This is a genomic window from Pseudarthrobacter oxydans (genome assembly GCF_013314975.1).
In the GTDB taxonomy this organism is placed as follows: Bacteria; Actinomycetota; Actinomycetes; order Actinomycetales; family Micrococcaceae; genus Arthrobacter; species Arthrobacter oxydans.
Genome location: NZ_JABTYH010000014.1, coordinates 1 through 56,627 on the forward strand (window position 1 = coordinate 1; position 56,627 = coordinate 56,627).

Below are 56,627 nucleotides of genomic sequence, written 5' to 3' on the forward strand. Positions count from 1 at the left end.
CCGGCTGCCACCCTCGACGGGGAGCGGATCAGCGCCCTGGCCGCCCGGGCTGACGATTTTGGCGACCTCGCACCCTTTGACGGCTTCGGTGACTTCGACGGCGTACCCACGGCCGGGGCGGTGGAAGAACGATGAAACCCATCAATCCGCTGCGCCTCCTGCTGATCGGCTTCATCCTGGCCGTGGCCGGCTGGTCCGCCACGGTGGTGACCAGCCGGTTCAGCATGTCCACCCCCGTCCTCCCGGCCACTGCCCTGGCCACCATGGGCGTGATCGTGGCCATCACCCTGATCCTGGGCATCCGGGTGCTGAAGTGGCGCAACAGCCTCAACGGCACCGGTGCCGGGACGGGCACAAAAAACGGAACCAGGAAACGGCCCGTTCTTGACCCGCTCCTCGCCGCGCGGACCCTGGTCCTGGCCCAGGCGTGCGCCTACGCCGGCACCGTGCTGCTGGGCTGGCACGTGGGCATCTTCCTGGACCAGCTCCGCATCTGGAGCCTGCGCAGCAACCAGGGCATCACCTGGCTGGCACTCGCCATGGCCGGCGGGGGACTGGTGATGATCGTGGTGGGCCTGCTCGTGGAGCGGTTCTGCAAGATCCCGCCGGAGGACGGCGACACCAAGGGCATCGAAGGTAAACCCGGCCGCACCGTGCACGGTGAAGCCGCCGGGGAAGGCGAGTATGCATACCGAGGCGATTGACCCTCCCGGCATCACCTGGCAGCGCGTGTCCCCGAAGTACGTCACCGTCAGGATGGTGCAGTGGGCCTTGGCCAACCTGGCAACCGTGCTGGTGTTGTCCCTTCCGCTGGTGCTTGTCCTCGCAGGCGTGTGGGCCTGGCCGCCGCTGTGGCTGGCAGCCACAGTGCCCGCGGTGGCTTTGGTGGCAGCCCTTTGGCGGCTGGCGCTCATCCCGCGGCAGGTCCGTGCCATCGGTTATGCCGAACGCGATGACGACCTCCTGATCAGGACCGGCATCTTCTTCCAGCGCACCATGGCCGTCCCCTACGGGCGCATGCAGTATGTGGACATCGGCGTGGGCCCGGTGGAGCGCGGACTGGGCCTGTGCACGCTCAAGCTCCACACCGCCTCACCCGGCACCAACGCCCAGATCCCGGGCCTGCCCGCCGCAGAAGGTGCACGGCTGCGCGAGCAGCTGGCGGCGCGGGGCGAAGCCAGGCTGGCAGGGCTGTGACTGCGGAGGAACCGCGTCCCGGGCCCGCCGCGCCCCTCCCTGACGCAGGCGGCACCCAGGCTGCAGCGCACCCGGCCACCGCGCACCCGGCCACCGCGCACCCGGCCACAGCGCAGCCACCCGGGCCGACCGACGGCGAATGGCTGCGCGTGCACCCGGCGTCGCCCTTCATCCGCGGCTGGGTGGCCCTGGCAGCCATAGCTTTCTTCTTCGGCCGTGACGTCTTCGAACGCTCGCTGCAGGGCGGGCCGGTCTTTGAGGAAGAGCTCGCCGGCCGGGCTTCCTGGCTGCTGGCCGGCGGCGGAGCGGTGCTGCTGGTCTCGGTCCTGGGCTTCCTCCTCACCTGGTACTTCACGAAGTACCAGGTGTCCGGCGGCTACGTCAGGGTCAATACCGGGTTCCTTTTCCGGCAGCAGCGCCAGGCGAGGCTGGACCGGGTCCAGGCCATCGACATCGTGCAGCCCCTGCTGGCCCGGATCTTCGGCCTCGCCGAACTCAAGTTCGAGGTGGCCGACGCCGGAGAGTCGGCGGTGCGCCTGGCCTACCTGAAGATCGACGACGCCCGGCAGCTCCGCGCCACCATCCTGGCCCGTGCCGCCGGCGTGGCCGTTGACCCCGCCCACCCGGAGCAGCCCCTACCCGAGGCGCCCGAATACCAGGTCCTGTCCGTGCTGCCGCAGCGCCTTGTGGGTTCCCTGCTGCTCAGCGAGCAGAGCTTCTTCGTGGTGGCGGGCGGCCTAGCTTCCGTGGTGCTCGCAGCCGCTACGGACAGCCAGGCGTTCTACCTCTACCTCATCCCTGCGGGCCTTGGCCTGGCAGCCAGCTACTGGGGACTATTCAACAAGGGCTACAACTTCACCGCCGCGATCTCCCCGGACGGCATCCGGCTCCGCTACGGCCTGCTGGACACCCAGGCGCAGACCCTGCCGCCAGGGCGCATCCAGGCCCTGAAGGTCACGCAGCCGCCGCTGTGGCGTCCGCTGGGCTGGTACCGGATGCAGGTCAACGTGGCAGGCTACGGTGTGGTGGAGAACGCCGGAGAAGGGTCCGCCCGGACCACCCTCCTGCCCGTCGGCACGCTGGCGGATGTGATGGCCATGCTCGCCCTGGTGCTGCCGGACCCTGGAACGCCGCAGCCCGCCGTCGTCTTCGGCGCCGGGCTGAACGGACTGGATTCCGACGGCGGATTCGTCACCACGCCGCGGAGGGCCCGCTGGCTCGCGCCGCTGGGCTGGCGGCGGAACGGGTTCGCGGCCACGAACACCGCCCTGCTGCTGCGCTCGGGGCGCTGGTGGCGCCAGCTTGTGGTGGTTCCGCACCAGCGCACGCAGTCCATCGCCCTGCACCAGGGCCCGCTGGCACGCCGGTTCCGCGTCGCCGACCTGGTGCTCCACACCACCCCCGGACCCGTGGTGCCGCGGCTGGCCCAAGCCGCTGCGGAGGTGGCCCTGTCGTTGTTCGACGAACAGTCTGCGCGCGCCCGGCTGGCCAGGAAACGGCAAACCACCGAACAATGGCTCCGGCAGGTGGTGCCCGATGCCCCGGCGGCCGGCACCGGACCAGTGGCCGGGCCCCTGGAAAGCCCAACCCCCCTGGAAAACTTGTCCACCCTGGAAACCCCAGCTCCACAGCAACAGGAAGGCGGTCAGCATGGCTAAGCCGGGACGCCTCGGCGTCGGAATCATCGGCGCGGGCAAAGTGGGGGCGGTCCTTGGCGCCGCCCTGCGCGCCGCGGAACATGCCGTCGTCGGCGTTTCGGCGGTGTCCGAGGCGAGCCGTGAGCGCGCAGAAACGCTGCTCCCCGGCGTGCCCGTCCTGGAAGTGCAGGAGATCGTTGAGCGGGCGGAACTGGTCCTGCTGGCCGTCCCCGACGACGCCCTCCCGGGCCTGGTGGACGGGCTCGCGAAGCTGGGCGCATGGCAGCCGGGCCAGCTGGTTGCGCATACCTCCGGCCGGTTTGGCGTGGGCGTCCTGCACCCGGTCCGGGCAGCCGGAGCCGTCCCGCTGGCGCTGCACCCCGCCATGACGTTCACGGGGATGAGCCTGGACCTCACCCGGCTGCTGGACTGCACCTTCGGCGTCACGGCCGACGCCGCCATGCTTCCCATCGCCCAGGCGCTGGTGGTGGAAATGGGCGCCGAGCCGGTGGCCATTGCCGAGGCGGACCGCACGCTCTACCACGCAGCCCTGGCGCACGGCTCCAACCACCTGGTCACCCTCGTTGCGCAGTCCTCAGAGCTGCTGCGCTCGGTGGGAGTGGAGCTGCCGGAACGCATGCTGGGCCCGCTCCTGCGGGCCACGCTGGAGAATGCCCTGGCGTCAGGGGAGTCCGCCCTGACCGGTCCGGTGGCGCGCGGCGACGTTGGCACCGTCGCGGCGCACGCGGAGGCGCTGCGGGAGTTCGACGGCGGCGGGCATGGCGATGTGCTGGCCGCCTACCTTGCCATGGCACGCGCCACCGCCCTGCGGGCAGAGGGGCGCGGGCTGCTGAAGCCGGACCAGCTGGAGGGGCTGCGCCAGGCCCTCGATCCTGAGGAGGACTGACAATGCCCATCAAACTTGCCACCACGGTGGCCGGCCTTAGAACCGAAGGTGCCCGGCTGCTGGGCTCCGGGCAGGGCAGATCCCAGGGGCTCGTGCCCACCATGGGTGCGCTCCACGAGGGCCATGCCGCCCTGGCGCTCGCCGCCGTCGAACAGAACGACGTTGTGGTGGCCACCATCTTCGTCAACCCGCTGCAGTTCGGCGACGCCGTGGACCTGGACCGCTACCCGCGCACGCTGGACGCCGACCTTGCACTGCTGGAGGAGCAGGGCGTGAACCTGGTTTTCGCGCCGTCGGTTGAGGAGGTCTACCCCGGCGGGGAACCGCTGGTGCGCATCACCTCGGGCCGGTTGGGCGAAAAATGGGAGGGCGCCTCCCGGCCGGGCCACTTTGACGGTGCCCTGACGGTGGTGGCCAAGCTCCTCCACTACGGCCTGCCCGCCGCGGGGCTGCCTGCCGGCGCTGCCGCACCGGGAAGCCTGCCTGCCTACCGGGCCTACTTCGGCCAGAAGGACGCGCAGCAACTGGCCCTGGTCCGGCGCATGGTGGCCGACCTCAATTTCCCGGTGGAGATCGTGGGGGTACCCACGGTGCGCGCGGTCGACGGGCTGGCGCTGTCCAGCCGCAACCGCTTCCTTTCGGAGGAAGAGCGGGAGGCCGCCCTGGTGCTGTCGCGGGCACTCCGGCTGCTGGAGGAACGGGCAGTCGCCCGCGAACCGCTGGACCTTGACTCAGCCCGGGCCCTGGTGGAGTCCCAGCCGCTGGTGGCGCTGGACTACTTCGACGTGGTGGACCCGGAGACCCTGGAGCCGCTCGCGGAGAACTGCCGGGAGACGCCGTTCAGCGGTGACGCGCTTGCGCTCATCGCCGCCAGGGTTGGGCCGGTGCGGCTGATCGACAACGCACCGCTGAGTTCCTGACGCCGGGGCTGCTACATGCACGGATCTTCGCGGTTGGTCATCAGCTGTTCGAGCAATGCGCGTTCCGGCCTGCCGGGGTGCCTGGCGACGCAGCGGCGCAGCCGGGCCCTGGCCAGCTCCTCGCCGGGTTCGCGGCTGCAGAGAACCTCATCAATAATTTCCTGGGCCTGCCATCGGAGGGACTCAATGGCGAACTGCCGGATCTCGGACGGGGTGTCATCGGCCATCCAGGGATCAGGGTCCGAGGGAACGCTCTGGAACATCCGCTCTGCTGACATCGGGGCCTCCTTGCACCTGTCCGGGGCGGCCTGCGTGGGGGCCTCCGCGGCGTCGAAGCACTGCGCTATGGGAAACATTACAGGTGGGAAGACCGGTCTGTCTTCCCCCGGAGTAGACTGACTTTGCGATGAATCCAGAGGCTAAAGTCCCGGCGTTTCCCGAAGCTGCCGCGGTGGCGGAATCCGGTCCTGCCCATTCGGTGGACAGGATCATGGCCGTTGCCTACGAGCTGTTCTCCACCCGCGGCGTGCGGGACGTGGGCGTCAACGAGCTCATTGAGCGGTCCGGGGTTGCCAAAGCCACTTTCTACCGGCATTTTCCGTCCAAGGATTCCCTGGTGTTCGCCTTCCTGGAGCAGCGGGACAAACAGTGGACCATGAACGGAATTCTTTCCGAGGCCCGCCGCCGGGGCAGCACTCCCCAGGAGCAGCTGCTGGCCATCTTCGACGTGTTCGGGGAGTGGTTCCTGCGCGAGGATTTCGAGGCCTGTTCGTTTGTGAGGGTCATGCTGGAGATGGGGCCGGCCCATCCGCTGGGGCAGGCCAGCATCGATTACCTGGCAAAGATCCGCGGCCATGTCCAGGCCGTGGCGGAAGAGGCAGGGCTGGTGCGCCCCGAAGAGTTTGCCCGCTCGCTGCTGATCCTGATGAAGGGTTCCGTCATCCAGGCCGTGGAGGGTGACATGCTGGCCGCCGAACGTGCCCGGCAGATGGCGGTCTGGCTGATCGGGCACCACAGCGGCTGACTGCACGCTGCTGTCACCCAACCGTTGTTCGAAGGCCAACCGCTCTTAGGAGCCGGGCTGCCCGGCGGGGATGCGGGGTGCGGAGGTGCTGGACCGGACCACCAGGCGGGTCTCCATCAGCTCATCCGCTGGTTCCACTGCGTCGCCGTCCCCTTGCACCAGCGTCAGCAGGCGCTCCACAGCCCGCGTGCCCTGGTTCCGCGGAAACTGGTCGATGGTGGTCAGTCCCAGGATTTCGCCCATTTCGTGGCCGTCCACCCCGATGACGGACAGCTCCTCGGGGATCCGCAGCCCAAGGTCGCGGGCCGCCAGCATTGCGCCGATGGCCATTTCGTCGGAGGCGCAGAAGATGGCAGTAGGCCGCTCGGCAGCGTCCGCGAGCAGGTGCTTTGTCTCCCTGTACGCCTCGTTCGCCGAGTAGCCGGAAATAAGGGACCAGGCGGCGCGCAGGGGCAGGCCCGCCTCCGCCATTGCGTCCTCGTAGCCGGCACGGCGGCCGCTGGAGATCTCGAAGTTCCTGCCGTATTCGTGCTCGCCGCCGAGGTGCGCCACCCGTGAATGCCCGAGGCTGATCAGGTGGTTGGTGGCGCGCCGGCCCACCTCCACATCGTCAATCCGGAGGGTGGGGATCCCGGGCAGCGGGCCGCCCACACCGACCACCGGAATCCCGGCCGCGAGGATCTGTTCGGTCTCGTGCGCGTTGAGCTGGAGCGAGACTGCCAGGACGCCGTCGAGCCGCTTGCGCAGGAGGAAGTCCCCCAGCACCGATTCCCGGTACCGGTCGCCCTGGAAGTCGTACAGGGTGAGGTCGTAGCCGGCATCCATCAGCGCGGAATTGGCGCCCTCGAGCAGCGTGGCGAAATACCACCTGTTGACGAAGGGAAGGACCACCCCGATGTTGTGGCTGCGCCCGCTCGCCAGGCTGGAGGCGTGGTAGGACATGACGAAGCCGAGTTCGCTGGCGGCGGCGGTCACGGCCTCCCGGGCCCGGGCGGACACACTGCCCTTGCCGCTCAGAGCCCGCGACGCCGTCGCCTGCGAAACACCCGCCAAACGGGCTACATCCCTGATTCCTGCCACTGACCCTCTGATGTTCCGCTTGGCCCCATGCGCAGCCAGATGCACTGCGCAGGACCCAGTTTACGCTGGGCGGCTGCGTCCCCGTCCGTGCTGAGCAGGATCTCCAGGCCGGGCAGGTCTACCGGCGCGTCCCCCATGTTCATCATCACCAGGACGCCGTTGTTCACGAACGTCACGCAGTCCGGGGCGGAGGACCCTTCGAGCCAGTCCAGGGAGCCGGCTCCGAGCTTCATGGCGCGGCGGAGCCCCAGCGCCCGGCGGTACAGGGACAGGACAGAGGACCCGTCCCGGTCCTGCACGTCCCGTGACAGCGCTGCCCACTCCTCCGGCTGTGGCAGCCAGGACTCCCCGGTGCTGTTGAAACCGAAAGCCGGTGCTGCCGCCTCCCAGGGCAGGGGCACCCGGCACCCGTCGCGGCCGATGCGTTCTCCCGCGGTGCGCTTGAATGACGGGTCCTGGCGGAACGTGTGGTCCATCGTGGTGTGATCGGGCAGTCCCAGTTCTTCGCCCTGGTACAGGTACACGCCGCCCGGCAGCGCGAGCATCAGCATCGAGGCCGCGGCGGCCCGTTGCAGGCCAAGCTCCGCGTCGGGCTGGACATCCTCGGCACCCAGGCCGTCGCCGGGGCGGGCCGCGGGCTCCACGATGCCGAAGCGCGTTGCGTGCCGGACGACGTCGTGGTTTGAAAGAACCCAGGTGGTGGGTGCCCCGACCGAATCAAACATCCGCAGCGAGCTTTCGATCACCGCACGCAGCCGGGCAGCGTCCCACGGGGTGCCCAGGTACGCGAAGTTGAACGCCTGGTGCATCTGGTCCGGCAGGACCCAGTTGGTCAGCCGGGACAGTGGATCGATGCTGGCCTCGGCACAAAGGATGCGGTCGCCGTCGAACTCGGCCAGGACCTCGCGCCACCTGCGGTAGATGTCATGGATTTCGGGCTGCCCGAACATTGGCGCCAGGTTGCCTGGGAAGTCGTCGGTGCTGATGCCGTCGGGCCGGCCATGCCAGTCCGGCAGGCCTGCGGCCTTGACCAGGGCGTGGGCCACGTCCACGCGGAAGCCTGCAACGCCACGCTGGAGCCAGAAGCGCAGGACGCGTTCGAACTCGGCGTGCACGGCCGGGTTGTCCCAGTTGAAGTCGGGCTGGGAGGAATCGAAAAGGTGCACGTACCACTGGCCGGGCTCGCCGGAGGGCTCGGTGATGCGGGTCCAGGCAGGGCCGCCGAAGTGCGACTGCCAGTTGTTGGGCGGCAGTTCCCCGGATTCCCCGCGGCCGTCCCGGAAGATGAACATGTCCCGTTCGGGGCTTCCGGGCCCTGCCTGGAGTGCAGCCTGGAACAGGGCGTGGTCCGAGGAGCAGTGGTTCGGTACGAGGTCGATGATCACCCGGATGCCCAGTGAGTCTGCCCGGGCCACCAGCGCGTCGAAGTCGGCCAGGGTGCCGAACACGGGATCGACGTCGCAGTAATCGGCGACGTCGTACCCGCCGTCCCGCTGCGGCGAAACGTAGAAGGGTGAGAGCCAGACAGCGTCGACGTCCAGCGCCGCCAGCTGGTGCAGCTCGGCCGTGATGCCGGGCAGGTCGCCCTGGCCGTCACCGTTGAGGTCCCGGAACGAGCGGGGATAGATCTGGTAAATCACCGAGGACCGCCACCATTCCGTGCCGTGGTCGGCGGGGTGGACCGGCACCAGCCGGAGAGCGGATACGTCGGACTCATCGAGGGTGAGTGTGTTGGTCATCCGGTTATGCTAGCGGCATTTGCCCAGAAAATGGAACGGCTTCCATCCAGTATTTACACGGGAATCGTTAATTCTCTGATCGTGTGGACGTTCGCAATGGAATCGCTTACAGTTGTGACTTGTCTCACCGCCGGGGTTGGCACCTGACAGCCGATATCTCCCAAGGCGGGCATTTCTTACACCGGGCAGTTGCCCAATTTCATGAAGGAGGCGCATCGGTGCGCACAGCTCTTACCAAGCCCTTGGCCCGCAAGGCCAGGCTTTCACTCACGACGGCGGCCGCCGTCTCCCTGATGCTTCTCGCCTCAGGCTGCTCCGGCGGACAGGCCCCGGCAGGCGGCGCATCAGGCGCTGCCTCCGAAAGTGCGGCAGCTGCCCCCCAAACCGGAGAAGCAGCCTCCGGCGAGGCACCCGCACGCGGGGACGCCGACCTCGTCATCTGGGCCAACGGCCCCGTGGTCCAGGCACTGCAGCCCATCGCCGACAAGTTCGGCGAAGAGAACGGCATCACGGTGGAAGTCCAGACCGTTGCCACCGAACTGCAGACCAACTTCGTCACGGCCAACGCCTCAGGCAACGGCCCGGACATTGTCATGGGTGCCCACGACTGGATCGGGAACCTGGTCCAGAACGGCGCCATCGATCCCGTCCAGATCACCGCCGAGCAGAAGGCCGACCTCCTGCCCGTGGCCACGGACGCCGTGACCTACAACGGCCAGACCTACGGCATGCCCGCTTCCGTTGAATCCCTGGTCCTCATCCGCAACAAGGCCCTTGCCCCCGAGGCGCCCGCTTCCTTTGAAGACCTGCTGGCGGCCGGCAACGCGGCAGTGGCCGCCGGGACCGCCGAGCGGGCGCTGAACCTGCAGGTGGGCCCCAAGGGAGACGCCTACTTCATGCAGCCCCTCTACTCGTCCGCAGGAGGCTACCTCTTCGGCAAGAAGGCCGACGGCAGCTTCGACACCGCAGACCTCGGTGTTGGCAAGGAAGGCTCCATCGCGGCTGCCGGGAAGATCGCCGAGCTCGGCGAGAAGGGCTCCAAGGTCCTCAGCACGTCCGTCAGTGCCGACAACTCCATCGCCTTGTTCAACCAGGGCAAGACCGCCTTCATGGTGAACGGCCCATGGGCGCTCGGCGACGTGAAGAAAGCCGGGATTGACTACGGCCTGAGCGCCGTTCCGGGCTTCGCGGGCATGGAGCCCGCACAGCCCTTCACCGGCGTGCAGTCGTTCTACGTCGCGTCCAAGGGCAAGAACAAGTCCTTCGCCGAAACCTTCGTCCAGACCGCCGCATCGCAGAAGGAAACCCAGCGCGCGCTGTACGAGGCAGTCCGCATCCCGCCGGCGATCGCATCCCTGGTGGAAGAGGTGGCACAGACCGATCCTGACACCAAGATCGCCGCCGATGCCGCTGCTGCAGGCATCCCCATGCCTTCGCTGCCCCAGATGGCTGCCGTGTGGGCCCCGCTGGGCCAGGCGGAGGCGGCCATCGCCGGCGGCGCGGACCCCGCGGCCACCATGGAGCAGGCCGGCCAGACAATCGCCGGTGCACTGAAGTAACAAGCCGATGACCACCCGAACCAAGAACTCCTCGGGGAAGGCGGTGGGGCCCGGACTTTCGCTGGGCTCCACCGCGTCGGTCCCCGCCCTGCTGGCCAAGATCCTTGGGCTGGGGGCCGTGCTCGGCGCCGCCGTATCCCTGACGCCGCTGCTGCTTGCCGGCGGCGAATGGGCCCTGCTCATCGGACTGTGGGCCGGCGCGGCCGGGCTCCTGGCCGTCTATTCCACCAAGCGCCTGGTGCCGCTGAAGTACCTGCTGCCGGGCACCCTGCTCCTCACCGTCTTTGTCCTCCTGCCGATTCTTTCCACCGTGCAGCTGTCCTTCACCAACTCAGGCGACGGAACCCGCGGATCCAAGGAGGACGCGGTTTCCACCATTGTCCGGAACTCCGTGACCCAGCTTCCGGAGTCCAGGACCTTCAACCTGACAGTAGGTACCACGGGGTCCGTTGCGGACGGGCCCTTCACGTTCTTCCTGGTGGAGGCGCCGGCCAACGGCATCTTCGCCGGCGACGAGCAGGGCCTGCGCCCGCTGGCCGGGGAGGACGTGACGGTCGACGGCGGCTACGTCCGCGGTGCCGGCGGCTACCAGATCCTCACGGGCAAGGAAGTCAACGCCGCAGGGCCGAAGATCAGCGGACTGACGGTCCCCACGGACAAGGGCGCGATCCGCGCCCAGGGCATCAACCGCGCCTTCGAAGGCGTCCAGACACTGACCTACGACGCCGGGACGGACAGCATCACCGATTCTGTGTCCGGGAAGGTCTTCACGGTCCAGCAGTTCGGCGACCGGGAGTACTTCGCGGACGCGAACGGCAGCAAGGGGTTCGACCAGAGCTGGGAACGGAATGTCGGCTTCGCCAACTACGTCCGGCTCTTCACCGACCCCCAGGTCCGTGAGGCCCTGCTCGGCTCCTTCGTGTGGACGCTCGTCTTCGCCGTTGGCTCGGTGGCCACCACCTTCGTCGTCGGGCTCCTGCTCGCCACCGCCCTTAACGACCCCCGCATCCGCGGACTCAAGTTTTACCGGGCCGTCATCATCGTTCCCTACGCCATCCCGGTGTTCATCTCCTTCATTGTCTGGCAAAGCTTCTACAACAAGGACTTCGGGCTCATCAACTCAATGCTCGGCGGAGCCAAGATCGACTGGCTGGGCGACCCGTTCCTTGCCAAGGTCGCCGTGCTGCTGACCAACCTCTGGGTGGGCTTCCCCTACATGTTCCTGATTGCCACCGGCGCGCTGCAGGCGCTGCCGCAGGACATCGCGGAGGCCGCCAAAATCGACGGCGCCAGCTCCTGGACCACCTTCACCAAGGTCCAGTTCCCGCTGCTGCTGGTGGCCGTGGCACCGCTTCTGGTGTCCTCGTTCGCGTTCAACTTCAACAACTTCAACGTCATCCAGCTGGTCACCGGCGGCGGTCCCTTCCCGGCCAGCGGCGGGCAGATCGGCGCCACGGACATCCTGATCAGCGGCGCCTACCGCATCGCGTTCGGCGGGGCAGGCGCCGAGTTCGGATTCGCGTCGGCAATTTCCGTAGTCCTGTTCATTGTCACGGCAGTGCTTGCAGGCATCCAGTTCCGCTACACCAAAGCCTTGGAGGATGTGCGATGACCAACCTGCTGACGGAAGCTCCGGCAGAAGAAGGCGCACCGGCGCGGCGGACGAACATGCTGGTCCGCAAGGACGGGCTCGAGCTGCCCCGCGGCAAGCGGTGGTGGCGGGAAGTGGGCTGGCGGCACATGGTGGGCCTGGCCGGCGTCGCTTTCGCAGGTTTCCCTGTCCTTTACATCATTTCCGCGGCGTTCAATCCGCTCGGAAGCGTGGCCACAACGGAACTGATTCCCACCACCTTCAGCCTGGTCAACTTCGAGACCCTGCTGGGCGGTTCCAAGGGCCCGTTTGGAACCTGGTACCTGAACACCCTGGTCCTGTGCACTGCGGTTTCCGTGGCCCAGGTCCTGCTGAGCACGCTTGCGGCCTACGCCTTCTCCCGCTTCCGCTTCTACGGGCGGCGCGGCGGGCTGCTGGCGCTGCTCCTGGTCCAGATGTTCCCGCAGTTCCTGGCCGTCGTGGCACTCTTCCTGATGATCGCGAAATTCGGCGAGCTGGTTCCGGCCATCGGACTGAACACCCTGGCAGGCTATGCGCTGGTCCTGATGGGCGGGGCGCTGGGCCAGGTCTGGCTGATCAAGGGGTTCTTCGATTCCATTCCGCACGAGCTGGACGAGGCCGCCCGGATTGACGGGGCGGGACATTTCCGGACGTTCACCAGCGTGATCCTCCCGCTGATCAGGCCGGTGCTGGCCGTGACCGGGCTCCTGGCATTCGTGGCCGTCATCGGCGAGTACATCCTGGCGAGCATCTTCCTGACGGACAACGGCGTCAAGACGCTGGCGGTGGGCATGTTCGGCATCATCGCCGGGGACCGCAGCAACAACCTTGGCGTCTTCGCTGCCGGCTCGGTGATGATCGCGCTTCCCGTGCTCATCCTGTTCCTCTACCTGCAGAAGTTCATTGTGGGCGGGCTGACGGCCGGCTCCGTCAAGTAGGGGAGGGCACCCGGAATAGTCAGCTTGCTTATGACTTTTCTTCTTCCTAGGCTGGAAGCTGTCCGGCAAGCAAACTTTCGAGCGGGAGCCGGCGCCTTTGACCAGGTGCCGGCCCCCGCTTAGCCAGGAGGAAAAAATGTCAGAACACAGCATCGCAGGCAAGAAGGTCGCATTCCTGCTGACGGACGGCGTGGAGCAGGTTGAGCTCACCAGTCCCTGGCAGGCAGTGAAGGACGCCGGCGGCCAGCCCACCCTGGTGGCACCCAAGAGCGGCAAGCTGCAGGGTTATAACGGGACGGAAAAAGGCGACACCTTCGACGTCGACCTCACCGTCGCAGAGGCGGACGCCTCGGACTACGACGCCCTGGTCCTTCCCGGCGGCGTGGTCAATGCGGACCACCTTCGCGTGGACAAGGACGCCCAAGGCTTCACCCGGAGCTTCTTCGAGCAGCACAAGCCCGTGGCCTCCATCTGCCACGGACCATGGCTCCTCATCGAAGCCGGTGTGCTGGCAGGAAGGAACGTCACCTCCTACCACACCCTGCAGACCGACCTGAAGAATGCGGGCGCCAACTGGACTGACGAAGAAGTGGTGGTGGACCAGGGACTGGTGACCAGCCGCACCCCGGACGACCTCCCTGCCTTCAACAGGAAGCTGGTGGAGGAAATCTCGGAAGGCCGGCACGCAGGCCAGACGGCGTAGCGGACGCGCCGGGCAGGCTGTCCGGCAGCACCGCCCCCAGGTGTTCCCCCAGGGTTTGGGAAAAGTTCCGGTGCCGGGGAATTAGTCCAACCGGTAGAGTGTTGGCATCTGCAGCGGCCACGTTCCGCGCAACCACTCATCGCACTCCCTGAGGGAACACCCATGTCTACCGAAGTCTCTCCGAACGCCAGCGGCCAGTCCGTCCACACCGAAGGAACCACACCCGCCGCGCCGGAGAAGATGTCCCGCGAGTCGGTGACGATCATCAGCACGCTGCTGGTGGCGACCTTCGTGGTGATCCTCAACGAGACCATCATGAACGTCGCCCTGCAGCGGCTCATGGTGGACCTGCAGGTGGACGCGCCCACGGTCCAGTGGCTGTCCACCGGCTTCATGCTCACCATGGCCGTGGTCATCCCCACCACCGGATTCATCCTGCAGAGCCTGTCCACCCGGGCCGTCTTTATGCTCGCCATGGGCCTTTTCGCCGGTGGAACGGCCCTTGCCGCCGTGGCGCCCGGGTTTGAGCTGCTCCTGCTGGCCCGCATCATCCAGGCGGGCGGCACCGCGATCATGCTGCCGCTCCTGATGACCACCATCCTCACCCTGGTCCCGCTGGCCAGGCGCGGCGCCGTGATGGGCAACGTCAGCATCGCCATCTCCGTCGCACCCGCCATGGGACCCACCGTCTCCGGGCTGATCCTCGAGCACTTCACCTGGCGCTTCATGTTCGTGTTCGTCCTCCCGGTCGCCCTCGCGGCACTGGCAATCGGCGCCAAGTACCTGACCAATATCGGCCAGGCTGAGAAGACCAGGCTCGACTTCCTTTCGGTCATCCTCACCGTCCCGGCCTTCGGCGGACTGGTCTATGGCCTCAGCCAGATCGGCGGCGGACACGGCGGCCAGGCCGGCCCCGGAACCACGGCCATCGCGGCCCTGGTGGTCGGCGTGGCAAGCCTCGCGGTCTTCGTCCTCCGGCAGGTGGGGCTGCAGAAGGCCGAAGCTCCGCTGCTGGACCTGCGCGCCTTCAACTTCAGGATGTTCACGGTCTCCGTGCTGCTGATGGTGGTGGCCATGATGGCGCTGTTCGGCGGTGTCATCCTGCTCCCGCTCTACCTGCAGGAGGTCCGCGGCCTGGGCTCCCTCGAAACCGGCCTCGCGCTGCTCCCGGGCGGCCTGGCCATGGGCCTGCTGGGTCCGGTCATCGGCCGGCTGTTCGACAAGGTGGGGCCGCTGCCGCTCACCGTCTCCGGGTCCGTCCTGATGGTCCTGTCCCTCTGGCAGTTTTCAATGCTCGACGCCGGCACGGCCGTGGCGTGGATCGTCACCCTGCACGTGGGGCTGAGTTTCGGCCTGGCGCTGCTGTTCACCCCGGCGTTCACCACCGGCCTGAACCCGCTTCCGCCGCACCTGTACTCCCACGGCTCGGCCATCATGAGCACCACCCAGCAGGTGGCCGGCGCCGCCGGCACCGCGCTGCTGGTGTCCATCTTTGCCGTGGTGTCCGCGGCGTCGGGACTCGTCGCGGGGATGAGCGCCGCCTTCCTGACGGCAACCGTGATCTCCCTTGCCGCCGTCGTCCTCTCCGCGATGATGCGCAAGACCCCAGGCGCCGGCCCGGCCCACGCCGCCCACTAGCCCAACTGGGTAGCAGCAGATGTCGGAATGAGCCGTCAAAACGACATCTGCTGCTACCCAGTTGGGGTCAGCCGGCGTAGAAGTCAGCGAGCTCCTTGATCAGCTTGTCCGGGGCCTTGATCACGCCGTCGTGGCCGTAGCCGGGGAGGATGGTGTAGCTGGAGCCCGAGAGGACATCGTGGATCTGGCCGCAGGCAATCCCGAAGTACGCCGGGCTCTTCTCGCCCACCACAATCAGGGTCTCCAGCGGCAGCGCCAGGAACGGTTCGGCCGGCATGTCCGCGGCGATGATTGCCTTGATCTCGCGGACCCCGGTGCGCATCATTTCCCGCTGCTGCTTGCCTTCTGAGGTGCCGGCGGTCAGCTTGTTGGCGAGGGTCAGCATGGAGAGTGGCATCCGGGACGAAAATGCGCCGCCGGCTTCAAGCCCGCGCTGCAGCACGGCCAGGGCGCGGTCATCGTCGCCGGCAGCGGCGGCGCGCTCGTATTCGGCCGTCCAGTCCGCCTTCACGCTGTGGTTTACGGAGACGGCGGGATCGTACACGGCCAGCCGCTCAACGGGCAGCGTCCGGGCCGCGTGCAGCGCAACGGCGCCGCCGAAGCTGTGGCCGAACACGTCCGTGCTGGACGTGTGTTTCATGACGGTATGCAGGTCGCGGATGTCCACGTCCAGCGTGTAATCCTCGGGCTGGGGCGACGACGAGCCGCGGCCCCGCCTGTTGAACGTGTGCACCGGACGGCCCAGGGCCGCGCTGAGCTTTTGCGCGAACTTGGTGTAATCCGCAGCGGTCACCATGGAGGGCGGCACAATAACAACGCCCGAACCGGCGGAAGCGAGTTCGGCACCCGTGGAGAAGAGCTCGAGCGTGCCGCCGTCGGGGGTCCTGATGTTCTCACGCGTCATGTTCCGAGCCTAGCTGAGCAACCTGATTGCAGGCACCATGGACGCTGCGCTCCAGGAAAACAGTGGCTGCGGCCCGCGGCGGCGGTCAGCCGAGGCGTTCGATGAGCGCCGCGCCCTGCTCCCGGATGGCAGGCAGTTCAGCGGCCAGGCCGCACAGGATGAGTCCTGCGTCCGCCGCCTGGAGCGGCGACTCGGGGTTTGCCATGCCGTCCGCGCGCAGGTTGATCAGCGATTCCACCAGGCGGAACGCCAAATCTCCCGGGCTGGACTGCCACGTGGCGGCCGTGCCGGCAGGAGGCAGGTCCGCGCCCAGCTCCCGGTACAGATTGCGCAGTTCCTGCCGGTCTGCCAGGAACCTGGCAAAGCGGCCGCTGCGTGCCTCGGGCAGGTGGTAGAGGATTCCGAGGTTCCAGCGGGCGCTGCACAGTTGCGTTCCGTCGTAAAGCGCGACGGCGTGAAGCCGGCCGGCTGCCTCCCCCTCCGCCGGCGGCAGGGCAGCCACCGCACGCGCAAACTCCAGCCCTGCCAGGACGGTGCCCTCCAGCAGGTGCTCGAGGATGTCGTCCTTGGTCTTGAAGTGGTGGTAGAGGGATGACTGCCTGATCCCTACCGCCTCCGCAATGGACCGCGTGGACGTGGTGGCGAACCCCTGCGTGGTGAACAGCTCGGCGGCTGCATCGAGGATTTCGTCCCGTGCCGTGGCCCCTGGCCTGGAGGGTTGTTGGCTGCGAGGTCGTCCCGGTCCGGCTGAAGTCACCCATCATTCTTGCATTGCCCCACCGCCGATGCGGAGCGGCCTACCGCGCCCGCATCAGCGGTGAGGGAACGGAAATACTGCCGAAACAAGATGTCTATCCGCCTTTTACAGGGGGGAAACTCCCCGGGGACATCCCGCTGGAAAACTATCAAGTGACCGGTATTCCGCAGCTTTCGGCCGAGTGCTGCAGCACCGGCGGCCCCCGCCACGCATCCCAGCCCCCCGGAGAATCTGATGACCTCAACCGTTCTTCCCACCGTCCATGAGGACGATGCGGACCTGACGTCCCTGGGCTACCAGCCCACCCTCCACCGCAAACTCGGCCGCTACGCCTCCTTCGCGGCCGGCTTTTCCTTCGTGTCCATCCTGACCACCATCTTCCAGCTGTTCGCGTTTGGTTACTCCTTTGCCGGTCCTGCCTTCTTCTGGACGTGGCCGGTGGTCCTGGTGGGCCAGCTGCTCGTGGCCCTGAACTTCGCGGAGCTCGCCGCCCGCTACCCGCTGTCAGGAGCGGTGTACCAGTGGGCGCGCCGGGTCGGCGGGGAAGGCGTGGGCTGGTTCGCAGGCTGGTTCATGGCCATCGCCCAGGTTGTCACCGCCGCAGCCGCAGCCATCGCCCTCCAGGTGGTGCTGCCCCAGCTGTGGGACGGCTTCCAGGTGGTGGGCGGCGATCCTGCCTTGAATACCGTCTCGGGAGCCGCCAACGCAGTGATCCTCGGAGCCGTCCTCCTGGTGGCCACCACCATCATCAACTCGCTCGGCGTCAGGCTCATGGCCCACGTGAACTCGGTCGGCGTGACCTGCGAGATCGTGGGCGTCGTGGCCGTGATCCTTGCCCTCATCAGCGCAGCCCAGCGCGGACCGGACGTGGTGGCGGACACCACCGTGCTCCAGACATCCGACCTCGGCGCGGTGGGAGCCTTCCTGGTCTCGGGCCTGATGGCCGCCTACGTGATGGTGGGCTTCAACTCCGCCGGGGAGCTCTCGGAAGAAACCAAGGACCCCCGCCGCACCGCCCCGCGCACCATCCTTTCCGCCCTGCTCATCTCGGGCATCGGCGGGGCGCTCATGATCATCACGGCCCTGATGGCAGCGCCGAGCCTCGACGACGGCCGGCTCGCCACCGAGGGCCTGCCCTACGTCCTCACCGCAGTCCTGGGCACCTTCTGGGGCAAGGTCCTGCTGGTGGATGTCGCCATCGCCATCTTCGTGTGCACCCTCGCCATCCAGACCGCCGGCTCGCGCCTGGTGTTCTCCATGGCTCGGGACGGCAAGCTCCCCGCGTCCGCCCTGCTGTCCACGGTCCACCCCACCCGGGGCACCCCCATGTGGCCGTCGATCATCATCGGCGCCCTGGCCGTGGGCGTCTTGGCCATCAACGTGGGCAACGCGGCACTGTTCACCACCCTCTGCAGCGTCTGCATCGTGATGGTCTACCTGGCCTACCTCCTGGTCACCGTGCCGCAGCTCATCAACCGCCTTCGCGGCGACTGGAACCGGGTGGGGCAGACCCTGCCCGCCGGCCTCTTCTCCCTGGGCCGCTGGGGACTCCCCGTCAACATCCTCGCCGTCCTCTACGGGGCCGTGATGGTGGTCAACCTCGCCTGGCCGCGGCCCGAGGTCTACGACCCCTCCGGTGAAAACGGGCTCCTCCTCTACTCGGCACCGCTGATGGTCACGGTGGTCCTGCTCCTGGGCATCTGGGTGCGGCGCCGGAACCTCGCGGCCAGCGCCTGAGCCCTTCCAGGACCAGCACATTTCAGAACCAGCACACTTCAGAATCAGCACGCTTCAGAACCAGCACAGGACCGACATGACACAAGTTACCGAAAGCCCGGCAACGGGGACCGCCACCACCGCAGGCGCCCGCGCCCACGCCAGGGAGCAGCACGGCAGGACCGCCGAAACCATGCGCTTCGTGCCCGCCTCCACAGCCCCGGCACGCCTGACGGAAGGACTGCCGGAAGGCGCAGCGGCGAAGCTCTCCTGGGCGGAATCCCTGGCCTTTGGCCGCTACACCACGCTGAACCTGGCCCGCGGAACAAGGATCCGGCTCACCGATACCTCCGGTGACGCCTGCGTCCACACCCTCCTCTACCGCGCGGGAGCCCTTCACGAGCGCCTCAACGTGGCTGACACCGTCAAGGTCCCCTGGCAGGCGTACCCCGGCACGGGCCACCCGCTGCTCTCCGACGCCGGGCGCCTCATGGCCACCATCGTGGCTGATACCTCCTCCCGGCACGACGCCCTGACCGGCGCCACCACCCTGGAAGGAAACACGGCCCGGTACGGGGCCGGAACCGCCCACAGCACATCACCCGCAGCCCGCGAACTGCTCACCCTGGGCGCACTCAAGAGCGGGCTGGGGCCCGCCGACGTGGCGCCGTCGTTGTCCTTCTTCAAGGGCATCAGCGTGGACCCTGCCGGCAGCATCACCTTCACCGGAAGTGCCAGCCCGGGAGCCGCCGTCGAACTCCTGCTCCAGATGGACGCAGTCCTGGTGCTGGCCAACACCGCGCACCCGCTGGACCCCCGCCCGGACTTCACCGGCACGGCAGTGGACATCGCCGCCTGGCACGCACCGCAGGACCTCGCGGCCCTTGCGGCGGGCACCCTCACCGGCGCGCTGCCCCCTGAACACCTGCAGGCACTGCAGAACACCGAACACGACCTGACCGCGAGGAATGCCCGATGAACACCGCCACCTACGCCGCCGACGCCCGTGAAGCAGCCCTCGCCGCCGGAGCCGTTGTCCTTGACGGATACGTCGAGGCACGCGGCCCCTGGTCCGCCGTCGTGGCCGCCGGAGACGTGCTGACCATCGTTGACCTGGAAGGCAACCAGGCAGTGGACTGCCTGCTGTACGCCGCCCGGGACACCACCGTGCGCTACTCGGCAGCCGTCACCATCGCCCGGCAGCAGTCGATCGTCCTCACCACGGGGTCGGTCCTGCGGGCTGAGACCGGCGCGCCGCTCATGACCGTGGTGGCCGACGAGGTGGGTGTGCACGACACCATCGGCGGCGCCTGCTCGCAGGAGTCCAACACCCTCCGCTACGGCCAGCACACCCGGGAACAGCACGCCTGCGTGGAGAACTTCCTGATCGAGGGCTCACGCTGGGGCCTCGGGAAACGGGACCTGGTGTCCAACATCAACTGGTTCATGAACGTGCCCGTGGACCCGGACGGCGCCCTGGGCATTGTGGACGGCCTTTCCGCTCCCGGGAAGCGCGTGGCACTCCGGGCAGAGGTGGACACCCTGGTCCTGGTGTCCAACTGCCCGCAGATCAACAACCCGTGCAACGGCTTCAACCCCACCCCTGTCCGCATGATCGTCACCCGGCCGGAGGCTGCACTGTGAATACGTCCATGACCCAGAACCGTTTCGACACCCTCCTGGTGGCCAACCGCGGCGAAATCGCCTGCCGCATCATCGAATCCGCCCGGAAGCTGGGGCTGCGGACCGTCGCCGTCTTCTCCGAGGCGGACAGGGGAGCAAAGCACGTCCGGCTGGCCGACGAAGCCGTGCTCCTGGGGCCGGCCCCGGCGAAGGAGTCCTACCTTCGCGTGGACGCCCTGCTGGACGCGGCCCGGTCTACCGGGGCCGGCGCCATCCACCCCGGCTACGGCTTCCTCTCCGAGGACGCCGCGTTCGCCGAAGCCGTTGAGGCCGCCGGCCTGGTGTTTGTGGGACCCACCGCTGAACAGCTGCGCATCTTCGGCACCAAGCACACCGCGCGCGATGCCGCCAAAGCCGCGGGGGTGCCCATGATTGCCGGATCCGGCCTGCTGGCGGACGTGGACCAGGCTGTTGCCGCCGGCGCCGCCATCGGTTTCCCGCTGATGCTCAAGGCCACCGGCGGCGGCGGGGGCATCGGCATGACGGTGTGCCGCGACGAGGCCGAACTCGCGGAAAGCTTCCCGCGCGTGGCCCGCCTGGCCGGGGCGAGCTTCGGCACCGCCGGTGTGTTCGCTGAGCGGTACGTCGAAAACGCCCGGCACATCGAGGTGCAGGTCTTTGGCGACGGCGCCGGCCGGGTGGTCAGCCTGGGTGACCGGGACTGCTCACTCCAGCGCCGCCACCAGAAGGTCCTTGAGGAGGCACCCGCGCCGGACCTGCCGGACGGACTGCGTGAAGAACTGCACCGCAGCTCCCGCGCACTGTGTGCCTCCCTTAACTACCGTTCCGCCGGTACCGTCGAGTTCGTCTACGACTCCGCCCGCCGCGAGGCGTCCTTCCTTGAGGTCAACGCCCGCCTCCAGGTGGAGCACCCCGTCACCGAGGCGGTCACCGGCGTGGACCTGGTGGAATGGATGCTCCGCCTGGCCCAGGGCGGCAGTGAAGCGGAAGCGGTCCTGGCGGACCGGCCGGACAGCCTGCCCGTGTCCGGACATGCCGTTGAGGCGCGCGTTTACGCCGAGGATCCGGCCCGCGGTTTCCAGCCCAGCGCCGGCACCGTAACCAACGCCGCCTACCCCTCCGGGGATGTCCGCGTGGACGCCTGGGCCGAAACCGGCACCGAGGTTTCCACCAACTACGATCCCCTCCTGGGCAAGGTCATCACGTCCGGCCGGGACCGGACCGAGGCCTTCGACCGGCTGGCCGCCGCGCTCGCCGGCACCCGGATCGACGGGATCGAGACCAACCTCGGAATGCTCCGCGCGGCCACCGGCCTGGACGTGGTCCGCGCGGTGCAGCACTCCACCAGCACGCTGGACAACGTGGGCGACCCCGAACCCCGCATCACCGTGGGCAGGCCGGGCCTGCAGACCAGCGTCCAGGACTGGCCCGGACGCACCGGCCTGTGGCAGATCGGCGTGCCGCCGAGCGGCCCCATGGATGACCTGTCCTTCAGGCTCGGAAACACCGCGCTGGGCAACCCCGAAGGAGCGCCCGGCCTGGAATTCACCATGACCGGCCCCTCCCTGACCTTCACGCACCCCACCACGGTCTGCGTCACCGGTGCCGAGGTGACCGTCACCGTGGACGGACAAGAGGTGCCCGCGTGGACTCCAGTAACCGTCCCGGCGGGCGGAACGCTCGACGCCGGCACGGCCTCCGGCGCCGGGCTCAGGGGATACATCCTGTTCCAGGGCGGCCTGGACATCCCGCAGTACCTGGGCAGCGCCTCCACCTTCACCCTGGGCCAGTTCGGCGGGCACGCGGGGCGGGTCCTGCGCGCCGGCGACGTCCTCCGCGCAGCAGCGCCTGCCGTTGGCAGCAGCGGCAACCTTGCGGCGGCGGCAGTCCCCGTGGACAGCCGGCCCGCCCTGGCCTCAACCTGGGAGCTGGCCGTGACGGAGGGGCCGCACGGTGCCCCCGAGTTCTTCCGGCGCGAGGATATCGACGAGCTCTACGCGTCCGAGTACGAGGTCCACTTCAACTCCGCCCGCACCGGTGTGCGGCTCATCGGCCCCAAGCCGCGCTGGGCCCGCACCGACGGCGGCGAGGCTGGACTGCACCCGTCCAACATCCACGACACCGCCTATTCGGTTGGCGCGCTGGACTTCACCGGTGACACGCCCATCCTGCTCGGACCGGACGGTCCCAGCCTCGGCGGCTTCGTCTGCCCGGTCACCGTGGTGACGGCCGAGCGCTGGAAACTGGGCCAGCTGCGGCCCGGCGACAAAATCAGGTTTGTTCCCGTCAGCGTCAGCCAGGCGCCGTCGGCCAGTGACCTTGGCCCGGGCCGCCAGCTGGTCCTGCCCGGCGACGCCGGGTGGTCCGGCACTTTCCCGCCAAGCCTTCCAGCGGCTGCACCGGCTGCCGGCCGTCCAAAACGTACGGTAGGCGGTGACGGCGACGACGGCGTGCTGGGCCGGGTGCCGGAAGGCCCCGGAAGGCCTGCGGTCACCTACCGACGTTCCGGTGACGACAACCTGCTGGTGGAATACGGGGAGATGGTCCTGGACCTCGGCCTCCGTGCCAGGGTGCACGCCCTGCACCAGCACATTGAGCAGCTCCGCGTGCCCGGGATCGTGGACCTGACCCCGGGAATCCGCTCCCTTCAGATCAAGGTGGACCCGTCGGTCCTCGCCACGAAGAAACTGCTGGGACTCGTCCGGGAGATCGAGGCAGCCCTGCCGGCGAGCTCGGAGCTCGTGGTTCCGAGCCGCACCGTCCGCCTGCCGCTGTCCTGGGACGACCCCGCCACCCGGGAAGCGATTGAACGCTACATGGCCGGCGTCCGGGACGACGCCCCATGGTGCCCCTGGAACATCGAGTTCATCCGCCGGATCAACGGCCTGGATTCGGTCAACGACGTGTTCGACACCGTCTTCAACGCCGAATACCTGGTCCTCGGGCTGGGTGACGTGTACCTTGGCGCCCCCGTCGCAACCCCGCTGGATCCGCGCCACCGGCTGGTCACCACCAAGTACAACCCCGCCCGCACCTGGACACCCGAGAACGCGGTGGGCATCGGCGGCGCGTACATGTGCATTTACGGCATGGAGGGCCCGGGCGGCTACCAGTTCGTTGGCCGCACCACGCAGGTCTGGTCGCGCTACGCGGACTCCGCCCCCTTCGAGCCGGGTTCGCCGTGGCTGCTGCGCTTCTTCGACCGCATCTCCTGGTACCCGGTCAGCCCGGAGGAACTCCTGGACCTGCGGGCGGACATGGCCGCCGGGAGGGGCCGCGGCGTCGGGATCGAGGACGGCACCTTCTCGCTGGCCGAGCACGAGGTGTTCCTCGAGGAAAACCGCGAATCGATCACCGCCTTCCGGGAAAAGCAGGGTGCGGCGTTCGCGGTTGAACGGCAGGCCTGGGCAGACGCCGGCGAGTTCGACCGCGCGGAGGCTCTTGCCGCCGTCGTGTCGCCGGTTGTGGACGACGTGGCGGTCCCGGACGGCGGATCCCTGGTGGCCGCACCGTTCGCGGCGAGCGTCTGGAAGGTCGACGTGAAGGCCGGGGACCGGGTGGTGCAGGGCCAGCCGCTGGTGTCCCTCGAAGCGATGAAGATGGAAACCGTACTCGAAGCACCCTGCGACGGCGTGGTGCTCCGGGTCCTTCCGGCCGCGGGTTCGCAGGTAGTCGCGGGGGAGGCCGTGGTGGTGCTCGGCGCCTTGGACGCGGAAAAACAGGACGTGGAAGCCCCCGAACTGGAAGAGGCAGCAGTATGACCGGCACAACCTCAGGTAAGGCCGCCGCACGGGTCCGGGCCGCACTCGCCGCAGTGGATGCGGTGGACCGGCCGGAAATCTGGATCACCCTCCGCGGGGCGGATGAGCTGCTCAGCGAAGCCGCTGCCATCGACACCGCCGTTGCCGGGGGTGCGGACCTGCCCCTCGCCGGGCTCCTGCTCGCGGTCAAGAACAACGTTGACGTGGCAGGCATCCCCACCACGGCGGCGTGCCCCGGCTTTGCGTACACGCCGGAACAGGACGCCGAAGCCGTGGCCCGACTCCGTGCCGCCGGAGCCCTGGTGCTGGGCGCCACGAACCTTGACCAGTTCGCCACCGGCCTGGTGGGCACGCGGAGCCCGCACGGCGCGGTCCGCGATTCCCGCCGCCCGGACTTCATCTCCGGGGGCTCCAGCTCCGGCTCCGCGGTTGCCGTGGCACTGGGCCTGGTGGACATCGCCATCGGCACGGACACCGCCGGCTCGGGCCGCGTGCCCGCCGGGCTGCAGGGAATCGTGGGCATCAAACCCACGCTGGACGTCGTGTCCACGGCTGGCGTGGTGCCGGCCTGCCGGTCCTGGGACGCCGTCACCATCTTTGCCCGCCACCTTTCCACCGCAGAGCTTGCCATGGGCGTCATGGCCGGGGGATCGCGGGCCTGGCCGGCCGGCATCCGCTTGGCCGCACCGGAGAAGCCGCGGGTAGCGTACCCGGCAACCCTGCCGGCGCTGCCTGAATCCTGGGCTGCGGAGTTCCACCGGAACATCGGTCGCCTGCAGGAGCTGGGCGTGGAAGCGGAAGCCATCGACTTCGACGCCTTCCTCGACGCTGCCCGGCTGCTGTACGACGGCGGCCTGGTGGCCGAACGCTACGCCGCCGTCGGCGAATTCATTGAAAAGGCCGACGGCGGCGCCGGCACCCGGGCGGGCCTCGACCCCACGGTGGAGGGAATCATCCGGGCAGCGGGCAGGGTGCCTGCCCACCGGTACGTGTCTGATACGGCCAGGCTGGAGGCCCTGAAGGACACGGCGATGGCGCAGCTGGAAGGGTTTGATGCGCTGCTGATCCCCACCGCCCCGTTCCACCCCACCCTTGCCGAGGTGGCCGCGGACCCGGTGGGAGTGAACTCACTGATGGGGACCTACACCAACTTCTGCAACCTGTTCGACCTGTGCGCGGTGGCGGTGCCCGCCGGGGAAGTGGAGGGTGCCCAGTTCGGCCTGACCGTGGTGGGCCGGACCTTCGACGACGCCGTCGCCGCCGATATTGCGCGCCGGCTCGAATCTACCCCGGACGTTCCGGCGCTCTTTGCCGGCGGCGCGGCACCGGCAGCGGCGGACAAAGCCGCCCACCCGCCGTCGTCCGCTCCCTGGCCGCTGGCCGCAGGCGCTGACGCTGTGCCGCTCGTTGTGGTGGGCGCGCACCGCAAGGGGCAGCCGCTGGCGCCCCAGCTCGAGGAACTGGGCGCCGCCTGGGACGGCCTGGTGCGGACAGCGGAGCGCTACCGCATGGTGTCCCTCGACACCGTGCCGCCCAAGCCGGGGGTATACCGCTCGGACCGCGGCGGCGCGGAGCTGGTGGGTGAACGGTGGCTGGTGTCCCCGGCGGGACTCGGCGCGTTCCTGGCTTCCCTGCCCGAACCCATGCTGCTCGGATCCATCGAACTCGCGGACGGGTCATCCGCCGTCGGCTTCGCGTGCGATGCGGTGGCCGCCGCCGGCGGGGAGGACATCACATCCTGGGGTGACTGGCTGGCAGACCGCAGCGGGGAGCGCCACCCCAGGAGCGTCTGGCAGAACCTGGGGGATGCGGCCCTGGCCGGATTCAGCCGTGGCCGTGACTAGCCCTTAAAGTACTCCGAGATGTCCGCCACCAGTTCATTCACGGCTGCGGGGATGGAGCCGTGGAAACCCTTGGGGGAGAGCTCGAACGTGCTGCCGGGAACGGCGCCGTGCAGCCGCTCCGCCGTGGCCTTGTAGTAGCTGGGGCTCTTGCCGCCGGCCATGAAGTGGGTGTTGGCGGGCAGCACGCTGAAGTCCCTGGCGTGGTCCGCCTCCTTGTACGCGGCACGCAGCTCGCCGACGCCGCTGGGCATGACCTCGCGGAACATCCTGTTGACCTTGGTCCGGGACAGCAGGGCCATGAGTCCGGCAAGGACCGGCTCAGGGATCCGCGCCATCGGCGAACCCGGGCTCGTGGCACGCTTCATGTGGGCCAGGGCGTGCCCCACCCGGCCGTTGTTGACGGCGTCCTCGAATCCGGACAGCCAGGAGGTGTCGATGCTGCCGTCAATGTTCACGGCGGCGTCGTATACCGCGAGCTTGTCCGGCACGTAGGCGGTCCCGGTGAACTCCTGGACGGCGTTCAGGGCCACGGACCCGCCCAGGCTGTGGCCCAGGATGTTCCGTGCACCTGTGGCGTCCAGGACGGTGCGCACGTCTGCGATCTCGGTTGCCATGGAGTAGTCGGCCGGCTGCCCGGACGAGCTGCCGCGGCCCCGGCGGTCGTAGACGTCCACGGCCCAGCCTTCGCCCAGGCCCTTTGCCAGCGCCACGGAAAACGGCCGGTAGATCAGGGCAGTCAGGAAGGCCCCGCCGATCAGCAGCACACGGCGTTCTCCCGGCGCATCCTCGGTGCCGTAGCTGTACAAAGCCAGCCGGCCGCCGTCGTGCGTTGGAAGTACCTGTTCTTTCACCACCCCATCCTAGGCAGGACAGCGAAGGTACCCGGGGCACGCCCGGGGCCGGGCGGTTTGCGTCCGAATCCGGGGTCCCCGAAGTCCCGGTAAACTTGGGGATTGTGACTTCCCAAAACACCCCCGCGCCCAAGAACGCCCCAGAGCCGCTCGACGCCAGCGAGCAGATGCGGATCCGCATGGAGAAGCGCGCCAAACTCATCGAGCGCGGCTCCGAGGCGTACCCGGTGGGTGTGGAGCGGACGCACTCCCTCGCCGAGGTCCGCGAAAAGTATGCCCACCTCGAAGCGGACGACACCACCGGCGACACCGTCGGCATCACCGGACGCGTCGTTTTTGTCCGCAACACCGGGAAGCTGTGCTTCGCCACCCTCCAGGAAGGCGGCACCGACGGCAAGGGCACCCGGCTCCAGGCCATGCTCAGCCTCGCCAACGTGGGCGAGGAAGCGCTCGCAGACTGGAAGGCCCTGGTTGACCTGGGCGACCACGTCTTCATCAAGGGCGAGGTCATCTCCTCCCGCCGCGGCGAACTGTCCGTCATGGCGGACTCGTGGTCCATGGCCTCCAAGGCCCTCCGCCCGCTGCCGGTGCTGCACGCGGAACTGAACGAGGAAACGCGCGTCCGACAGCGCTACGTTGACCTGATGGTCCGCGATGAAGCCCGCGAAATGGTCTACACCCGTGCAGCCATCACCCGCTCCATCCGCGAAACCCTCTTCCGCCACAGCTACGTGGAGGTGGAAACCCCCATCCTGAACCTGGTCCACGGCGGTGCCCTGGCGCGCCCGTTCGAGACCCACATGAACGCCTTCGATCAGAAGATGACCCTGCGCATCGCCACTGAGCTCTACCTCAAGCGTGCCGTGGTGGGCGGGATCGACCGCGTCTACGACATGGGCCGCGTGTTCCGCAACGAGGGCGTGGACTCCACCCACAGCCCCGAGTTCACCACCCTTGAGTGCTACGAGGCGTGGGCTGACCAGTTCGTCATGGCCGAGCGCATCAAGGAGATCATCCTCGACGCCGCTGACGCCGTGGGTGCCGGACGTGTCCTCCAGACCGAGGCGGGGGAGATCAACCTCGACGGCGACTGGGCCTGGCTTGCGGTGTACCCGGGCCTTTCCGACGCCGTTGGCCAGGAAGTCACGCCGGAGACGCCGCTTGAGGTGCTTCGCGGGATTGCCGAAAAGCACGAGGTCAAGGTGGACCCCAAGTGGGACGCCGAGAAGCTGGCTGTCGAGCTGTTCGGCCAGATCGTGGAACCAACGCTGCTGAACCCCACCTTCGTCTACGACTACCCGCCCTCCGCCCAGCCGCTGGCCCGCCCGCACCGGGAGGACGGCCGGCTGATCGAGGCCTGGGACCTCATCATCGGCGGCATGGAACGCGGCACGGCCTTCTCCGAGCTGATCGACCCCGTCATCCAGCGTGAACGGCTCACCGAGCAGTCGCGCCACGCCGCGGCCGGTGACGACGAGGCCATGCAGCTGGACGAGGACTTCCTGCGCGCGCTCGAGTACGGCGCTCCGCCGATGGGCGGTATCGGGCTGGGTATCGACCGCCTGGTCATGCTGTTCACCGGCGCCGGAATCCGCGAAACCATCCTCTTCCCGCTCCTCAAGCCGGAAGGGCACTGACCATGGAATACGTGGCCGTCCTTCTCCCGTCCATTGTGGTGGGCCTGCTTTTCTGGTTTGCCATGAAATCGATCTTCAACGCGGACAAGGCCGAGCGCCAGGCTGAGGCCCAGGCCCAGGCAGAAGCCGAAAGCCGGACTGCGGCACCCGCTGACCGCCCTGAGCCGGAATCGAATAGATAAACCCCCACACTTTCCCCCAATATCCACAGGAACCATTCAGTACTTTGACGCGTTGCCATAAAAAGAGTCATACTTTTTAGGAAACATCCTGCTTTTCTGAAAACCGAACCCTTTCCATAAGGAAGTCTTTTAAATGGCACAGAAAGTAAACATCATCCTCGTTGATGATCTGGATGGGGGATCCGCAGACGAGAATGTGAAGTTTGGCCTTGACGGGGTCAACTACGAGATTGACCTTTCGGCGTCAAACGCCGCCGAGCTCCGGTCTTCGCTTGAGCGGTTTGTTGCAGCCGCACGGAAATCCTCCGGTGGCGGCCGGGCCGTCCGAACCAAAGCAGCAGCCAGCGGCCGCAGCCACGATTCTGCCCAAATACGGCAGTGGGCGCGTGAAAACGGCTACACGGTTAACAGCCGCGGCCGAATTCAGGCCGAAATCCAGGAAGCCTACCAAAAGGCAAATTCCTAGTTTCGCCCAAGGCTCCGTAAGCCCTGCTTCCCAGCAACGGGAAGCGGGGCTTTTTCGGTTCCCGGACTTAACCTCGCTTTGCCTGCGGGTCCGGGCAATTCGGATTTAGCAGCCTCCATGGCACAAACGCGGGCAGTGGCGCCAGTCAAGCGTGCTGTACCCGGCAGCAGGCGCCGGCGGGGGCCGTGCGAAAGCCGGCAGGGGCACCCGCGGAGGCCCCGCCGTCGTATCCCGAAGCCACTGCGGTTTCCCCTGTGGCGAACACGCTCCACAACCAGAGGCCAGCCACGTAGCATCAAAGTACGTCGTAGCTAGGAGTGTGGCGAAATGTTTGAGCGATTTACGGACCGTGCCCGTCGCGTAGTTGTGCTTGCCCAAGAAGAGGCACGCATGCTGAACCACAATTACATCGGTACCGAACACATCCTCTTGGGTCTGATCCATGAGGGTGAGGGTGTTGCCGCCAAAGCTCTTGAGTCCTTGAGCATTTCGCTCGACGGCGTTCGCGAGCAGGTGCAGGAGATCATCGGGCAGGGCCAGCAGGCGCCGTCCGGCCACATCCCCTTCACCCCCCGTGCCAAGAAGGTGCTGGAGCTCTCGCTGCGCGAAGCCCTCCAGCTGGGCCATAACTACATCGGCACGGAGCACATCCTGCTGGGCCTCATCCGCGAGGGTGAGGGCGTTGCCGCCCAGGTGCTGGTCAAGCTCGGCGCCGACCTGAACAGGGTCCGCCAGCAGGTCATCCAGCTCCTTTCGGGCTACCAGGGCAAGGAGACCACCGGCGCAGGCGTCGGCTCCGGCCAGCCTGAGGGCGCGCCCGCAGGATCCGTGGTCCTGGACCAGTTTGGCCGCAACCTCACCCAGGCTGCGCGCGAAAACAAGCTGGACCCGGTCATCGGGCGCGAGCAGGAGATGGAACGCGTCATGCAGGTCCTCTCCCGCCGCACCAAGAACAACCCGGTCCTGATCGGGGAGCCGGGCGTCGGCAAGACGGCCGTCGTCGAGGGCCTTGCCCAGGCGATTGTCCGCGGCGACGTCCCCGAGACCATCAAGGACAAACAGCTCTACACCCTGGACCTCGGTTCGCTGGTGGCAGGCTCGCGCTACCGCGGTGACTTCGAAGAGCGCCTGAAGAAGGTCCTCAAGGAAATCCGCACCCGCGGCGACATCATCCTCTTCATCGACGAGATCCACACCCTGGTGGGTGCGGGTGCCGCCGAGGGAGCCATCGACGCTGCCTCGATCCTGAAGCCCATGCTGGCCCGTGGCGAGCTGCAGACCATCGGTGCCACCACACTGGATGAGTACCGCAAGCACATCGAAAAGGATGCCGCCCTGGAGCGCCGCTTCCAGCCGATCCAGGTCAAGGAACCCTCCGTGGCACACGCCATCGAGATCCTCAAGGGCCTGCGTGACCGCTACGAGGCGCACCACCGCGTCACCATCACCGACGGCGCACTGGCCTCTGCTGCCAGCCTCGCCGAGCGCTACATCTCTGACCGCTTCCTGCCGGACAAGGCGATCGACCTGATCGACGAAGCCGGCGCCCGGCTGCGCATCCGCCGCATGACCGCTCCGCCGGAGCTCAAGGCCATGGACGAGCGCATCGCCAAGCTGAAGATGGAAAAGGAGTCCGCGATTGACGCGCAGGACTTCGAAGGTGCAGCTGCGCTCCGTGACAAAGAGCAGAAGATGATCACCGAGCGCGCCGAGAAGGAGCGCCACTGGAAGTCCGGCGGCATGGACGACATCTCCGAGGTGGATGAGGACCTCATCGCCGAGGTGCTGGCCAACTCCACCGGTATCCCCGTGTTCAAGCTGACCGAGGAAGAATCCTCGCGACTGCTGAAGATGGAAGACGAACTGCACAAACGCGTGGTCGGCCAGAACGAGGCCATCAAGGCCCTGTCCCAGGCCATCCGCCGCACCCGTGCAGGGCTCAAGGACCCCAAGCGTCCCGGTGGCTCGTTCATCTTCGCCGGCCCCACCGGCGTCGGCAAGACCGAACTCGCCAAGGCACTCGCGGAGTTCCTGTTCGGTGAAGAGGACGCCCTCATCACGCTGGACATGTCCGAGTACTCCGAGAAGCACACCGTCTCGCGGCTCTTCGGTGCCCCTCCGGGCTACGTGGGCTACGAGGAAGGCGGCCAGCTGACCGAGAAGGTCCGGCGCCGTCCGTTCTCCGTGGTGCTGTTCGACGAAGTGGAGAAGGCCCACGCTGACCTCTTCAACTCACTGCTGCAGATCCTGGAAGACGGCCGCCTGACCGACTCCCAGGGCCGCGTGGTGGACTTCAAGAACACCGTGATCATCATGACCACCAACCTCGGCACCCGGGACATCTCCAAGAGTGTGGCCACCGGCTTCCAGTCCGGCACCGACACGCAGACCGGCTACAACCGCATGCGCGCCCGTGTCACGGAGGAACTCAAGCAGCACTTCCGCCCCGAGTTCCTGAACCGTGTGGATGACGTTGTGGTGTTCCCGCAGCTCACCCAGGACGAGATCATCGAGATCGTGGACCTGTTCGTCACCCGGCTGGAGAAGCGCCTCAAGGACAAGGACATGGGCATCGAGCTCACGCCGGCGGCCAAGGTGCTCCTCGCAACCCGCGGCTACGATCCCGCGATGGGTGCCCGGCCGCTGCGCCGCACCATCCAGCGCGAGATCGAGGACCAGCTCTCCGAGAAGATTCTGTTCGGTGAGATCCACGCCGGCGACATCGTCGTCGTGGACGTGGAAGGCGAAGGCGACGACGCGAAGTTCACGTTCGCCGGCAACGCCAAGCCGCGCATCCCGGAAATCGCCCCGAGCGTCTAGTTTCCACAGCCAAAGCCCCGCCACTCTGCAAGGAGCGGCGGGGCTTTCGCTGTGCCCTCCGTCCCGTCAAAGCGTTGGCATCCGCGTCCGCGGTCACCACGCTGCGGCACCGGAGTCATTTGCCGCTTGCTGCTCCTCCGTCGCTTTGACGCAAGCTACACAAATGACCCCGGCCCCTCCGCTTCACACGAAGGCGCGCCGCCCGCAGGTGGCGGCGGTCAGGCATTTGTGTAGGCGCCGTCAAAGCGAGGAACGAGCAGGCGCCGGCAAATGTCTCGGGCGACGGCGCCAAGCCAGCCAGGCACCCCTCGGCCCACGAAGTGACGGATGTGCCGCCGTCGTTCCGCCGGTAGTGAAGTGGTTGTGACGGGGGACACGGTCGGGTTGAATCGGGGGCATGGCTAACTTGGAACCGGCGATCCCGGATGAGCAACCTTTGACCCCTTTTCATGATCTGGACCATTACCTGTCCATCCCGCGGGTAAGCGGGCTGGCTATGAGCCCCGACGGCCGGCGGCTGGTCACTACCGTGGCCACCCTGAACGGCAAGGGCACCGAATTCGCCACGGCGCTGTGGGAGCTTGACCCCGCCGGGCAGAAGCAGGCGCGCCGGATCACCCGCAGTGCCAAGGGCGAGGCCGGGGCAACGTTCGCAGCCAATGGCGATGTCTACTTCACCTCCGCCCGGCCGGACCCGGACAGTCCGGACGGCGACCCCGTGAACGCCCTATGGCTGCTTCCCGCGGATGGCGGCGAGGCCCGGGTGGTGCTGAACCGGCCCGGCGGGGTGGGCGCCGTGATAACGGCCAAAGCGGCGGACGCCACGTTTGTTGTTGCGGAGGTCCTGGCAGGCTCGGCCGATGAAGAGGACGACGCCGAACGCCGCAAAGCCCGCAAGGACAACAAGGTCTCCGCCATCCTGCACAGCGAATACCCGGTCCGTTACTGGGACGCGGACCTGGGCCCCGGCCAGCCGCGTATTTTCGCTGTCGAGCAGGGCCCCGACAAGGAGCGCGGCAAGCCGGGCACCGTGGACGCCGCGGCGCCGCTGGTCCTGCGGAACCTCACCCCGGACGCGGGGCCCAGGCTCCGCGAGGCGGAAACCGCCGTCAGTCCCGATGGCAGGACCATCTACGCGAGCTACACCAGGCCGCTGGCAAGGGCGGACAGCCGGTCCATCCTGGTGGCCGTGGACGTGGCGTCCGGCAGCACCAAGGTGCTCCTGGATGAGGAAGGCATGAGCTACTTCCCCGGGCCCGTCAGCCCGGACGGCAGCACCCTGGCAGTGGTCAGCGAAAGCGACACCACGCCGCACCAGGCACCGCAGGTCAAGCTCCACCTGCTGGATGTCTCCGGGGCACACGGCGACACTCCGGGCGGCCTCACCGCCGTAGCGCACGACTGGGACCGGTGGCCCAGGCCCGCCGCCTGGCTTCCCGACGGGTCCGCCCTCCTGGCCACCGCGGACGACGACGGCGCGTCGCCGGTTTTCCGGATCAGTGTCCCCGCAGCCTCGGCTGAAGTTGGCGTCACCCGGGTGACGGAGGACGCCGCGGCCTATACCGACGTCGTGGTTTCTCCGGACGGACGAAGCGCCTACGCGCTCCGGAGCTCGTATGAGTTCCCGCCCGAACCGGTCCGCATCGACCTCCAGACCGGCGAGACCACCCGCCTGCCCGCCCCGGCGGAGCGTCCCGTCCGCCCCGGCAGGCTGGAACGCATCGCGGCGACGGCGGCTGACGGGTCCCGTGTCCCGGCCTACCTGGCGCTGCCGGAGGGCGCATCAGCGGAATCCCCGGCGCCGATGCTGCTGTGGATCCACGGCGGGCCGCTGGGCTCGTGGAACGCCTGGACCTGGCGCTGGAACCCCTGGCTGCTGACGGCCAGGGGCTATGCGGTGCTGCTCCCCGACCCGGCCCTCTCCACCGGCTACGGCCAGGCCCACATCCAGCGCGGCTGGGGAACATGGGGCAGGGCTCCGTTCACCGACCTCATGGCGGTGACCGACGCCGCCGTCGCACGCCCTGACATTGACGCGGGCCGCACAGCTGCCATGGGCGGCTCCTTTGGCGGCTACATGGCCAACTGGGTGGCAGGACAGACAGGCCGGTTCAGGGCAATCGTGACCCACGCCAGCCTGTGGGCCCTGGACCAGTTTGGCCCCACGACGGATGCCTCGCAGTACTGGCTGAAGGAAATGACCGAAGAGATGGCGCTGGAGAACTCGCCGCACCGCCATGTGGAAAACATCAGCACGCCCATGCTGGTGATCCACGGGGACAAGGACTACCGGGTACCCATTGGTGAGGGATTGCGCCTCTGGTACGAGCTGCTGTCCAAATCGAAACTGGCCGCGGACCAGGACGGGCAGACGCCGCACCGGTTCCTGTACTTCCCGGACGAGAACCACTGGGTGCTCCAGCCGCAGCATGCAAGAGTCTGGTACCAGGTGGTGGAGCAGTTCCTGGCAAAGAATGTCCTGGACCAGGAGCTGCCCCTGCCGGCCGAACTGGGACTCTGAGCTCCTGGCCACCTCGTAGGATGGCTCTGTGACTGAGTCCTTCCATATCCGCCCTGCCCGCACCAGCGATGTCTCCGCCATCAAGAAACTGGTGGCGCCGCTGGCGGACCAGCGGATATTGATGGCCAAGGAAACTGTGGCCTACTACGAAAGCCTGCAGGAATTCCGCATCGCAGAGTCCAGCGACGGCGAGGTCATCGGCTGTGGAGCGCTGCATGTGATGTGGGAGGACCTCGCGGAGGTCCGCACCCTTGCCGCGTCCGAGGACTGGCGCGGCAAGGGCGTGGGGCACGTGCTGGTGGAGAGCCTCCTTGAGGAAGCGCGTGCCCTGGGTGTGGCCCGCGTCTTCTGCCTGACGTTCGAGGTGGACTTTTTCAGGCGCCACGGCTTCGAAGTGATGGCTGACCAGTCCGCAGTGGACCCCGTGGTGTACTCCGAGCTCCTGCGTTCGCACGACGAGGGCGTTGCCGAATTCCTGGATCTTGCCAGGGTCAAGCCCAACACCCTTGGCAACACCCGGATGATCCGGGTGCTCTAGCACCGTCCCCAAGACCTGCTGCAGCCGCCTGACCTGCGCATAGTTGTTTTATTCGAATTGATGGATAAACTAGGTGTGGCCGGGTTGGGGGGCCCAGGGGAAGGGACAGTCATTGGGGGCTGTCCCTTTTCTGTGTCCCGGGCGGGCGGCCGCAAGGAACCTACCGCTGCCGGCCCTGCCGGTAGTAGGGTCAAGGTGACATTCTCCAGGAAGCAGAGCCAGGAGCACCGCCATGAAAAAACTCATCAATGACCCCCGGGCCGTAGTCGAAGAATCCGTACAGGGCTTCGGCCTGGCCTACCCCAATCTGGTTACCGTCAGCACAGACCCCACCTTCATCACCCGCAAGGACGCGCCGGTGGGCGGCAAGGTGGGCCTGGTCTCCGGAGGAGGCAGCGGGCATGAACCGCTGCACGCCGGCTTCGTGGGGCTTGGAATGCTCGACGCCGCTGTGCCGGGGGCGGTGTTCACCTCACCGACGCCGGACCAGATCCTTCCGGCGACCCTCGCGGCCAACTCAGGAGCCGGCGTCGTCCACATCGTGAAAAACTACACCGGTGACGTCCTGAACTTTGAAACGGCGGCCGAACTCGCGGAGGCGGAAGGCGTCAGCGTCCGCACCGTCCTGGTCAACGACGACGTCGCTGTTGAGGACTCGCTGTACACGGCTGGGCGCCGCGGCGTTGGCGGAACCGTGCTGGTGGAGAAGATTGCCGGCGCCGCCGCGGAGAGGGGCGATGACCTGGACGCCGTGGCGGCGGTCGGTGAACGCGTCAACGCCAACGTCCGCACCATGGGAGTGGCGCTGTCCGCATGCACCGTCCCGCACGCGGGCACCCCCAGCTTCGACCTGGCCGAAGACGAGATCGAGATCGGCATCGGCATCCACGGCGAGCCCGGCCGGCACCGGATCCCCATGGAGAACGCCGACGGCATCACGGACCGCCTGCTGGAACCTGTCCTGGCCGATCTGGGAATCACGTCGGGGGACAAGGTCCTCCTGTTCGTCAACGGCATGGGCGGCACGCCGCTGAGCGAGCTGTACATTGTCTACCGGCGGGCGGCGCAGGTCCTCGCGGACCGTGGTGCCACGGTGGACCGTTCACTGGTGGGCAACTACATCACCGCCCTGGAAATGCAGGGGTGCTCCATCTCTGTCCTGAGGCTGGACGATGAGCTCACCGGACTGTGGGACGCGCCGGTGCACACGGCCGCGCTCCGCTGGGGCGTGTAGCGGTGGCGCTTGATGTCACCTGGGCGGTGAAGTGGCTGACCCTGTCCGCCCAGGCTATGGCCGAACACCGGGTGGAGCTGATCGAACTGGACCGGGCCATCGGGGATTCGGACCACGGGGAAAACATGGACCGGGGCTTCCAGGCCGTCCTGGACAAGCTGGCTGAGGCCCCGCCGCAGACCCCCGGCGCCGCCCTGAAGCTGACAGCCATGACCCTGATGTCAAAGGTCGGCGGGGCAGCCGGGCCGCTCTATGGCACTGCTTTCCTCCGGGCGGCAACATCGCTGGGGGACACCGCCGAAATCGACCCCGCAGCCTGGGCTGGCGCCCTTGCCGCTGCCCGCGACGGCATCGTGGCACGCGGGAAGGCCGAGTCCGGGGACAAGACGATGGTGGATGCGTGGACGCCGGCCGTGGAAGCCGCCCGGAAAGCCGCGCTGGACGGCAACGGGGATGTCCTCGCCGTCCTGGTGGCGGCGGCCGAGGCTGCCGAAGCGGGCGCCGTTGCCACCGACCCCATGGTGGCGCGGAAAGGCCGCGCAAGCTACCTCGGGGAACGAAGCGCAGGGCACAGGGACCCGGGTGCAGCGTCTTCCGCCCTGATCCTCCGCGCAGCCGTGGGGGCCGCTGCGTGACCGTCAGCCTCGTGGTGGTATCCCATAGCGAAAAAATTGCCGACGGCGCCGCGGAGCTTGCCGCGCAGATGGCGCCTGACGTCCAGGTCCTGACAGCCGGAGGCACCACTGACGGAAGGATCGGCACCAGCCTGGAGAAAGTCCTGGCTGCCCTGGACAAGGCGGGCAGCGGCGGCACCGTGATCCTCGCGGACCTGGGGTCGGCCGTGATGACCGCCGAATCCGCGCTCGAGTTCGCCGAGAACCCGGAGGAGATCGTGCTTGCGGACGCACCGCTGGTGGAGGGCCTCGTGGCAGCCGCAGTCGCAGCGCAGGGCGGCGCGGACATGCAGGCGGTGAAGCGGGCAGCCGAGTCTGTGGGCGGTCCCGCCCGCCATCCGGATGACTTCCCGCCGGGGATTGTTGGCGAAGGGCCGGCCACCGGAAAGGGGCCGGACTTCACGGGCGACTTTGAACTGGTCAACCAGGCCGGGATGCACGCCCGGCCGGCTGCGAAGATAGCCGGCGGGCTGTCCGCGCTGGACGCGGAAGTGACGGTCAACGGGGTGGACGGCGCGTCCATGACGGGACTCATGACGCTCGCCGCCGGCAAAGGGTCCGTGCTGCATGTGGAAGCCTGGGGTGCCGACGCGGAACGGGCAGTGAACTACGTGGGCGGGCTGGTGCAGGCAGGATTCGGGGAGCCGTAGCCTCCGTTCGGTGTCCGGCCGGTGTGTTCCCGCAGGCAGCGGCCCGTCCTGCGAATAAGCTCGATGCCATGGAACGGCCCCAGCTCGAAGACAGCCCCGCAGAAATTGAAGTACTGGAAGGTCAAACATCCGTGGAGGAGCTGCTGGCTGATCTTGGGTTCGAATGGCGGCACAGTGCTCCGGCACGCGATGCGGCACCCGCGACCGCCGACGACGACGCTTTCGGGCAGCCTGCGCTGTTCTGAACCCCCTGTCCTGAACCGCCCGTCTTGAGCGGCACTGTGCCGAAGCCCTCCGCGGCTCAGCCCTGCTGGCGCAGCCCTTCGGCGTCGAGTACCACCGCAGCGGTGATGAACCGGCCGCACTGTTCGCCAAACGGATAGTCCCCCCGAGGACGGAATTCGACGCTGCGGACGGGCAGTGCCGTCCCGTCCGGTGCGGTTCCCGACGCCGTGACCGTCATGGGGGATTCGGTGAGCGCCTGCAGCATCAGCACCGCGTCCTTGCTGCCGTTCGGAGATGCGGTGGCTGAGCAGACGCCGTTGGCGCAGCCCTGGTCGATGGACGAGCTTCCCGGCCGGAGTTCCACATCGTCCTCCGTGCATTCACCGTCCTGGCAGGCCTTAAGGTGCAGGCCGGCGACCTGCTGTGCGTAGCCGGCAGGAACCGTTACCGAGACGGCGGTGGCCTGGGCGATGGCGGGGCAGGGGACCGCGCCGGGGCCGGGACCGCAAGCGGTGGCGAGTCCCGCCGTCGTCATCAACGCCAAAAGCAGCCCGTGCCTGCGCATACTTCAGCGTAGGACGCCGTGGCCGGAGCGTCCCGGGCCCTGCCCAACTGATGCCCGCATTGTTATGGCCGGGCGGCTGTGACGGCCAAACGGAGACCGGTGTGAAAGCAGGCAGGGGCGCCTGCGTCAGTCCACAGGGAAAATGCTGATGAACCATAGGGAAGCGAGGGCGAAAACGGCGAAGAAGGGGACAACGCACCCCAGCGTGGACCGGGGCTTGGAGGAAACCTGCCGCGACTCGTTGGGATTGGCGGGGTTGTAGGCCACCTCGATCGGCGCACCCGGCACGGGCTGGCTGGCAACGGGGACCTCCGATTCGCCCGCAAACAGTGTTCCCTGCGGGTCCGTGAACTGGTACATCGGAAAGAAGCGCCGGCTACGGCTGGATCCGCCGCCGCCATTGGTCCAGCCCGCCACGCTGCCGGTGACGGTGGCCTGCACCTTCGTCCATGACGCTGCCTGCGCCTCGTCCCGCTTCGTGGTGCGCACGGCGCGGATCACCGCGAACACCGCTGCGATGACGAACAGCGCCCACACGATGTACAGGATCATCTTCATGGCGTCCCCCTGGTTCCCGTCACCAGAAAAGTATGCCAGCCCGCGCATACTTTCCTGTACTCACGCGGGAAGCCGGTAGCCGCCGTCGTGCATCTCCGCCAAGCCGTCGGCGATGAGGCCGGCCAGCGCCCGCTCCAGCTGTTCCGGCGCCGAGTTTAGCCGGTGCAGGGCTGCCAGCGGCACGCCGATTCCCGCCGGCGCGAAGCCCAGGTCGGCTGGCTCGCGGAAGAACATGTCCGGCGGAACCGGAGTTTCGGCCAGCCGCAGCACGGCGACCACGGCGCCGCGGACCTGGCGGTCCGTGCCGTGCCACGCCTGCCCTTTGGGGACGTACGACGGCGGCGGCTCACCTGCAGCGCGCCAGGCACAAAGGTCGTTGACCGGGCAGGCCGTGCACTTGGGGGCACGGGCAGTGCACACGAGAGCGCCCAGTTCCATGACCGCAGCGTTCCACCGCACGGAACTACCGTCGTCGGCCGGAAGGAGGGAGGCGGCCAGCCGCATCTCCGTCGCGGTCAGGGCAGGAGCCGGCAGCGCAGTACCGGAAACCAGGCGGGCATGGACCCGCCTGATGTTGGTGTCCACCACGGTCTCCCGCCGGCCGTAGGCGAAGGCAGCCACAGCCGCCGCCGTGTAGCCGCCCACGCCGGGCAGCGCCAGCAGTTCAGGGTACGTGTCCGGGACCTTGCCGTTGTGGTCTTGGGTAATGGCCACGGCCGCAGCGTGCAGCCTCAGTGCCCGGCGCGGATATCCCAGCCGGCCCCAGGCGCGCACTGCTTCCCCTGCGGGTTCTCCGGCCAAGGCCGCGGGGGTGGGCCAGCGTTTCAGCCATTCGTGCCACACCGGCAGCACCCGGACAACGGGCGTTTGCTGCAGCATGATCTCGCTGACCAGGATGCCCCAGGGCGGACAGGCGGGTTCGCGCCACGGCAGGTCGCGGGCGGTTTCGCTGAACCAGCCGTTGATTCGCTCGTGCAGGCGGTTTGGGTTGGCTGCGGTCCCGACAGCATCTGCAGGACCCGCAGGGCGCGGGGAAACGGCGGTGGCGGATTCAGTGTCGATGCCAACACTGTAATGGATGTGTTTGGGAGGGCTGAAACGGGATGTGACCAGAGCATCGGCGGCACGGCGGCGTGGTGGGCGAACAGAAACGTGCCGGTTCTCTAGCCTAGGAGGATGGGCAGGCAAGGCGAATCATCACCACATGGCAGGGCACCGGCATCCGGTTCCACTGCCGTCCGCAAGCCGAGCGCGGCAGTCTACCGCCGCCGTCGGCTGTTCCTGGGTGGGGCGGTCCTGTTGATCATTGCGCTGGTCAGCAGCTTCGCCGTCGCCGGCGCCTTCAGCGGCAGGTCGGAGCAGGCCTCGTCCACGGCGGCTACGGCATCTGCAGAACCTACGGCAGCGGCTTCACCGTCGACGTCCGAACCTGCCCCGACGCCCACACCGTCAGCCACTCCAGGCTGCAACCAGAACCTGGTGACCGTTTCCGCGTCCACTGACAAGGCGGCCTACGGGCCTGGCGAGAACCCCATGCTGACGCTCAAGGTGACCAACGGCGGCACCATGCCCTGCGAAGTCAACATCGGCACTTCGCAGATGGAGTTCCTGGTGACCAGCGGCGCGGACCGGATCTTCTCCTCGCGGGACTGCCAGGCCAAGAGCGAGGACCTGGTAAAGGTCATTGCGCCCGGAGCCAGCGAGACAGCCAACTTCCCGTGGTCCCGCACCCGGAGCGTGGAAGGCTGCCAGCCCATCGAAGCCAAGCCGGGCGGTGGCGGTGCGTACTACATCTTCACGGCGAAGCTCGGGTCCAAGGCCAGCCCGAAGGCTGTCTTCCAGCTGAATTAGCATCGGTTGCTCCGTAATTGCCGTTTTCAGCCTCGATAACGACGATTTCGGAGCAATCGATGAGGCTACAGGAAGCGGTCCAGCAGGCTTGCTTCCGCCATCCGGCTCAGGCCCTCACGGACGGTGCGGGCGCGCTGATCACCGATCCCGTCAACCGTCATCAGGTCATCGATGGTGGCGGCCATCAGGAACTGCAGCCCGCCAAAGTGGTCCACCAGGCGGTCCGCAACTGCCTTGGGAACTGCCTTCAGCCCGGAAAGCAGGCGGTAGCCGCGCGGCTGCACCACGGCGTCGAGGTTGGCCTCCCCGCCCGCGAACCCGACAATTCCGGAAATTTTTCCGAGGTCGATCAGCTCCGTGGGGCCAAGGCTGACCAGTGCGCTGACGGCGTTCTCGATGTCCTCCGGGGTGGCATCCGGAGCGCCGTAATCGCGGATGATGACGTCGCTGCCGGGACCCCGGCCGACGGTGAGCTCATCGAGTTGGAGGGAGAGGAGGCGGCCGTCCTCACCGAGTTCCAGGACATACTGGGCTATTTCCTCGGAGATCCGGCGGACCATTTCCTGCCGCTGCAGGGTCACGGCCACGTCCCGCACGGTCACCATGGCCTCGATTTCCAGGGCCGAGAGTGAACTGGTGACCTGGTCCAGGCGCGAGCGGTACCGCTCCAGCGTTGCGAGGGCCTGGTTGGCGCGGGCCAAAACTTTCTCAGAGCCCTCCAGGACGTGCCGGAGGCCGTTGACGTACAGGGCGATGATCTGCATGGACTGGCTGACTGAAATGACCGGCACCCCGGTCTGGATGGCAACGCGCTCGGCGGTGCGGTGCCGGGTGCCGGACTCCTGCGTTTCAATGCTGGAATCCGGGACAAGCTGGACGGCCGCGCGGAGGATGTTGCCGGCGTCCTTGTCGCAGATGATGGCGCCGTCCATCTTGGCGAGTTCGCGGAGCCGGGTGGGGGAGAAGTCGATGCCGATGTCGAAGCCGCCCGAGCAGATGGAGTCGATGGTCCGGTCCGAGCCGAGGACGATCAGCGCGCCGGTACGGCCCCGCAGGATCCGCTCCAGGCCGTCGCGAAGGGGGGTTCCGGGAGCCACTCTGCCCAAGGTAGCCCTGAGTGATTCTTCGGGGCTCCGCGCCATAGTGTTCCCTTCAAAGGTGCGGACCGCCGCCCGCAGGATTGCCGGCTTCAGCAGGTTGCCGGCAGGACCAGAAAATGCTCTGTTTCCCGCAAGCTCAATGATAGGGGCAAGAAACAGCGTCTTCCGCACGGGCAAGCCCTAAAGTGCCTCATTAGGGAGTGTGGGAAAGGCGGTCCGGAACGCGTCCGACGGTGGACGGCAGGGTGGGTATTTCGGCCCGCCTGCCGGCAGGCTGATACAGCGGTTTGATCCTGGCTGCTCTAGGCCGGGTTCGACAGCGAAGCCAGCGTCCTGGTGTTGCTGTCCCAGAGGCGGGCTTCCGTGCAGCGGCCCGCCAAACGCAGGTCCAGCAGGTCCATGGCCGTCCCGAGCTGGTGCGCAGGGACGCGCCGGGCAAGGGTGACATGGGGTGTCCAGGCATCCGGCAGGGTAAGTGGCAGGGCCCCGGAGATGCCAGCGTGGAGGAGGCCGTGCAGTTCAAGGAGCCGGCGGGTCACCACCACGGAGCGGGCCAGGACGTACGTTCCCGTCCGCGCGGGGAAGATGTGGACGCCGGAAAAGCTGATGTCCAGGGGCAGCCGCTGCCACAGGTTCCGGAGCGTGTCCGGTAGTTGCATGTCCGCGCCGGCCGCAAGGGTGATGTGGGGGCTGTTGCTGGGCGAGGTGTGGCCTGCCAGGCTGGGGATCCCGGCTTCCGCGAGCCTCGCCCAGTCAGCCCTGATAGCGGAATCAGTGGAATCCCCGAAGGTCAGCTCAATGCTCTGCATCCACCCATCATGCCGCCTACCACGGCCCAGGCTGCGCCCGGACGGCGGGAGCGGGGTCAGCGCATCCGCTCCCGCAGCATCCGTTCCAGATCCCTGCTGACTTTCGTCAGAGACGCCGCCCTGAGCGCTTTCTGCTCGGCAGGTGTCTGGGTTGCCCGGCGGTTGTGCTCGGCCGGACGGGACTGGTCACGGTCCCCGGCTGCAGCCAGTCCCGTGGCCAGGGGATCGAAGAAGAGGTTGCCGGAAAAGGAGATGCCCTGCACCGTTCAGGTCCTTTCCGGGCGCCGGCAGAAGCCGTCCCGCGCCGGGTTGTCTTTGGTCGTCATGCGGCCACGCTAACGGGAGGTCGTTTCACGGCCTTGAACGTCCGGTTTCGCGGGTGTTAAGCGGGTGCCGCAGCCGGTTTGCCGCCCTGCGATAAACTGGAACTTGGCCGTTTGCCAGCCCGTTTCCCCGGCCCCACCGCCGCAGTGCCTCACAGGCAGCGCCCGGGTAGTCCCAACCGCAGCGAAAGTAGCACCGTGTCCCAAGATGTCCTGACCCCCGCCCGGATCTCCGGTATTCACAAAGAGGCGGGCCGGCGTCGGACCTTTGCTGTCATTTCACACCCTGACGCTGGCAAGTCCACCCTGACCGAAGCGCTCGCCCTGCACGCCAAGGTGATCGGCACTGCCGGTGCCTCCAGCGGCAAGGCCAACCGCAAGGAAACCGTGTCCGACTGGATGCAGATGGAGAAGGACCGCGGCATTTCCATCAGCTCCGCGGCGCTCCAGTTCTCCTACCGGGACACCGTCATCAACCTGCTGGACACACCAGGCCACGCCGACTTCTCCGAGGACACCTACCGGGTGCTGGCCGCCGTCGACTGCGCCGTGATGCTGGTGGACGCCGCCAAGGGCCTGGAAACCCAGACCATGAAGCTGTTCGAGGTCTGCAAGCAGCGCAACCTGCCCATCATCACCGTCATCAACAAGTGGGACCGTCCCGGCCTGGACGCACTGGCCCTGATGGACGAAATCACCGAACGCACCGGCCTGCAGCCCATGCCCCTGACCTGGGCCGTGGGCATCTCCGGCGATTTCCGCGGCGTCTGGGACCTCCGCAACGACCGTTTCGCCCGGTTCCAGCGCAACAACGCCGGCGCGCAGATCGCCCTCACGGAGTACTTCACGCCCGAGGAAGCAGCCGAGAGCCAGGGCAGCAACTGGACGGACGCCGTGGACGAGGCGGGACTGGTGATCGAATCGAACCTGGAGTTCGACGTCGAGGCGTTTCATGCAGGCAAGGCCACCCCCATTCTCTTCAGCTCCGCCGCGCTCAACTTCGGCGTCAAGGAACTGCTGGACGCACTGGTGGATTTCGCTCCGCCGGCAGCCCCGCGCCCCGACGTGGACGGCAACCCACGACCGGTGGAATCGCCGTTCTCCGGTTTCGTGTTCAAGGTGCAGGCCGGCATGAACAAGGCCCACCGCGACCATGTGGCCTTCATCCGGGTGTGTTCCGGCGTCTTTGAGCGCGGAATGGTGGTCACGCAGACCCGGACCGGGAAATCCTTCGCCACCAAGTACGCGCAGCAGGTGTTCGGCCGGGAACGCGAAGTGATCGACGAGGCCTACCCCGGTGACGTCGTGGGCCTGGTTAACGCGTCCTCGCTGCGCGTGGGTGACAGCCTCTTCCTTGAGGGGCCGGTGGAATATCCCGCCATTCCGCTGTTCGCCCCCGAGCACTTCCAGGTGGCCCGCTCCAAGGACCCCAGCAAGTTCAAGCAGTTCCGCCGGGGCATCGAACAGCTCGAACACGAGGGCGTCATCCAGGTGCTCCGCTCCGACGTCCGCGGCGACCAGGCGCCGGTGCTTGCCGCCGTCGGGCCCATGCAGTTCGAGGTGGTGGAGGACCGCATGGCGCATGACTTCAGCGCCCCCATGCGGCTGGAACGCCTGCCCTACTCCCTCGCCAGGATTTCGACGGCGGACGCCATGCCGGCGCTCGCCAACGTCATCGGCGCCGAGGTTCTTTTGCGGTCCGACGGCGAGTACCTCGCCCTGTTTAACGACGTCTGGGCCCTGCGCCGCATTGAGAAGAACCACCCGGACCTCACCCTCGTGCCCATCGGCACCCACAACCCCGCAAAGTAGGAACCGTGAACGCAGGCCACAACAGCGCAGTTCAGCCCCGCGCCATCATCACCGGCGCCGGAACCATCAATCCGGTGGGTTCCACGGTCTCCGAGACCTGGGCCGGGCTGGTCGCGGGGAAATCCGGCATCGCCGCCCTTGGGGATGCCTGGACCGAACAGCTGCCCGTGAAGATCGCCGGGCAGGTCACCGCGGATCTCTCGGAGCACCTGAGCACCCGCGAGATGAAGCGGATGGACCGGTGCGGGCAGCTGGCGCTTATTGCTGCCCGGGAGGCGTGGGCCCAGGCTGGCGCCCCGGAGGTGGACCCGGAGCGTTTCGCCGTGGTGATCGGATCAGCCTACGGAGGGCTGGGCTCCACGCTGGAGCAGGACCGGACCCTCGCCGCCTCGGGCCCCCGCAAGGTCTCGCCGCACACGCTGACCAGGCTGATGGTCAACGGCCCCGCGGCCTGGGTGTCCATCGACCTCGGCGCCCGCGGCGGTGCGCGCACTCCGGTCAGCGCGTGCGCCTCAGGGGCTGAGGCGATTGTCCAGGCAGCCGAGATGATCCGCTCAGGAGCGGCCGACGTCGTTATTGCCGGCGGCGTTGACGCCTCCGTGAATGACCTGGTCATCACGGGTTTCTCCCAGATCCGCGCGCTGTCCACCCGCAACGATGACCCGCAGCGCGCATCACGTCCGTTCGACGGCGGCCGCGACGGCTTTGTCCTCGCCGAAGGCGCTGCCGTGGTGGTGCTGGAGAGCGAAGAGCACGCCCGCGCCCGCGGCGCCGGGATGCTCGGGGCAGTTGCCGGCGGGGCGGTAACGTCAGACGCCAACGACATCGTGGCAGCCGACCCCGCCATGCAGCGGCGGGTCATGCAGAAGGCCCTCGAGTCCGCGGGCCTGGCTGCGGAAGACATCGGTTTTATCCACGCCCACGCCACCTCCACGCCGGTGGGGGACAAGCTTGAGGGCCAGGCCATCAACGCGATTTTTGGTGCGGAGGTGCCGGTCACGTCCACCAAGGGCCACACCGGCCACCTCCTCGGCGGTGCCGGCTCCCTGGCCGCCGTGGTGGTTGTCGAGGCGCTGCGGACCGGGCTGCTTCCCGGGACCTTGAACGTCCAGGAACTGGACTCCGAAGTGGACCTCAACGTTGTTACCGAAGACGCCCACCGGCTCCAGCCGGGCTACAGCCCGGCCGGGCTGGTGAACGCCTTCGGCTTCGGCGGGCACAGTGTTGCCCTGGTGATCACCGGCGCCTAGGCCCTGCGAATCGGCCGATCACCCCGTCGCGCCTTACATCGCACCCGCATATGGACAACGCACCCCGGCGTGCGGGGGTGCAAAGACCATTGACGGGTGCCCGACGCCCGGCTAGTGGGAGACGCAGGACGAGCCCTAGGATTCCGCGCGGACGAGTTGCACCAGCGCATCGAGAACCGGCAGTTGCCCCTTCACCAGCTTGAGACGGGCTTCCGGTTCGGGGAACCAGCGGGCATCGTCGATTTCCGGGTAGTCCTGGATCCGGCCTGACCCTTTGGGCCACTCCAGCGGGAACGTGTTGCTGGCGATCCGTTCCGGCTGGAAGTCCTGCTCCGCGGTAAAGACGGTGATGACCTTGCCGGAGGGCTGCCTGAAGGCCCCGAGCAGCCGGTAGTCCGCAGCCGGAGCCGGAGTCCCCATTTCCTCGGCAAACTCGCGCAGGGCAGCGGCCAGGGGATCCTCGTCCTCCCCGTATTCACCCTTGGGGATGGACCATGCATGGGCGTCCTTGCGGGCCCAGAAGGGACCGCCCATGTGGGCTATCCACACCTCGAAGCCGCCTGGAGCCACCCTCCGGTACAGCAGGATTCCTGCGCTCAGAACGGGCATGTTTCCTCCGGTGGGTGGCTGTTTGAAAACTGTCGGTTGTTGCCGTCCAACGTTAACCCGCAGTTCACGGTGCTGCTTTAGGTTATTCCTTCAGGCACTCTGCTCGAAGGGACCAGTCATGGCCAGTATTGCCGAGGTGTTGGGACGTCTGACGCCGGAAGAACTAGATGAGCTCCACAGCCTTGGTCCACAGGGCCACCTGCCGCGGCACCTGGTTGACGCCCTGGACCGGGCGGCCGGCGGTCCCGGCTCCGGCCGCGGCTACTACGTGCCCACCGGCAACGTGAACAGCACCGGCGGCCCGCTGCTGGTGCTCCGCAGCGACGTGTCCGGCTGGCTGCTCAACTCCCGGCGTGACGACCCCGATTCGCTGCCACGCCACAACGGCTAACTAACCAATCAGCAGGCTCAACGCCTCGGTGAGGTGCTCCACTTCCCGTACGGAAAAACCGGCCGGGATGGGCCCCGGCCCTGCATGGCTGGCTGGAACAACGGCATGCGTAAACCCGAGCCGGTGCGCTTCCTGGATGCGCTGGTTGATGCCGGGCACCGGCCGGACTTCGCCGGCGAGGCCCACCTCGCCGAAGGCAATCAGCCGGATGGGGAGGGGTTTGCGGGCCTTTGCCGATGCTACGGCCAGGGCAACTGCAAGGTCCGTCGCCGGCTCGCTGAGCTTCACCCCGCCCACGGTGGCCACGTAGGAATCATCCTTGTGCAGCAGCGTTCCCGCGCGCTGCTGCAGGACAGCCAGCAGCATGGAAACCCGCGAGGAGTCCAGGCCGCTGGTGGCGCGCCGCGGCTGGGAATTTGGGCTCTCCGCCAGCAGGGACTGCACCTCGGCCAGCAGAGGGCGGCGGCCTTCCATGGTGACGGTGATGCAGGTGCCGGACACGGGTTCCTTGGTGCGGCTGACAAAGAGCCCGCTGGGGTCAGCCAGGCCCTGGATGCCGTCCTCGTTCAGGTCGAAGCAGCCAACATCGTCCGTGGGCCCGTAGCGGTTCTTGACGGCACGGAGCAGCCGGAGCCGCGAATGCCGCTCGCCCTCGAACTGGCACACCACGTCCACCAGGTGCTCCAGCAGCCGCGGCCCGGCAATGGAGCCGTCCTTTGTCACGTGTCCCACCAGGAGGGTGGTCATGTTCCGTCTCTTGGCCGCGGCGATTATGGACGCTGCCACTTCGCGGACCTGCGAAACGCCGCCGGCGCTGCCGTCGACATCCGCGCTGCTGAGGGTCTGCACCGAGTCCACGATCAGCAGCCGCGGCTCAATCTTCTCCACCTGCCCCAGGGCCTGGCCCAGGTCCGTTTCCGCAGAGAGGTACAGCGATTCGGCCACGGCGTCGATCCGCTCGGCGCGGAGCTTCACCTGGGCCGCTGATTCCTCACCGGTCACGTACAACACGTCCTGTGCGGTCCGGGCGAACTTCGCCGCAACGTCCAGCAGCAGGGTGGACTTGCCCACCCCGGGCTCACCCGCCAGCAGGATCACGGCGCCCGGAACCAGGCCGCCGCCCAGCACCCGGTCCAGCTCATCAACGCCCGTGGGCAGGAAGGCGGCCGTGGTGGCGTCCACCTCGGCAATCCGGCGGGCCGGCTCCAGGACTGTAGTGGCCGCCGTCGTCCGCGCAACAGCGGCGCCGGTCTCCTCAACGGTGCCCCACGCCTGGCACTCGCCGCACCGGCCCACCCACTTGACCGTGGTCCAGCCGCACTCAGCACATTTGTAGGCGGGCGCCTTGGAGGCCCGGGAAGTCTTCGTTGCCATGGATTCCACCCTAGTGGCGGGCACTGACAATCACCGGCACCGCACTTGCCTATGCTCCATTGCAGCGCTGAGAGAGCGCTCTCTTGACAGTGATCCGCGCCACGCCTACAGTTGAGGAACTTGCCAGAGAGCGCTCTCTCGGCGCCGGAAGTTCCCACAAAGGAGTGACGTTGAAATTCGTACGCCGACACACAGCGACCGCCATCGCGGGCGTGGCAGCCATGGCCCTGCTGGCCACAGGCTGCAGCAGCAGTCCGGAACAAGCAGCAAGCGCTGACAACCCCGTAGAGCTCACGGTCACCACCTTCGGGACCTTCGGCTACGACGATCTCTACGCCGAATACGAGGAAGCCAATCCCGGCGTCAAGGTCAAGGCCACCAATATCGACCGCGGGTCCAATGCCCGAACTGACGCCTTCACCAAGCTGGCCGCAGGATCCGGGCTCAGCGATGTCGTGGCCATCGAGGAGGGCTGGCTGGGTTCCATCATGGAAGTATCGGACCAGTTCGTGGACCTCAATGAGCATGGCGCAGCTGACATCAAGGACAACTGGGTGGACTGGAAGTTCAAGCAGGGCACGGATCCGGACGGCCGCGTCATCGGCTACGGAACGGACATCGGTCCGCAGGGGCTCTGCTACAACGGCAAGCTCTTCGAAGCTGCGGGAATGCCCAGCGACCGCGAATCAGTGGCCGAGCTCTTTGGTGGCGGCGACGCCACCTGGGAAACCTACTTCAAGCTCGGGGAGCAGTACAAGGCAGCCACCGGCAAGGCCTGGTATGACCAGTCCGGCTTCGTCTGGAACTCCATGGTGAACCAGATGGAAGAGGGCTACTACACCAAGGACGGGGAGCTGAACATCGAAGGCAACCCGGAGATGAAGGACAAATTCGAGATGCTTGCGGCCGGCACAGCGGCCGGTCTGTCCGCCAACCAGACCCAGTGGGACTGGGGTAACGGCAAGGCGTTCGTTGACGGCTCCTTCGCCACCTTCGTCTGCCCCGGCTGGATGCTCGGCACCATTAAGGGCCAGTTGGAATCCGCCGGCGGCGGCACGGAGAGCGGCTGGGACTTCGCCGACGTATTCCCGGGTGGGGCCTCCAACTGGGGCGGAGCTTTCCTTTCAGTGCCCAAGACATCGGAGCACCCTGCCGAGGCCGCAAAGCTGGCAGCCTGGCTGACCGCACCCGAGCAGCAGGTCAAGCAGTCGGCTGCCGCGAACAACTTCCCCAGCACGCTTAAAGCGCAGGAGAAGCTGGTGGCCGATGCGACTCCGAACGTGGTGTTCAACAATGCGCCCACCGGCGTCATCCTTGCCAACCGCGCCAAGGGCGTGGTGGCCCAGTTCAAGGGACCGGACGATTCCGTGATCCAGGAAAACGTGTTTGGTCCGGCACTTAAAATGCTCGACGCCGGAACGGCCGATGCTGACAAGGCCTGGTCCGAAGCGCTGACCCTCCTTAACGACCTGGTCGTAAACAACTAGCAACACCCGCTGTGGGGCCTCCCGGAAGGGAGGCCCCCCGATGGAGGGCAAGAGCCCAATGACAACCACCGTGAACCGCCCCGCCAAAACCCTGGCGGCCATCAAACCCAAACCCACCTTCAAACAGAGGCTCAACGTCTTCGACGTCAAAGCATCGCCCTACCTCTACATCGCACCTTTCTTTATCCTCTTCGCACTCGTGGGACTGTTCCCGCTGGTCTACACCTTCGTGGTCAGCCTCTTCGACTGGCACCTCCTCAAAGGCCAGGGAGACTTCGTGGGCCTGCAAAACTTCACTGAAGTCCTCCAGGACCGCTTCTTCTGGAACTCCCTGTTCAACACGGTCAGCATCTTCCTGCTGTCCGCGATACCGCAGCTTGCCGTGGCACTCTTCCTGGCCGCAGTACTGGACCAGAACCTCCGTGCCAAAACCTTCTGGCGGATGAGCGTGCTCCTGCCCTACATCGTCACCCCGGTGGCGGTGGCCATGATCTTCACCAACATGTTCGGCGAGCAGTACGGCCTCATCAATAACGTCCTGGGAAATTTTGGCCTGGATCCGGTGATGTGGAAGAACGAGACCCTGCCCAGCCACATTGCCATCGCCACCATGGTGAACTGGCGATGGACCGGCTATAACGCCCTTATCCTGCTGGCCGCAATGCAGGCCGTTCCCCGCGACCTGTACGAGTCCGCGGCGCTGGACGGCGCCGGAGCCCTCCGCCGCTTCTTCAGCATCACCCTGCCGAGCATCAGGCCCACCATGGTTTTTGTGGTCATTACCTCCACCATCGGCGGCCTGCAGATCTTCACCGAACCCCGGCTGTTCGATCCCGCGACCGCAGGCGGCTCCCAACGGCAGTTCCAGACCACCGTGCTGTACCTCTGGGAGATGGCCTTCCAGCGCCAGAACTTCGGCAAGGCTTCCACCATCGCCTGGCTCCTCTTCCTGATCATCGTGCTGTTCGGTGTCATCAACTACCTGATCTCACGTCGCATCGCCACAGCCGATGCCGCAAAGCCCACCCGGTCAACAAGGAGAGCCCGGAAACGCGCTGAAAGGACTACGCGATGAGCACCATCGAAGAGGCACCCCGTGCGACCGCCGGCGTCTTGCCCGCAGAAAAGAAGCCCTCCGGCCGCCCGGCACCCCTCCGCAAGCGCTTTGTGGGCTCGGGCGAAAAGCCAGGCTTCCTGACCTACGGCCTGCTCCTCGCCTTCCTGGTGTCCTCGGCCTACCCGCTGTGGTGGTCCGCCGTGATTGGCAGCCGCTCCAACGAGGCCCTCGGTGAAACCTGGCCGCCCCTGCTGCCCGGAGGAAACTTCTGGACGAACGTGGGCGAGGTCTTTGACACCATTCCGTTCTGGCTCGCCCTGGGCAACAGTGTCCTGATCTCCTCCATCATCACCCTGTCCGTGGTTGGCTTTTCCACCCTCGCCGGCTACGCCTTTGCGAAACTGCGCTTCAAGGGCCGGAACGGGCTCATGCTGATGGTGGTGGCCACCATGGCCATCCCGACGCAGCTTGGCATCATCCCGCTCTTCATGGTGATGAGGACCTTGGGCTGGACCGGCGAAATCGGAGCGGTGGTGGTGCCCACGCTGGTAACCGCGTTCGGCGTCTTCTTTATGCGGCAATACCTGGTGGACGTCATCCCGGATGAGCTCATTGAATCCGCACGGATGGACGGGGCAAACATGATTTCCACCTTCTGGCATGTGGCCATGCCGGCAGCAAAGCCTGCCATGGCCATCCTGGGGCTGTTCACGTTCATGACGGCCTGGACCGATTTCCTGTGGCCGCTGCTGGTCCTCGACGCCGGCAACCCCACTCTGCAGACGGCGCTGAGCCAGCTGCAGTCAGCCCGCTACGTGGACTACTCCGTGGTCCTCGCAGGAGCGGTGCTGGCAACACTGCCGCTATTGGTGCTCTTCGCACTTGCGGGCAAACAACTCATTTCAGGAATTATGCAAGGAGCAGTGAAGGGCTAATGCAGCACCCGACGTACCAGCGGCAGTGGCCCGAGGGCTTTATCTGGGGATCAGCGACGGCGGCTGCCCAGATCGAGGGCGCCGGCCGCGAGGGCGGCAAGGAAGAGTCCATCTGGGACCACTTTGCGCGGATTCCAGGGGCCATAGCCAACGGTGAAAACCTTGACCAGGCCGTGGACCACTACCACCGAATGCCACAGGACGTCCGGCTGATGAAAGAGCTCGGGCTGGACTCGTACCGCTTTTCCACCAGTTGGGCGCGGGTGCGTCCCGGGGGCAGGGCCGTCAACCGTGAGGGCCTGGACTTCTACTCCAGGCTGGTGGATGAGCTCCTTGAAGCCGGCATCCTGCCCTGGCTCACCCTGTACCACTGGGACCTGCCGCAGGCTCTTGAGGAAAAAGGCGGCTGGGCCAACCGGGATACCGCCTACAGGTTCGCGGAGTACGCCAATGACGTGTACTCGGCGCTGGGGGACCGGGTCCAGCACTGGACCACCTTCAATGAGCCGTTCTGTTCGTCGCTCCTGGGCTACGGCTCCGGCGTGCACGCCCCCGGCCGGCAGGAGCCAGCGGCCGCGATTGCCGCCGTGCACCACCAGCACCTTGCCCACGGGCTGGCCGTGAATGCGCTGCGGCAACGCGGCGCCCAGAACCTCGGCATTACGCTCAACCTCAGCAACTCCATTCCGCGGGACCCGCAGGACCCTGTCGACCTGGACGCTGCCCGGCGCTTCGACTCGTTGCAGAACCGCATCTTCCTCGACCCCCTCCTGCGGGGAGCCTACCCGGAAGACTCACTGCGTGACCTCGCCCCGTTCGGCCTGCCGGACGTGGTTCTTCCTGGCGACCTGGAACTCATCAGCGCGCCCCTGGAATTCCTGGGCGTGAACCACTATCACGACGACCTCATCAGCGGACACGCGGATGACGCCGGAAGCGACGGCCACTCCGGCGGTGCAGAGCGGGCCTCCGCCTCACCCTGGATCGGATCCGAGGACATCGCCTTTCCCAGCCGCGGCCTGCCGCGGACGGCGATGGGCTGGGAAGTGAATCCGGACGGGCTCCGCAAGCTGCTGGTCCGGCTGGGGGAGGAATACCCCTCGCTGCCGCCGCTTTACATCACCGAAAACGGAGCCGCGTACGAGGACACTGTCAGCCCCGACGGTGCCGTGCATGATGCGGAGCGTACCCGGTTCATCCTGGACCACGTGGCATCAGTAGGTGAAGCGATAGACCAGGGTGCCGACGTCCGCGGCTACTTTGTCTGGTCACTCCTGGACAACTTTGAGTGGTCCTGGGGCTATGGGAAGCGCTTCGGGATTGTCCGCGTCGATTACGGCACCCTGGAACGTACCGTCAAGGACAGCGGCAAGGCCTATGGCGGTTTGATAGCAGCCGCACAGCGGAGCACGTCCCGCCTCGCTCCGGCACTGCCCGCCTAAACTGAAACCCCCGGCACCTGTGCCAGCCAGACCACGGAGCGAACATTGTGAAGCAAGACACCAGCGGAAGCCGGCCGACGCCCACCCTGGAAATGGTGGCCGCGCTGGCCGGCGTCTCCCGTGCCACCGTCTCCCGCGTGGTCAATGACGTGCCGAGCGTGGATGAGGACATCGCCGCCAAGGTGCGCCAGGCGATTCTTGCCGTGAACTACACGCCCAACCGCGCTGCCCGTTCGCTGGCAAGCAGGCGCCCCAACTCGGTGACGCTCATTGTGCCGGAGTCCACTTCCAAGGTCTTCGCGGACCCGTTCTTCGCCTCAGTGGTCCAGGGCGTGGCGCTGTACCTGGCGGACACGGATTACACCCTGAACATGGTCATCGCTTCCGAAGCCAAGCCGGAGAAAACCAGGGCCTTCCTGCTGGGCGGGAACGTGGCCGGTGCCCTGGTGGTGTCCCACCACGCAGGGGACCGGTCCTGGACCCACCTCAGCGATTACATTCCCATGGTGTTCGCGGGCAGGCCGCTGGGCGAAAGCGCCAGCTACTACGTGGATGTGGACAACGAGGCTGCGGCGGCAGGAGCCACCCGGTTGCTCATTGAGAGCGGGCGGACCAATATCGCCACCATCGCCGGCCCCCAGGACATGCCGCCGGGCATCGACCGCGTCAACGGCTGGCGGGCGGCCATGGCCGAGGCCGGGCTGGATGATTCCCGGGTTGAATACGGTGACTTCACCCTGGCCTCCGGGGCCAAGGCCATGCGCCGCCTCCTCGGCAGCGGGAAGCCGGTGGACGGGGTGTTCGTGGCTAATGACCAGATGGCCGCCGGTGCCTACACGGTGCTGCAGGAACGTGGACTGCGCATACCCCAGGATGTGGCCGTGGTCGGCTTCGATGACGATTCGTTCGCCACCTCAGTCAATCCCCAGCTGACCACCGTGCACCATCCGATCATCGAGATGGGAAAGAAGATGGCCGAAATTTTGGTGGACCTCATCGAGGGGAAAGAGACCGCCCGCGTTACGCAGATTCCCACTTCCCTCGTGATCAGGGAGTCCGTCTGATGGCGGGCAGCGGACCAGGCGGCCAGTCGCCGCAGGGCGGCCGGACCCTCCGGTGGGGAGTGGTAGCCACAGGCCGGATCGCGCACAAGGTCACCCGGGACCTCGCCCGCCTTGAAGATGCCCAACTCCATGCAGTGAGTTCGCGCAGCCAGGGCTCGGCGCGGGCCTTCGCGGAAGAACACGGCTTCGCGGCCAGCTACCATGACGGCCCATCCGGATCCGGGTACCAGCAGCTCTTCGCCGATCCCCGGGTGGACGTGGTCTATGTTGCCACGCCCCACGCGCAGCACTTCGAGGTTGTCCGTGCCGCGCTTGAAGCCGGGAAACACGTCCTGTGCGAGAAGCCCTTCACGGTCAACGCCAGCGAAGCCCGGGAACTGGTCCAGCTGGCAGGGGAGCGGAACCTGTTCCTGATGGAAGCCGTCTGGACGCGCTTCCTGCCAGCCACCCGCCGTGCCCTGGAGCTGATCCGCGGCGGCACCATTGGAACGGTGCGCTGGGTCCAGGCTGACCTGGGTTTTCCCGCAGCCTATGATCCCGCGGACAGGCTGTGGGACCCTGCGGCCGGCGGCGGTGCACTCCTTGATCTCGCGGTCTACCCGTTGACCTGGGCGGTTGCGGCCCTCGGCTTCCCTCAACGCCTCACGGCCCAAGGCCACCTGAACCAGGACGGCGTGGATGTCCAAAACACCCTCACGCTCAAGTACCCGGAGGGGGCTGCCGCCCAGCTCACTTCCTCGCTCCAGGCCGCCGGTCCCGGCATGGCAACCATCAGCGGGACCGCAGGCTGGATACGGACCGGGTCCCCGCTCTTTAATCCGCGCACGCTGGAGATCTGCGGACTGGACGGCAGGATCGAGGTGGAGGACTTCCACGAAGAAGCCGAGGGTTTCATTTATGAACTGCGCGAAACAGCCCGCTGCATCCGCGCCGGCCTGCAGGAAAGCCCGCTGATGCCCTGGAATGAAACCTTGCAGGTGATGGAGTTGCTCGACCAGGCCCGGGAACAGCTGGGGCTGCGCTATGCGAATGATCTACGGGAGGCCGGCACCTAGAGCGCGGGCAGCACGTCCCGGGCTTCGCGGGCATCCATCCCGGTGGCCTCCAACAGGTCCACCATCAGCGGCCGGTACAGCATCACCACCGTCTCACCCTCAAGCCGCTGCACCTCCAGCAGCTTGGGATGCAGGCGCAGGGCGATCTCGCTCAGGTCCTGGCGGGCGCTGCGCAGGTGGGCGCGGCGGACGCCGTCGTGCGTTTCCGCCAGCCCCAGCGAGAGCTCGTCAATGGCGGCAGCGGTCTCCTGCAGCACCTCCGCGATGTTTTCTGTCGCCTCATCCGACAACGCCGCGTGGTTGATGGCGCTGGTCAGCCTGCGGGCGAACACCCGGCTGTTCCGCAGCGCCAGGTCGATGAAGTCGAGCGACTGTTTGAGCCGGTCCAGCTCGTCCCGGTGCCTCCTGTAGGCGGGCGCCAGGGTGGCCACCTCCCCGGAAGCACGCAGGGACTGGCGCATCCCGTCCACCAGGGGCTGGCAGTTCCTGCCCCGGATGAGGGCGTGCCACGCCTGGGTGGAGTCGCTGTTGACCAGCGCGCCGGCGCACTCGCGCAGCACCTCGGCGAGCTCATGCAGCAGCTTCTGGACGTCCTTGCGCGGCTCGCGGCGGGGGTCCTTGGGGGCCAGGATTGTCACCAGCAAAGCGAAGAGTCCGCCCACCACGGCATCGATGCTCCTGGTAAACGGACCACCGGACGGTGCAGGCAGCAGCACCACCAGCAGCGACTGCAGGGCCAGCTGGGTGGTGAAGATGTTCCCGCTGTCGAGGAACCTGGCGAGCAGGATGGAGAAAAGAAGCACGACGGCGGCCTGCCAGATTCCGGCGCCCAGCCAGTGCAGGAGCAGGTCGCCCACCGCGATGCCGATGGTGCAGCCCAGGCCCACCTCCAGTACCCGCCGCAGGCGCGGTTCCCGGGAGAAGCCAAGCGCGATCAGCGATGATGTGGCCGCGAAGAGGGGACCGGAGTGGCCCAGCACGTATTCCGCGAAGGCGTAGGCACCCACGGCGCAGACGGTCATCTGGATGGCCGGGATGAGCGAATTCCGGCTCCGGATCATGCCGGTGCGGAAGCGGCCGCGGAGGAACCGCCTGCCTGCTGAGAGTCCTGCTGCGGGAGCCATGCCGTCCAGTCTATTGCTGGCACGCACATTTCCTTTGGCAACTCCTGGGGCGCCGGTGCACTACGGCCGGACATGTGATCTGCGCAATGGTGACCGGGCATTTGTCAGCGAATATCCCGCCGTCGTTAATCCTCCGTTCACTTTGGTCCGCCCGTCCCGTTACCTGCGGAGCCTAACTTCGATGAAGGTACAAAACCTACGCATCGCGCAGCAGGGTTCTCCGTCCCTGTCCGCAACTGAAAAACCCTGGAAGGGGTACATCTAGTGAAGGCACTCCGCTTCGGCCGCCACGCGGCTATCGCTGTTATCGCAGCCGGCGCTCTCGCGCTTACCTCCTGCGGTTCAGACAACGCTACGGGCACCGCCCCCGCAGGCGACCAGGCTTCCTCCGGCCCGAAGGTCACCGGCACCCTCACGGGCATCGGCGCTTCCTCCACCGGCGC

General features: G+C 67.3%; 52 protein-coding genes and 1 pseudogene (1 of these 53 running past the window's edge). 38 read left to right on the top strand and 15 right to left on the bottom strand.

What is annotated here, in order from left to right; genetic code table 11:
- The 6 genes and pseudogenes from HTS88_RS22175 to panC form a co-directional block, all read left to right on the top strand.
- Positions 1-135, top strand: a pseudogene (locus tag HTS88_RS22175) (2-amino-4-hydroxy-6-hydroxymethyldihydropteridine diphosphokinase); the annotation flags it as partial.
- Entirely contained in the window at positions 132-704 is a 573-nt protein-coding gene (locus tag HTS88_RS10950) for a DUF3180 domain-containing protein (protein ID WP_174178251.1), read from the top strand. The pseudogene HTS88_RS22175 and the gene HTS88_RS10950, both read left to right, overlap by 4 nt.
- On the top strand, positions 685-1,197 hold the full coding sequence (locus tag HTS88_RS10955; protein ID WP_174178253.1) for a PH domain-containing protein: 513 nt from the start codon (positions 685-687) through the stop codon (positions 1,195-1,197). Before HTS88_RS10950 ends, HTS88_RS10955 begins: the two co-directional genes overlap by 20 nt.
- Entirely contained in the window at positions 1,194-2,855 is a 1,662-nt protein-coding gene (locus HTS88_RS10960; protein WP_174178255.1) for a PH domain-containing protein, read from the top strand. The genes HTS88_RS10955 and HTS88_RS10960 overlap by 4 nt, the downstream gene beginning before the upstream one ends.
- Positions 2,848-3,741 (top strand): Rossmann-like and DUF2520 domain-containing protein, encoded by an 894-nt coding sequence (locus HTS88_RS10965; RefSeq protein WP_174178257.1) that lies wholly within the window; start codon positions 2,848-2,850, stop codon positions 3,739-3,741. Before HTS88_RS10960 ends, HTS88_RS10965 begins: the two co-directional genes overlap by 8 nt.
- 2 nt (positions 3,742-3,743) lie before the next feature.
- A complete protein-coding gene (panC, locus tag HTS88_RS10970; RefSeq protein WP_174178259.1) occupies positions 3,744-4,661 on the top strand; it encodes a pantoate--beta-alanine ligase in 918 nt (305 codons plus the stop codon).
- Between the two features lie 11 nt (positions 4,662-4,672).
- On the opposite strand, the gene HTS88_RS10975 is transcribed toward panC, so the two are convergent.
- Entirely contained in the window at positions 4,673-4,939 is a 267-nt protein-coding gene (locus tag HTS88_RS10975) for a hypothetical protein (protein ID WP_174178261.1), read from the bottom strand.
- 128 nt (positions 4,940-5,067) lie between these two features.
- Between HTS88_RS10975 and HTS88_RS10980 the strand changes: the two genes are divergently transcribed.
- Positions 5,068-5,685: a TetR/AcrR family transcriptional regulator gene (locus HTS88_RS10980; protein ID WP_174178263.1), complete on the top strand. Its 618-nt coding sequence runs from the start codon at positions 5,068-5,070 to the stop codon at positions 5,683-5,685.
- A 45-nt stretch (positions 5,686-5,730) separates the two neighbouring features.
- On the opposite strand, the gene HTS88_RS10985 is transcribed toward HTS88_RS10980, so the two are convergent.
- Positions 5,731-6,765 carry a substrate-binding domain-containing protein gene (locus tag HTS88_RS10985; RefSeq protein WP_174178265.1) on the bottom strand — a complete coding sequence of 345 codons (1,035 nt, stop codon included), beginning with the start codon at positions 6,763-6,765 and terminating at the stop codon, positions 5,731-5,733.
- Positions 6,744-8,504: a glycoside hydrolase family 13 protein gene (locus HTS88_RS10990; RefSeq protein WP_174178267.1), complete on the bottom strand. Its 1,761-nt coding sequence runs from the start codon at positions 8,502-8,504 to the stop codon at positions 6,744-6,746. Before HTS88_RS10990 ends, HTS88_RS10985 begins: the two co-directional genes overlap by 22 nt.
- 218 nt (positions 8,505-8,722) lie before the next feature.
- On the opposite strand from HTS88_RS10990, the gene HTS88_RS10995 reads away from it, so the two are divergent.
- The 5 genes from HTS88_RS10995 to HTS88_RS11015 all read left to right on the top strand — a co-directional run bounded on the left by HTS88_RS10995 (position 8,723) and on the right by HTS88_RS11015 (position 14,954).
- Positions 8,723-10,063: a sugar ABC transporter substrate-binding protein gene (locus HTS88_RS10995; RefSeq protein WP_174178269.1), complete on the top strand. Its 1,341-nt coding sequence runs from the start codon at positions 8,723-8,725 to the stop codon at positions 10,061-10,063.
- A gap of 7 nt (positions 10,064-10,070) precedes the next feature.
- A complete protein-coding gene (locus HTS88_RS11000) occupies positions 10,071-11,675 on the top strand; it encodes an ABC transporter permease subunit (RefSeq protein ID WP_174178271.1) in 1,605 nt (534 codons plus the stop codon).
- Positions 11,672-12,613, top strand: a complete 942-nt coding sequence (locus tag HTS88_RS11005; RefSeq protein WP_229675269.1) for a sugar ABC transporter permease — start codon at positions 11,672-11,674, stop codon at positions 12,611-12,613. Before HTS88_RS11000 ends, HTS88_RS11005 begins: the two co-directional genes overlap by 4 nt.
- A 136-nt stretch (positions 12,614-12,749) precedes the next feature.
- Complete coding sequence (locus HTS88_RS11010) at positions 12,750-13,316, top strand: type 1 glutamine amidotransferase domain-containing protein (protein WP_174178273.1); 567 nt, start codon at positions 12,750-12,752, stop codon at positions 13,314-13,316.
- Positions 13,317-13,478: 162 nt separating this feature from the next.
- A complete protein-coding gene (locus HTS88_RS11015) occupies positions 13,479-14,954 on the top strand; it encodes a DHA2 family efflux MFS transporter permease subunit (protein WP_174178276.1) in 1,476 nt (491 codons plus the stop codon).
- 67 nt (positions 14,955-15,021) lie between these two features.
- Here the strand turns inward: HTS88_RS11015 and HTS88_RS11020 are convergent, their stop codons facing one another.
- Positions 15,022-15,858, bottom strand: coding sequence for an alpha/beta fold hydrolase (locus HTS88_RS11020; RefSeq protein ID WP_104185690.1), 837 nt, complete (start codon positions 15,856-15,858; stop codon positions 15,022-15,024).
- An 85-nt stretch (positions 15,859-15,943) separates the two neighbouring features.
- On the bottom strand, positions 15,944-16,615 hold the full coding sequence (locus tag HTS88_RS11025) for a TetR family transcriptional regulator (protein ID WP_174178278.1): 672 nt from the start codon (positions 16,613-16,615) through the stop codon (positions 15,944-15,946).
- A gap of 234 nt (positions 16,616-16,849) precedes the next feature.
- On the opposite strand from HTS88_RS11025, the gene HTS88_RS11030 reads away from it, so the two are divergent.
- From HTS88_RS11030 to atzF, 5 genes are all read left to right on the top strand, one after another.
- Complete coding sequence (locus HTS88_RS11030) at positions 16,850-18,352, top strand: amino acid permease (RefSeq protein WP_174178280.1); 1,503 nt, start codon at positions 16,850-16,852, stop codon at positions 18,350-18,352.
- Between the two features lie 76 nt (positions 18,353-18,428).
- Positions 18,429-19,310: an urea amidolyase associated protein UAAP1 gene (locus tag HTS88_RS11035; protein ID WP_174178281.1), complete on the top strand. Its 882-nt coding sequence runs from the start codon at positions 18,429-18,431 to the stop codon at positions 19,308-19,310.
- Complete coding sequence (locus tag HTS88_RS11040; RefSeq protein ID WP_174178283.1) at positions 19,307-19,975, top strand: urea amidolyase associated protein UAAP2; 669 nt, start codon at positions 19,307-19,309, stop codon at positions 19,973-19,975. The genes HTS88_RS11035 and HTS88_RS11040 overlap by 4 nt, the downstream gene beginning before the upstream one ends.
- Before the next feature lie 8 nt (positions 19,976-19,983).
- On the top strand, positions 19,984-23,736 hold the full coding sequence (uca, locus tag HTS88_RS11045; protein ID WP_174178285.1) for an urea carboxylase: 3,753 nt from the start codon (positions 19,984-19,986) through the stop codon (positions 23,734-23,736).
- Positions 23,733-25,580: an allophanate hydrolase gene (gene atzF, locus HTS88_RS11050; RefSeq protein WP_174178287.1), complete on the top strand. Its 1,848-nt coding sequence runs from the start codon at positions 23,733-23,735 to the stop codon at positions 25,578-25,580. Before uca ends, atzF begins: the two co-directional genes overlap by 4 nt.
- On the opposite strand, the gene HTS88_RS11055 is transcribed toward atzF, so the two are convergent.
- On the bottom strand, positions 25,577-26,431 hold the full coding sequence (locus HTS88_RS11055) for an alpha/beta fold hydrolase (protein ID WP_174178289.1): 855 nt from the start codon (positions 26,429-26,431) through the stop codon (positions 25,577-25,579). The genes atzF and HTS88_RS11055 overlap by 4 nt on opposite strands.
- A gap of 104 nt (positions 26,432-26,535) precedes the next feature.
- On the opposite strand from HTS88_RS11055, the gene lysS reads away from it, so the two are divergent.
- From lysS to HTS88_RS11105, 10 genes are all read left to right on the top strand, one after another.
- Positions 26,536-28,068: a lysine--tRNA ligase gene (gene lysS, locus HTS88_RS11060; protein ID WP_174178291.1), complete on the top strand. Its 1,533-nt coding sequence runs from the start codon at positions 26,536-26,538 to the stop codon at positions 28,066-28,068.
- Positions 28,069-28,070: 2 nt separating this feature from the next.
- The gene (locus tag HTS88_RS11065) at positions 28,071-28,250 is read left to right on the top strand and encodes a hypothetical protein (RefSeq protein WP_174178293.1); all 180 of its coding nucleotides are present in this window, start codon (positions 28,071-28,073) and stop codon (positions 28,248-28,250) included.
- Positions 28,251-28,383: 133 nt separating this feature from the next.
- A complete protein-coding gene (locus HTS88_RS11070) occupies positions 28,384-28,716 on the top strand; it encodes a histone-like nucleoid-structuring protein Lsr2 (RefSeq protein WP_066273149.1) in 333 nt (110 codons plus the stop codon).
- 327 nt (positions 28,717-29,043) lie between these two features.
- Positions 29,044-31,536 (top strand): ATP-dependent Clp protease ATP-binding subunit, encoded by a 2,493-nt coding sequence (locus tag HTS88_RS11075; protein WP_104185679.1) that lies wholly within the window; start codon positions 29,044-29,046, stop codon positions 31,534-31,536.
- 397 nt (positions 31,537-31,933) lie between these two features.
- Positions 31,934-34,057 carry a S9 family peptidase gene (locus HTS88_RS11080; RefSeq protein ID WP_174178296.1) on the top strand — a complete coding sequence of 708 codons (2,124 nt, stop codon included), beginning with the start codon at positions 31,934-31,936 and terminating at the stop codon, positions 34,055-34,057.
- Positions 34,058-34,085: 28 nt separating this feature from the next.
- On the top strand, positions 34,086-34,595 hold the full coding sequence (locus HTS88_RS11085) for an amino-acid N-acetyltransferase (protein WP_174178298.1): 510 nt from the start codon (positions 34,086-34,088) through the stop codon (positions 34,593-34,595).
- Between the two features lie 232 nt (positions 34,596-34,827).
- Positions 34,828-35,829, top strand: coding sequence for a dihydroxyacetone kinase subunit DhaK (dhaK, locus tag HTS88_RS11090; protein WP_174178300.1), 1,002 nt, complete (start codon positions 34,828-34,830; stop codon positions 35,827-35,829).
- Positions 35,830-35,831: 2 nt separating this feature from the next.
- Positions 35,832-36,464 carry a dihydroxyacetone kinase subunit DhaL gene (dhaL, locus tag HTS88_RS11095; protein ID WP_174178302.1) on the top strand — a complete coding sequence of 211 codons (633 nt, stop codon included), beginning with the start codon at positions 35,832-35,834 and terminating at the stop codon, positions 36,462-36,464.
- The gene (gene dhaM, locus HTS88_RS11100) at positions 36,461-37,153 is read left to right on the top strand and encodes a dihydroxyacetone kinase phosphoryl donor subunit DhaM (RefSeq protein WP_174178304.1); all 693 of its coding nucleotides are present in this window, start codon (positions 36,461-36,463) and stop codon (positions 37,151-37,153) included. The genes dhaL and dhaM overlap by 4 nt, the downstream gene beginning before the upstream one ends.
- A gap of 68 nt (positions 37,154-37,221) precedes the next feature.
- A complete protein-coding gene (locus HTS88_RS11105) occupies positions 37,222-37,398 on the top strand; it encodes a hypothetical protein (protein ID WP_174178306.1) in 177 nt (58 codons plus the stop codon).
- Between the two features lie 56 nt (positions 37,399-37,454).
- Here the strand turns inward: HTS88_RS11105 and HTS88_RS11110 are convergent, their stop codons facing one another.
- The 3 genes from HTS88_RS11110 to HTS88_RS11120 all read right to left on the bottom strand — a co-directional run bounded on the left by HTS88_RS11110 (position 37,455) and on the right by HTS88_RS11120 (position 39,380).
- The gene (locus tag HTS88_RS11110; protein WP_174178308.1) at positions 37,455-37,943 is read right to left on the bottom strand and encodes a hypothetical protein; all 489 of its coding nucleotides are present in this window, start codon (positions 37,941-37,943) and stop codon (positions 37,455-37,457) included.
- A gap of 126 nt (positions 37,944-38,069) precedes the next feature.
- Positions 38,070-38,501 (bottom strand): DUF3592 domain-containing protein, encoded by a 432-nt coding sequence (locus HTS88_RS11115; RefSeq protein ID WP_174178310.1) that lies wholly within the window; start codon positions 38,499-38,501, stop codon positions 38,070-38,072.
- A 60-nt stretch (positions 38,502-38,561) separates the two neighbouring features.
- A complete protein-coding gene (locus HTS88_RS11120) occupies positions 38,562-39,380 on the bottom strand; it encodes an HhH-GPD family protein (RefSeq protein ID WP_343044936.1) in 819 nt (272 codons plus the stop codon).
- 297 nt (positions 39,381-39,677) lie between these two features.
- On the opposite strand from HTS88_RS11120, the gene HTS88_RS11125 reads away from it, so the two are divergent.
- Positions 39,678-40,352 carry a glycosyltransferase family protein gene (locus tag HTS88_RS11125; protein ID WP_174178312.1) on the top strand — a complete coding sequence of 225 codons (675 nt, stop codon included), beginning with the start codon at positions 39,678-39,680 and terminating at the stop codon, positions 40,350-40,352.
- 65 nt (positions 40,353-40,417) lie between these two features.
- On the opposite strand, the gene disA is transcribed toward HTS88_RS11125, so the two are convergent.
- From disA to HTS88_RS11140, 3 genes are all read right to left on the bottom strand, one after another.
- Positions 40,418-41,494, bottom strand: a complete 1,077-nt coding sequence (disA, locus tag HTS88_RS11130; RefSeq protein WP_066280172.1) for a DNA integrity scanning diadenylate cyclase DisA — start codon at positions 41,492-41,494, stop codon at positions 40,418-40,420.
- Between the two features lie 260 nt (positions 41,495-41,754).
- Positions 41,755-42,261, bottom strand: coding sequence for a 2'-5' RNA ligase family protein (locus HTS88_RS11135; RefSeq protein ID WP_174178314.1), 507 nt, complete (start codon positions 42,259-42,261; stop codon positions 41,755-41,757).
- A 56-nt stretch (positions 42,262-42,317) separates the two neighbouring features.
- Positions 42,318-42,524 carry a hypothetical protein gene (locus tag HTS88_RS11140; RefSeq protein ID WP_174178316.1) on the bottom strand — a complete coding sequence of 69 codons (207 nt, stop codon included), beginning with the start codon at positions 42,522-42,524 and terminating at the stop codon, positions 42,318-42,320.
- Positions 42,525-42,782: 258 nt separating this feature from the next.
- On the opposite strand from HTS88_RS11140, the gene HTS88_RS11145 reads away from it, so the two are divergent.
- Positions 42,783-44,396: a peptide chain release factor 3 gene (locus HTS88_RS11145; RefSeq protein ID WP_174178318.1), complete on the top strand. Its 1,614-nt coding sequence runs from the start codon at positions 42,783-42,785 to the stop codon at positions 44,394-44,396.
- 5 nt (positions 44,397-44,401) lie between these two features.
- A complete protein-coding gene (locus tag HTS88_RS11150) occupies positions 44,402-45,646 on the top strand; it encodes a beta-ketoacyl-[acyl-carrier-protein] synthase family protein (protein WP_343044937.1) in 1,245 nt (414 codons plus the stop codon).
- 135 nt (positions 45,647-45,781) lie between these two features.
- Here the strand turns inward: HTS88_RS11150 and HTS88_RS11155 are convergent, their stop codons facing one another.
- A complete protein-coding gene (locus HTS88_RS11155) occupies positions 45,782-46,255 on the bottom strand; it encodes an NUDIX hydrolase (protein WP_174178320.1) in 474 nt (157 codons plus the stop codon).
- A 118-nt stretch (positions 46,256-46,373) separates the two neighbouring features.
- Between HTS88_RS11155 and HTS88_RS11160 the strand changes: the two genes are divergently transcribed.
- On the top strand, positions 46,374-46,646 hold the full coding sequence (locus tag HTS88_RS11160) for a hypothetical protein (RefSeq protein WP_174178322.1): 273 nt from the start codon (positions 46,374-46,376) through the stop codon (positions 46,644-46,646).
- On the opposite strand, the gene radA is transcribed toward HTS88_RS11160, so the two are convergent.
- Positions 46,647-48,020 carry a DNA repair protein RadA gene (gene radA / locus HTS88_RS11165; protein ID WP_104185665.1) on the bottom strand — a complete coding sequence of 458 codons (1,374 nt, stop codon included), beginning with the start codon at positions 48,018-48,020 and terminating at the stop codon, positions 46,647-46,649.
- A 221-nt stretch (positions 48,021-48,241) separates the two neighbouring features.
- Between radA and HTS88_RS11170 the strand changes: the two genes are divergently transcribed.
- Genes HTS88_RS11170 through HTS88_RS11195 form a run of 6 tightly spaced genes read left to right on the top strand, consistent with a single transcriptional unit; the run spans position 48,242 to position 55,060 of the window.
- Positions 48,242-49,507: an ABC transporter substrate-binding protein gene (locus HTS88_RS11170; protein WP_174178443.1), complete on the top strand. Its 1,266-nt coding sequence runs from the start codon at positions 48,242-48,244 to the stop codon at positions 49,505-49,507.
- Between the two features lie 58 nt (positions 49,508-49,565).
- Positions 49,566-50,582, top strand: a complete 1,017-nt coding sequence (locus tag HTS88_RS11175; protein ID WP_174178324.1) for a carbohydrate ABC transporter permease — start codon at positions 49,566-49,568, stop codon at positions 50,580-50,582.
- Positions 50,579-51,499, top strand: coding sequence for a carbohydrate ABC transporter permease (locus tag HTS88_RS11180; protein WP_246256203.1), 921 nt, complete (start codon positions 50,579-50,581; stop codon positions 51,497-51,499). Before HTS88_RS11175 ends, HTS88_RS11180 begins: the two co-directional genes overlap by 4 nt.
- Positions 51,499-52,941 carry a GH1 family beta-glucosidase gene (locus HTS88_RS11185; RefSeq protein ID WP_174178326.1) on the top strand — a complete coding sequence of 481 codons (1,443 nt, stop codon included), beginning with the start codon at positions 51,499-51,501 and terminating at the stop codon, positions 52,939-52,941. Before HTS88_RS11180 ends, HTS88_RS11185 begins: the two co-directional genes overlap by 1 nt.
- 47 nt (positions 52,942-52,988) lie before the next feature.
- Positions 52,989-54,005, top strand: a complete 1,017-nt coding sequence (locus tag HTS88_RS11190) for a LacI family DNA-binding transcriptional regulator (RefSeq protein WP_174178328.1) — start codon at positions 52,989-52,991, stop codon at positions 54,003-54,005.
- Positions 54,005-55,060, top strand: a complete 1,056-nt coding sequence (locus HTS88_RS11195; RefSeq protein WP_174178335.1) for a Gfo/Idh/MocA family protein — start codon at positions 54,005-54,007, stop codon at positions 55,058-55,060. The genes HTS88_RS11190 and HTS88_RS11195 overlap by 1 nt, the downstream gene beginning before the upstream one ends.
- Here the strand turns inward: HTS88_RS11195 and HTS88_RS11200 are convergent.
- Complete coding sequence (locus tag HTS88_RS11200) at positions 55,057-56,184, bottom strand: FUSC family protein (RefSeq protein ID WP_174178337.1); 1,128 nt, start codon at positions 56,182-56,184, stop codon at positions 55,057-55,059. The two genes, HTS88_RS11195 and HTS88_RS11200, sit on opposite strands and share 4 nt — an antisense overlap.
- 264 nt (positions 56,185-56,448) lie before the next feature.
- On the opposite strand from HTS88_RS11200, the gene pstS reads away from it, so the two are divergent.
- Positions 56,449-56,627, top strand: the beginning of a protein-coding gene (gene pstS / locus HTS88_RS11205; protein ID WP_174178339.1) for a phosphate ABC transporter substrate-binding protein PstS. It continues 943 nt past the right edge of the window; 179 of the gene's 1,122 nt are visible here — the first part of the coding sequence; its start codon is at positions 56,449-56,451; its stop codon lies beyond the right edge, outside the window.

Bases quoted from the DNA above. Each gene is read 5' to 3' on its own strand.
- HTS88_RS10950 (WP_174178251.1), top strand. From the start codon at position 132: ATGAAACCCATCAATCCGCTGCGCCTCCTGCTGATCGGCTTCATCCTG.
- HTS88_RS10955 (WP_174178253.1), top strand. From the start codon at position 685: ATGCATACCGAGGCGATTGACCCTCCCGGCATCACCTGGCAGCGCGTG.
- HTS88_RS10965 (WP_174178257.1), top strand. From the start codon at position 2,848: ATGGCTAAGCCGGGACGCCTCGGCGTCGGAATCATCGGCGCGGGCAAA.
- panC (WP_174178259.1), top strand. From the start codon at position 3,744: ATGCCCATCAAACTTGCCACCACGGTGGCCGGCCTTAGAACCGAAGGT.
- HTS88_RS10975 (WP_174178261.1), bottom strand. From the start codon at position 4,939: ATGTCAGCAGAGCGGATGTTCCAGAGCGTTCCCTCGGACCCTGATCCC.
- HTS88_RS10980 (WP_174178263.1), top strand. From the start codon at position 5,068: ATGAATCCAGAGGCTAAAGTCCCGGCGTTTCCCGAAGCTGCCGCGGTG.
- HTS88_RS10990 (WP_174178267.1), bottom strand. From the start codon at position 8,504: ATGACCAACACACTCACCCTCGATGAGTCCGACGTATCCGCTCTCCGG.
- HTS88_RS11000 (WP_174178271.1), top strand. From the start codon at position 10,071: ATGACCACCCGAACCAAGAACTCCTCGGGGAAGGCGGTGGGGCCCGGA.
- HTS88_RS11005 (WP_229675269.1), top strand. From the start codon at position 11,672: ATGACCAACCTGCTGACGGAAGCTCCGGCAGAAGAAGGCGCACCGGCG.
- HTS88_RS11010 (WP_174178273.1), top strand. From the start codon at position 12,750: ATGTCAGAACACAGCATCGCAGGCAAGAAGGTCGCATTCCTGCTGACG.
- HTS88_RS11015 (WP_174178276.1), top strand. From the start codon at position 13,479: ATGTCTACCGAAGTCTCTCCGAACGCCAGCGGCCAGTCCGTCCACACC.
- HTS88_RS11020 (WP_104185690.1), bottom strand. From the start codon at position 15,858: ATGACGCGTGAGAACATCAGGACCCCCGACGGCGGCACGCTCGAGCTC.
- HTS88_RS11030 (WP_174178280.1), top strand. From the start codon at position 16,850: ATGACCTCAACCGTTCTTCCCACCGTCCATGAGGACGATGCGGACCTG.
- HTS88_RS11035 (WP_174178281.1), top strand. From the start codon at position 18,429: ATGACACAAGTTACCGAAAGCCCGGCAACGGGGACCGCCACCACCGCA.
- HTS88_RS11040 (WP_174178283.1), top strand. From the start codon at position 19,307: ATGAACACCGCCACCTACGCCGCCGACGCCCGTGAAGCAGCCCTCGCC.
- uca (WP_174178285.1), top strand. From the start codon at position 19,984: ATGACCCAGAACCGTTTCGACACCCTCCTGGTGGCCAACCGCGGCGAA.
- atzF (WP_174178287.1), top strand. From the start codon at position 23,733: ATGACCGGCACAACCTCAGGTAAGGCCGCCGCACGGGTCCGGGCCGCA.
- HTS88_RS11065 (WP_174178293.1), top strand. From the start codon at position 28,071: ATGGAATACGTGGCCGTCCTTCTCCCGTCCATTGTGGTGGGCCTGCTT.
- HTS88_RS11070 (WP_066273149.1), top strand. From the start codon at position 28,384: ATGGCACAGAAAGTAAACATCATCCTCGTTGATGATCTGGATGGGGGA.
- HTS88_RS11075 (WP_104185679.1), top strand. From the start codon at position 29,044: ATGTTTGAGCGATTTACGGACCGTGCCCGTCGCGTAGTTGTGCTTGCC.
- HTS88_RS11080 (WP_174178296.1), top strand. From the start codon at position 31,934: ATGGCTAACTTGGAACCGGCGATCCCGGATGAGCAACCTTTGACCCCT.
- dhaK (WP_174178300.1), top strand. From the start codon at position 34,828: ATGAAAAAACTCATCAATGACCCCCGGGCCGTAGTCGAAGAATCCGTA.
- HTS88_RS11105 (WP_174178306.1), top strand. From the start codon at position 37,222: ATGGAACGGCCCCAGCTCGAAGACAGCCCCGCAGAAATTGAAGTACTG.
- HTS88_RS11110 (WP_174178308.1), bottom strand. From the start codon at position 37,943: ATGCGCAGGCACGGGCTGCTTTTGGCGTTGATGACGACGGCGGGACTC.
- HTS88_RS11115 (WP_174178310.1), bottom strand. From the start codon at position 38,501: ATGAAGATGATCCTGTACATCGTGTGGGCGCTGTTCGTCATCGCAGCG.
- HTS88_RS11120 (WP_343044936.1), bottom strand. From the start codon at position 39,380: ATGCTGCAGCAAACGCCCGTTGTCCGGGTGCTGCCGGTGTGGCACGAA.
- HTS88_RS11125 (WP_174178312.1), top strand. From the start codon at position 39,678: ATGGGCAGGCAAGGCGAATCATCACCACATGGCAGGGCACCGGCATCC.
- disA (WP_066280172.1), bottom strand. From the start codon at position 41,494: ATGGCGCGGAGCCCCGAAGAATCACTCAGGGCTACCTTGGGCAGAGTG.
- HTS88_RS11135 (WP_174178314.1), bottom strand. From the start codon at position 42,261: ATGCAGAGCATTGAGCTGACCTTCGGGGATTCCACTGATTCCGCTATC.
- HTS88_RS11155 (WP_174178320.1), bottom strand. From the start codon at position 46,255: ATGCCCGTTCTGAGCGCAGGAATCCTGCTGTACCGGAGGGTGGCTCCA.
- HTS88_RS11160 (WP_174178322.1), top strand. From the start codon at position 46,374: ATGGCCAGTATTGCCGAGGTGTTGGGACGTCTGACGCCGGAAGAACTA.
- radA (WP_104185665.1), bottom strand. From the start codon at position 48,020: ATGGCAACGAAGACTTCCCGGGCCTCCAAGGCGCCCGCCTACAAATGT.
- HTS88_RS11170 (WP_174178443.1), top strand. From the start codon at position 48,242: ATGGCCCTGCTGGCCACAGGCTGCAGCAGCAGTCCGGAACAAGCAGCA.
- HTS88_RS11175 (WP_174178324.1), top strand. From the start codon at position 49,566: ATGACAACCACCGTGAACCGCCCCGCCAAAACCCTGGCGGCCATCAAA.
- HTS88_RS11180 (WP_246256203.1), top strand. From the start codon at position 50,579: ATGAGCACCATCGAAGAGGCACCCCGTGCGACCGCCGGCGTCTTGCCC.
- HTS88_RS11185 (WP_174178326.1), top strand. From the start codon at position 51,499: ATGCAGCACCCGACGTACCAGCGGCAGTGGCCCGAGGGCTTTATCTGG.
- HTS88_RS11195 (WP_174178335.1), top strand. From the start codon at position 54,005: ATGGCGGGCAGCGGACCAGGCGGCCAGTCGCCGCAGGGCGGCCGGACC.
- HTS88_RS11200 (WP_174178337.1), bottom strand. From the start codon at position 56,184: ATGGCTCCCGCAGCAGGACTCTCAGCAGGCAGGCGGTTCCTCCGCGGC.